Origin of the sequence: Cupriavidus oxalaticus, assembly GCF_004768545.1 — a bacterium.
GTDB classification, from domain to species: Bacteria; Pseudomonadota; Gammaproteobacteria; order Burkholderiales; family Burkholderiaceae; genus Cupriavidus; species Cupriavidus oxalaticus_A.
This window is the reverse complement of sequence record NZ_CP038639.1, coordinates 339,274-396,944: the sequence shown is the minus strand read 5'-3', so window position 1 is coordinate 396,944 and position 57,671 is coordinate 339,274. Positions and strand designations below refer to the sequence as shown.

Annotated in this window: 33 protein-coding genes, 1 tRNA gene and 7 pseudogenes (1 of these 41 running past the window's edge); 21 read left to right on the top strand and 20 right to left on the bottom strand. The window is 60.5% G+C overall.

Translation table 11 applies throughout. From position 1 onward, the window contains the following. Together E0W60_RS36415 and E0W60_RS36410 are read right to left on the bottom strand one after the other, a co-directional pair. On the bottom strand, window positions 1-1,053 hold the 5' portion of the coding sequence (locus E0W60_RS36415; protein WP_135707709.1) for an FRG domain-containing protein. The gene continues 195 nt to the left of window position 1, outside the view; 1,053 of the gene's 1,248 nt are visible here — the first part of the coding sequence; its start codon is at window positions 1,051-1,053; its stop codon lies off the left edge, out of view. A gap of 177 nt (window positions 1,054-1,230) precedes the next feature. After that, on the bottom strand, window positions 1,231-1,455 hold the full coding sequence (locus E0W60_RS36410; RefSeq protein ID WP_135707708.1) for a hypothetical protein: 225 nt from the start codon (window positions 1,453-1,455) through the stop codon (window positions 1,231-1,233). Window positions 1,456-1,474: 19 nt separating this feature from the next. Here E0W60_RS36410 and E0W60_RS37975 point away from each other — a divergent pair. After that, window positions 1,475-1,694, top strand: a pseudogene (locus E0W60_RS37975) (ISKra4-like element ISBte1 family transposase); the annotation flags it as partial. Window positions 1,695-1,738: 44 nt separating this feature from the next. Here E0W60_RS37975 and E0W60_RS38525 read toward each other — a convergent pair. After that, window positions 1,739-2,065: an HNH endonuclease gene (locus tag E0W60_RS38525; RefSeq protein WP_431189940.1), complete on the bottom strand. Its 327-nt coding sequence runs from the start codon at window positions 2,063-2,065 to the stop codon at window positions 1,739-1,741. Between the two features lie 829 nt (window positions 2,066-2,894). Here E0W60_RS38525 and E0W60_RS36400 point away from each other — a divergent pair. Then, entirely contained in the window at window positions 2,895-3,857 is a 963-nt protein-coding gene (locus E0W60_RS36400; protein ID WP_135707704.1) for a hypothetical protein, read from the top strand. 194 nt (window positions 3,858-4,051) lie between these two features. Here the strand turns inward: E0W60_RS36400 and E0W60_RS36395 are convergent. The 6 genes and pseudogenes from E0W60_RS36395 to E0W60_RS36370 form a co-directional block, all read right to left on the bottom strand. After that, window positions 4,052-4,285: pseudogene (locus tag E0W60_RS36395) on the bottom strand (hypothetical protein); the annotation flags it as partial. A 699-nt stretch (window positions 4,286-4,984) separates the two neighbouring features. Next, on the bottom strand, window positions 4,985-5,293 hold the full coding sequence (locus tag E0W60_RS36390; protein WP_135707700.1) for a hypothetical protein: 309 nt from the start codon (window positions 5,291-5,293) through the stop codon (window positions 4,985-4,987). A 556-nt stretch (window positions 5,294-5,849) separates the two neighbouring features. After that, window positions 5,850-6,308, bottom strand: coding sequence for a hypothetical protein (locus E0W60_RS36385; RefSeq protein WP_135707698.1), 459 nt, complete (start codon window positions 6,306-6,308; stop codon window positions 5,850-5,852). Window positions 6,309-6,449: 141 nt separating this feature from the next. Further along, a complete protein-coding gene (locus tag E0W60_RS36380) occupies window positions 6,450-7,181 on the bottom strand; it encodes a hypothetical protein (protein ID WP_135707696.1) in 732 nt (243 codons plus the stop codon). Window positions 7,182-7,310: 129 nt separating this feature from the next. Further along, window positions 7,311-7,520, bottom strand: a complete 210-nt coding sequence (locus E0W60_RS37970) for a hypothetical protein (RefSeq protein WP_240746150.1) — start codon at window positions 7,518-7,520, stop codon at window positions 7,311-7,313. A 92-nt stretch (window positions 7,521-7,612) separates the two neighbouring features. Further along, window positions 7,613-7,855, bottom strand: coding sequence for a hypothetical protein (locus E0W60_RS36370; RefSeq protein ID WP_167884704.1), 243 nt, complete (start codon window positions 7,853-7,855; stop codon window positions 7,613-7,615). Between the two features lie 341 nt (window positions 7,856-8,196). Between E0W60_RS36370 and E0W60_RS36365 the strand changes: the two genes are divergently transcribed. Further along, window positions 8,197-8,808, top strand: a complete 612-nt coding sequence (locus E0W60_RS36365) for a hypothetical protein (RefSeq protein ID WP_135707692.1) — start codon at window positions 8,197-8,199, stop codon at window positions 8,806-8,808. A gap of 69 nt (window positions 8,809-8,877) precedes the next feature. Here the strand turns inward: E0W60_RS36365 and E0W60_RS36360 are convergent, their stop codons facing one another. Both E0W60_RS36360 and E0W60_RS38520 read right to left on the bottom strand, forming a co-directional pair. Beyond that, window positions 8,878-9,141 (bottom strand): hypothetical protein, encoded by a 264-nt coding sequence (locus E0W60_RS36360; RefSeq protein WP_135707691.1) that lies wholly within the window; start codon window positions 9,139-9,141, stop codon window positions 8,878-8,880. A gap of 73 nt (window positions 9,142-9,214) precedes the next feature. Continuing rightward, window positions 9,215-9,610: a hypothetical protein gene (locus E0W60_RS38520; protein WP_431189937.1), complete on the bottom strand. Its 396-nt coding sequence runs from the start codon at window positions 9,608-9,610 to the stop codon at window positions 9,215-9,217. A 3-nt stretch (window positions 9,611-9,613) separates the two neighbouring features. Between E0W60_RS38520 and E0W60_RS37965 the strand changes: the two are divergent. Both E0W60_RS37965 and E0W60_RS36345 read left to right on the top strand, forming a co-directional pair. Then, a pseudogene (locus tag E0W60_RS37965) lies at window positions 9,614-10,131 on the top strand (ISKra4-like element ISBte1 family transposase); the annotation flags it as partial. Window positions 10,132-10,208: 77 nt separating this feature from the next. Then, window positions 10,209-11,362 (top strand): annotated as a pseudogene (locus E0W60_RS36345) (IS110 family transposase). A gap of 477 nt (window positions 11,363-11,839) precedes the next feature. On the opposite strand, the gene E0W60_RS36340 reads toward E0W60_RS36345, so the two are convergent. After that, complete coding sequence (locus E0W60_RS36340) at window positions 11,840-12,448, bottom strand: hypothetical protein (RefSeq protein WP_240746149.1); 609 nt, start codon at window positions 12,446-12,448, stop codon at window positions 11,840-11,842. 541 nt (window positions 12,449-12,989) lie between these two features. Between E0W60_RS36340 and E0W60_RS36335 the strand changes: the two genes are divergently transcribed. The 4 genes and pseudogenes from E0W60_RS36335 to E0W60_RS36320 all read left to right on the top strand — a co-directional run. Next, window positions 12,990-13,571, top strand: a complete 582-nt coding sequence (locus tag E0W60_RS36335) for a hypothetical protein (protein ID WP_135707687.1) — start codon at window positions 12,990-12,992, stop codon at window positions 13,569-13,571. Between the two features lie 1,476 nt (window positions 13,572-15,047). Next, window positions 15,048-25,373 (top strand): hypothetical protein, encoded by a 10,326-nt coding sequence (locus E0W60_RS36330; RefSeq protein WP_135707685.1) that lies wholly within the window; start codon window positions 15,048-15,050, stop codon window positions 25,371-25,373. Window positions 25,374-25,386: 13 nt separating this feature from the next. Beyond that, entirely contained in the window at window positions 25,387-32,301 is a 6,915-nt protein-coding gene (locus tag E0W60_RS36325) for a hypothetical protein (RefSeq protein WP_135707683.1), read from the top strand. Window positions 32,302-32,451: 150 nt separating this feature from the next. Then, window positions 32,452-32,731, top strand: a pseudogene (locus E0W60_RS36320) (ISKra4-like element ISBte1 family transposase); the annotation flags it as partial. Window positions 32,732-33,709: 978 nt separating this feature from the next. On the opposite strand, the gene E0W60_RS36310 reads toward E0W60_RS36320, so the two are convergent. Next, window positions 33,710-35,280 (bottom strand): IS3 family transposase gene (locus E0W60_RS36310; RefSeq protein ID WP_135707775.1). Its coding sequence is split into 2 segments (ribosomal slippage): window positions 33,710-34,851 and window positions 34,851-35,280, totalling 1,572 coding nucleotides; the frame shifts between segments, so codons are not numbered across the junction. 1,728 nt (window positions 35,281-37,008) lie between these two features. On the opposite strand from E0W60_RS36310, the gene E0W60_RS36305 reads away from it, so the two are divergent. The 6 genes from E0W60_RS36305 to E0W60_RS36275 all read left to right on the top strand — a co-directional run bounded on the left by E0W60_RS36305 (window position 37,009) and on the right by E0W60_RS36275 (window position 45,438). Beyond that, window positions 37,009-37,766, top strand: a protein-coding gene (locus E0W60_RS36305; RefSeq protein WP_135707459.1) for an IS5 family transposase whose coding sequence is annotated in 2 segments (ribosomal slippage) — window positions 37,009-37,324 and window positions 37,324-37,766 — 759 coding nt in all. Because the reading frame shifts where the segments join, the coding sequence is not laid out codon by codon here. Between the two features lie 245 nt (window positions 37,767-38,011). Next, a complete protein-coding gene (locus tag E0W60_RS36300) occupies window positions 38,012-38,779 on the top strand; it encodes a hypothetical protein (RefSeq protein ID WP_135707678.1) in 768 nt (255 codons plus the stop codon). Further along, window positions 38,779-39,321 (top strand): hypothetical protein, encoded by a 543-nt coding sequence (locus E0W60_RS36295; RefSeq protein WP_135707676.1) that lies wholly within the window; start codon window positions 38,779-38,781, stop codon window positions 39,319-39,321. Before E0W60_RS36300 ends, E0W60_RS36295 begins: the two co-directional genes overlap by 1 nt. A gap of 65 nt (window positions 39,322-39,386) precedes the next feature. Then, on the top strand, window positions 39,387-40,562 hold the full coding sequence (locus E0W60_RS36290) for a hypothetical protein (RefSeq protein WP_135707674.1): 1,176 nt from the start codon (window positions 39,387-39,389) through the stop codon (window positions 40,560-40,562). Then, a complete protein-coding gene (locus E0W60_RS36285) occupies window positions 40,559-42,793 on the top strand; it encodes a hypothetical protein (protein ID WP_135707672.1) in 2,235 nt (744 codons plus the stop codon). Before E0W60_RS36290 ends, E0W60_RS36285 begins: the two co-directional genes overlap by 4 nt. 1,250 nt (window positions 42,794-44,043) lie before the next feature. Continuing rightward, window positions 44,044-45,438, top strand: coding sequence for a DUF4344 domain-containing metallopeptidase (locus E0W60_RS36275; RefSeq protein WP_167884702.1), 1,395 nt, complete (start codon window positions 44,044-44,046; stop codon window positions 45,436-45,438). Window positions 45,439-45,605: 167 nt separating this feature from the next. Here the strand turns inward: E0W60_RS36275 and E0W60_RS36265 are convergent. After that, window positions 45,606-46,771, bottom strand: a protein-coding gene (locus E0W60_RS36265) for an IS3 family transposase (RefSeq protein WP_135706549.1) whose coding sequence is annotated in 2 segments (ribosomal slippage) — window positions 45,606-46,507 and window positions 46,507-46,771 — 1,167 coding nt in all. Because the reading frame shifts where the segments join, the coding sequence is not laid out codon by codon here. Window positions 46,772-46,840: 69 nt separating this feature from the next. After that, window positions 46,841-47,020 (bottom strand): annotated as a pseudogene (locus tag E0W60_RS36260) (MarR family transcriptional regulator); the annotation flags it as partial. Between the two features lie 48 nt (window positions 47,021-47,068). Here E0W60_RS36260 and E0W60_RS36255 point away from each other — a divergent pair. Next, a pseudogene (locus E0W60_RS36255) lies at window positions 47,069-47,680 on the top strand (IS630 family transposase); the annotation flags it as partial. A 700-nt stretch (window positions 47,681-48,380) separates the two neighbouring features. Here E0W60_RS36255 and E0W60_RS36250 read toward each other — a convergent pair. Next, window positions 48,381-49,940 (bottom strand): amidohydrolase family protein, encoded by a 1,560-nt coding sequence (locus E0W60_RS36250; RefSeq protein WP_135707668.1) that lies wholly within the window; start codon window positions 49,938-49,940, stop codon window positions 48,381-48,383. 278 nt (window positions 49,941-50,218) lie between these two features. Further along, window positions 50,219-50,440: a DUF4124 domain-containing protein gene (locus E0W60_RS38515; protein ID WP_135707666.1), complete on the bottom strand. Its 222-nt coding sequence runs from the start codon at window positions 50,438-50,440 to the stop codon at window positions 50,219-50,221. A 341-nt stretch (window positions 50,441-50,781) separates the two neighbouring features. Here E0W60_RS38515 and E0W60_RS36240 point away from each other — a divergent pair. The 4 genes from E0W60_RS36240 to E0W60_RS36225 all read left to right on the top strand — a co-directional run bounded on the left by E0W60_RS36240 (window position 50,782) and on the right by E0W60_RS36225 (window position 54,535). Beyond that, window positions 50,782-50,858, top strand: a tRNA-Ile gene (locus tag E0W60_RS36240). A 957-nt stretch (window positions 50,859-51,815) separates the two neighbouring features. Then, window positions 51,816-52,127 carry an H-NS family nucleoid-associated regulatory protein gene (locus E0W60_RS36235; RefSeq protein ID WP_135707664.1) on the top strand — a complete coding sequence of 104 codons (312 nt, stop codon included), beginning with the start codon at window positions 51,816-51,818 and terminating at the stop codon, window positions 52,125-52,127. 79 nt (window positions 52,128-52,206) lie between these two features. After that, window positions 52,207-52,500, top strand: coding sequence for a hypothetical protein (locus E0W60_RS36230; RefSeq protein WP_135707662.1), 294 nt, complete (start codon window positions 52,207-52,209; stop codon window positions 52,498-52,500). A 464-nt stretch (window positions 52,501-52,964) separates the two neighbouring features. Next, window positions 52,965-54,535, top strand: a protein-coding gene (locus E0W60_RS36225; protein WP_135707774.1) for an IS3 family transposase whose coding sequence is annotated in 2 segments (ribosomal slippage) — window positions 52,965-53,394 and window positions 53,394-54,535 — 1,572 coding nt in all. Because the reading frame shifts where the segments join, the coding sequence is not laid out codon by codon here. Between the two features lie 12 nt (window positions 54,536-54,547). On the opposite strand, the gene E0W60_RS37270 is transcribed toward E0W60_RS36225, so the two are convergent. Then, window positions 54,548-54,685 (bottom strand): hypothetical protein, encoded by a 138-nt coding sequence (locus tag E0W60_RS37270; protein WP_167884701.1) that lies wholly within the window; start codon window positions 54,683-54,685, stop codon window positions 54,548-54,550. A gap of 247 nt (window positions 54,686-54,932) precedes the next feature. Between E0W60_RS37270 and E0W60_RS36220 the strand changes: the two genes are divergently transcribed. Further along, the gene (locus tag E0W60_RS36220) at window positions 54,933-55,445 is read left to right on the top strand and encodes a fumarate hydratase (protein WP_240746148.1); all 513 of its coding nucleotides are present in this window, start codon (window positions 54,933-54,935) and stop codon (window positions 55,443-55,445) included. 579 nt (window positions 55,446-56,024) lie between these two features. Here E0W60_RS36220 and E0W60_RS37960 read toward each other — a convergent pair. Both E0W60_RS37960 and E0W60_RS36210 read right to left on the bottom strand, forming a co-directional pair. Further along, window positions 56,025-56,903 carry a hypothetical protein gene (locus E0W60_RS37960; RefSeq protein WP_240746147.1) on the bottom strand — a complete coding sequence of 293 codons (879 nt, stop codon included), beginning with the start codon at window positions 56,901-56,903 and terminating at the stop codon, window positions 56,025-56,027. A gap of 226 nt (window positions 56,904-57,129) precedes the next feature. After that, window positions 57,130-57,504: a PHA-granule associated protein 4 gene (locus E0W60_RS36210; RefSeq protein ID WP_135707660.1), complete on the bottom strand. Its 375-nt coding sequence runs from the start codon at window positions 57,502-57,504 to the stop codon at window positions 57,130-57,132. Window positions 57,505-57,671: the final 167 nt, after the last annotated feature.

Sequence of the window (57,671 nt, the reverse complement as noted above, 5' to 3'; positions counted from 1 at the left end):
GGTTGCTACCTCAGTGACCGGGATATCAGCCGCCACCAAGACGGTTTTGCCGATGACTTGCTCTATTTTGCAGAGATAGGATTCAACGTTCCACACGTTAGAAACGAGAAATCGTCCCTGTTGGGCGTAGAGTCGGGGATTGCCTCGGGGTGATACCGATAGGCACGACACGTAGGGCTTGCATGCGGGTAACGTAACGAGGTCAGGGGAGTTGCTCCCCAGGAAATCTTTGGATAGGCCATAGACTCTGGCGTGTGTCACATCCTTCCGACTGGCGGCGTATTCCAATGCGTCCGCCAAAGCAAAGTGTGCGGCAATGTATGGCGAACCGGTCCAGTCGAGCAGTGGCGTCGGTAATCCGTGGTGCTGCGCCAGGCCAAGCAAAACCGAAATGTCCCCCGGCTTGCTCATGTCAATTTGAGTTCCCAGGATCGCCTCCACGTGCATGTGGAAGGTAGGAATGGTATCCATCCAATAGCGCAGCACGTTTGTCCTCCCGGCGCGGTGAAGCGTCGATTGGAGGGTGAATGCATTGCTGCCGTGACCCCGGAACGCGGCGGCACCAGTCTCCACGCGGACTTCAGAGGCCCATGCCTTAAAGTCTGCCCAGTCCTTGCAGGCATGAACGTTTGACACTCGGGCTGGCGGAAGATCATTTAGCACGACTTCACCACCGCCTTTAGGATCGGTCCACCTGCCTTTGTACGCGTCCGGACCGTGCTCCAAGACCAGGCGTGTATTGAGTGCAAGAGCAGCATTTTCAGCGCTGAGCCGCATTGGTACGAGGCCTCCCGATTCTGCTTCGCTAAAGACACGGCGTGGGACAAGTTCCAATTCGCCAGAGTCAAGCGTACGAAGGGACACTGCAATCGCAAGACCCAATTGGGTGCTCGGCGGCGCGAACCAATAGTGAAAGATTCCCGCATCGGGCAAGTCATCGTCCGCGCACAACATTGCATGCGCTTTGCCCAATCTGGTTTCGACATGCCCAAAAAGCTGGATCGGCATAGTGTGAAGGAATATTTGAGGACAACGGCCATAATATCCGTTCAAAGCCGTTTCTGGGTGATGGATCGTTTCGTTGTTGGCGGTGGATTGGCAGACTATTTCGGCGGTCTGCCAGCACGCGTGAAAGCCCGTTGCAACCAGAGGTGGGCTATCCCTCTCCGCTCTTTTCGGAACACTTGTAGAGCGGCACCAGCGCCGGCTGGCAGCCGGCAGGGCATGAAACTATTTGCGGTCTAGCGCGCGCTCCAGCGCGTTAGCAGCAACTGCCGACACGCTGGGCTTGATGCCGCCGCTCGATTCCGCCACACTATTGCGCTCGGCCTCGATGGCGTCCGCCTGGGCGGCAGTAATGACCATCGTCAGGTGGTAGGGGCGAGGGGTGCGCTTAGGGTCGGCCACGATTGAAAAATTTGTCCCGCAGCAAGCCTTGTACTCAATGAGGCTCATCTACTAGTTTTGATGCGATCGGCATGGAGAGCCCATTGCATCAGGCTTTGTTGAGTCAGCCGTCAACCAAGCGGTCAGCATGCGGTTCGTCAAACGATAGCTGATGGCCTGGCGGCATCGGCACGCGCACAACCCTGCTGCAAATCCGGACCGCCGTGCTCAATAACCAGCACCGGTCTTACGTTGAACGATGGAATCTCTCCATTTCCCGAGGAGAGGGCCATCGGCTTGCCGCTTAATCAGCCCCTGCGGCCTCACCTCAGGGGGCTGCTAGAAAGCCTTGTCACTCGGACGGCCGCGACCGCGGCGGCTGGCCCTTGCTCCTCCTCAAACGCTCCGCAAGCCGAGATACCGGCCACATTGGCTTCGTCGCGTGGATTACCCGGTGACAATTGGCGCAGAGGATCGCCAACTCATCGAGAGTAGTGATTGTTGCGCTAGCTCGTGTACAGAGCGCCTCTACATGGTGCACTTCACACATATCGGCTGCCATGTCGCCGTAGGCCTCTTTGAAATCGAAGCTGCACGCCTCGCAGGCCAACCGCCCCGTAGCTTGGAGTACGGCCGCCTTCTTGGCTGCTACCAGCTTGCGACTTCGCTCACGGCTCATATGTTGGCGAAGGCTGGCCGCTCCCTCGAAGGCCTGCTCGCTTCGGTTTTCGTCCGAAGTAAAGAAGGCTTCGAAGGTCTGCAAACTCGCTCCGCTATTTGCTTCTAACTGATGAATCATCGCTATCGGCACGGTCACCTTGAATGGCGCCGCGAGATCAGTGGGACCAGGCTTCAATATGTGCCCAATTTCTTGTCCCTCTTGCCAGACTATGACAAACAGAGCTCGCCCGTGCTTCTCGTGGTCAATTCGGGTGCGCCCAGCAAATAGGCCTGGCGCCCCGTCGCGCGGGCCGGTTAGGGCGTTCTCCAGTGAACGATGGTTTTGAACACGGCGCCACGCCGTATTGACGTGAACAGCCCGAAAATGAATGCGCGGTCCGCTTGTCACCCGATGCTCCAAAGGCGTTTGTCCTTCTATGTTCCTCGAATCTCACCGTCCTGTAACGAATGATGTGTGCGACGGGCAACAAGAAGCCCGTCAAAGCGGGCGGGAGAGCCAGTCCGCAAACAACTGTTTGGCGAGCGGACTTATCTTCGGCGAAGGTGAGAACTATTTCTGTCTCGGAAGGCACCGTCGCCGCGCACCAAACCCATCGGACTGCTTCGGCGCGAACTCTAACTACGGATTTCCGTTTATTTCGCTGCAGTTCGAAGGGGTAGCGTTTTCCTCATAGCCATACGGGTTTCCGACGTGTGTTCGATCATTTGGTTGATACCGATGCGTCATCCGCAAGGATGATTGGGGGTATCCACCCGCTCCCGCACAATCACAGAACGTGCTCTGCACCAAGCTATCAAGCAGCGCGCGCCATCGATTGGGGGGGCGCATGGAAATGGTTACCTACTCAAGCATCCTGGAGTTGATTCGATCAATCCTAAAGGGATTGACACTGATCACCGGGGTCATGCTTATTGGGGCACCCCTGAGCGCGCTTCTGCCTATGGTGAGCACAATCCTCATCGGCGTAGTTGCCATCGTGTGCATTCTCGCGCTATTTCGCCCCCTCCCTGAGATCTGGCTTGGCAGCCGATGGACAAGCGCTCCCATCCTGTTAATCCTGGTTTTTCTTGCCATAATGACAAGTCAATCTTGGGATCAACAGCAGACAATCCAAGCTGATCGTCTCGCCGCTGACGAAAAGAGCAGGCTTATCGCGCTTCGCTCCAGCGATCCCACGGCCTACCTGGCAGAACTGAAGACGAAGAACTCGCCAGAATACGAGGGCGAGTTGCGGGAGTTGAAGCCCGCTGAGTCTACAGCTCTCATCGCAAAACAAGCTACAGAAAGGGAGGTTATGCGAGTAGAAGAGATCGCCCGATTGAAGTTCGAACTGATCAAGCCGTACATCAACGATGAGCGCGCGGCAGAAATCTACCGGCGACTAGCCTCACTTGAGCCGTCGGAGAAGACGTTTGCCGATAAGGCGGATCAGCTGGAGCGGAAATTGTCTGTTCAGAAGGCTGCAGCCGATCTTTTAGAGAAGCAACGCCGCAGGCCTAAGGACTATGTGTCACTGAGTAAGACTGCATACAGAAGGGCCGGGTTCGGAACCATTTTAGAAGCAGATTTTACTATCAAAAATGATCTTCCTTGGCCGATCAAGGATATTACCTTGACTTGCGAGTTGTACGGTGCAAGCGAAACCAAAATCGACTCGAACACGAGGACGATTTACGAGCGCATCGAACCAAAGAGGGCGAAAATCATCAAAAATTTCAGCATGGGTTTCATACATAGTCAGTCGTCGAAGACGAGTCGTGAGATTGATGACGTGGTTGTCATACGGTAAGCAGCAAGTCCAGAACAGACTCGCTGGCATCGCGGAGTTCGACGACGACTACCACGACCACTCCGAGAACTTCTGGACTAGGAGATATTTGCCTATGGGTCCGCCGCGTGCTACAGCATCGAGGATCCCGTTAGACTCGGGCTATACAACAAGCGTGTTCAGTTCGGCGCGCGTCAAGGTAGATGTCGCCTCATTCATGCAGCCAAACGCTGGTTTTCGGCGCCTGGCTTGATACCGGTGGGCACGGCAATCTCGCGCTCCGGATTGAGCGTGACCGTTTCGATTGGCGACCAGTCTCGAGTGTTGCATGACCAGCGACGCGGGTTGTGCTCACGGGCCCGAACATACAGGGCGTGGCGCGCGGCGAGAATCTTGTCGTCTTGTCCGGCGTGGCGCTGCGCCGGGCTCACGTAGCGGATGCCGCTGTGCGAGAGCGCGCCAAAATGGGGTGATCGTTCTTCCGGTGCTGATTGACACGGTTTCAGCAAGAAAGCCGTTCTATATCAACGAGTTGTGCAAAGAGCTTTTCGTGGAAAAGTCGTTGTGTGCAAATTGTTGATTTCAAAGAGGATTTCGTGCGCCAGCGTATCATTTTGCAGCGAAAGCACGATCACCCCAACAGTAGGCAGCTCTGTCCTGGGTCAGTGAAATATGGACTTGCGTGATTTGGCGGCAACAACGAAATTCGGGCATTCTGGCAGGAGACCTTTGCGGACGGCCTGGACTTGATGGCCGGTCATGCTCAGGCGCGGGCAACCGCCCTGTGCTATGCAAAGGCGTCCTACTGGCTGGAGCTGCGCGGGCCACTCCCAGGCATCCGGCTCATTTCGGTTCCCTTTCGTCCTGGGACCGAATCCGCGCCTGTACCTGCGCGTCTGGGCGTATCAACCGCAAGGGGACACCGAGTATCAAGACCTGGAAGCCGGAAAGTTCGTGCTTGCCGGCGAGCCCGTTTCTCGCAGTACGGACCTGCCACAAGCGGAGTGGAAGCGCCAGCTGAAGGGGATCCAGTTCCGTGGGCTCAAGCACATCGTGGACCTCACTGCCCTGGAGAACCAAGCGCCAGCAGCAGTAAGGAAAGGTCCGCGAGAGATCGCTGCCACCTTCTGCCAGTACGTGATTCAGTGTCAGCGCGCCAGCTGCAGTCGGAGGCACGACAGCAGCATGCTGCCAGCCGCCAACGCCTTCCTGTCCTTGCCCATCACGTCGAGCGCGGCATAGACGCACTGGTTGTTCACGAGGGCCTCGGTGAGCGCCTGCTGGGTGACGGCGGCCCGCGCAGCCTGTTTCCCGCCCAGATGCCAGACATGGAGGCCATCCTTGCGGCCGAGCTGCGCCAGCAGGCCGCGCAGCCATCTTACCCGGGATTCGTCATAGCGAGTGTCGATGATGAGAAAGCCGGAGCCTTCCGGGCCCTGGGCCTGCAGATGCTGCATCAGGAGACTTTCTGCCACACCCGCGCACTCGTACCCTGCCCGAACAGCACCAGGTGCTTGCACGGCGCCTGACCATCGAGCATCACGGCCATGCCATCGTCGACAGCGTGGCCCAGGAGTAGGTCGGGCGAAGGAGGGGAATCGGTTCGAGACTCGGCTTGAGCGTGAGAGTGGATCTGGGTCATACAACTGAGGACAAACAAACCTGCGCTCGAAAGGACAGGCAAAAGCCGGCAGGAACGTTCTGGGGTCGGATTCAGTGCTCGAGGCAGTTGAACCGGTCATCCTTTCCCTTGTTGCAGGCCCGGGCGCGGTGGGTGTTCCACCATCTTCTGGGCCTTGCGAATCGCCGCGTTCGCCGCGGACGAGCGAGGCATTTCACGGTGCTCTTCGAGCCAGGCCAGCCAATCCTGACGAGATGCCGAAGGGCCAGGACTACCCAGGGTAATTGGGCTCATGTGATGCAAGAGAGTCGCGTGCAACACGCATACTGAGTATAGGGAGCGGTCCACCCCATGCCGGGCCCGCAATTCCCGCAGTCCGTGGTCTCACGCAGTCAGGGGCGAGGCGGTGGCCTCGCTGGGCTCGACGTGAGGGGCTTTGTCTTCTGGTCGATGCTGGGTTTGGTGCTGGCGCTGGCGGCCTCGACGGTGTCAGCCGCCGTGTGCCAGAACTGGTCGAACTTGCAGTAGCGCACGCGCCCGTAGAGCCGCCGCTGGTACACCCCCGCGGGGTAATCCACCCAAGGCACATCCGGGTCCATGATCTCCGGCCGGCGCAGCTGCCTGGCGTTGTCTTTGCGCTTCCAGGTGATGAAAAGCGTCAGGGTGCCCGGTTCCACACGCGCCAGCCGGTGCGCGAAATCGCTTCGACGCAGCAGCAGCGATCCAGGGCCGTACCAGCGTATATCCTGACTCGTCTGCTCGCCATAGCCGCCACGCAGGATGAGGCTCGCGTAGGCAAAGGGATGGGTGTGCAGGAAGGGCGTGAGGTCCTTGCTCTGGATCCGGTGCAAACGGATGTGCAGCCGTCCCCAGTGCAACAGTGTGCGTCGCTCGAGGTATGGTGGTCCGGGCCCGGGCCCAGCAGTGAGGATGAGCTGATCGACGTTCGATGCCAGGGAAGCCGCTCGATGAGCGGCTTCTTTGCTTGGGGCTTAACGCAGGTACCCGCCGCGGCAGGCGGGCTGGAAGACGGCCGGGTAGCTGTAGCCGATGGCCCGCACGGGGTAATGCCTCATGAGATCGTAGGCCACCGTGTCGAACTGCCGCAGCGGGCAGTTGTAGCCATCGGTAGGAAGCTTTTCGCCGTCGATGCCGGCGCGGCGTACGGTTTCGAGCCAGGCGTCGCGCGACTTCCACTCCGTCTCCCCGACGAGTTGCATCTCGAAGCCTCCGCCGGCCGTCGTACTGTCGATGTTGGCGTAGACCGTGCCCTCGCCACAGCTGTTGCACGAGGGGAACTGCGGGTCGGTGAAGTGGAGAACCCCGCGAGGCGCGTAGTCGCCGAGGGTCGTTCCACTGGCCATGACGGTTCCCTGCCGGATGAACGGCCAACGGACGTCCACGTCGCATCCCTTCTTCTTGTTAATCTGGGCCTGGACGCCGACAACCTTCGTCTTGTCCACGAAGAGGGCGACGCTGCAGCCCTTCATTTCGTAGCTGTTGACCTGGATCCCGCCGGGGTAGGGCGTCTCGCGGATCGGGGGCGAGCCGATGATGTGCTCGGCGTACCGGAGGGTCATGCCGATCGTGGAGGGATGCACGACAGCACTCAGTCCCTTCTTAACCGTATTCTTTTCGACCAGGATGCTGCGTTCGTTGTAGGCATGCACTGCGAAGGAGGCTGCCAGCAGCGCTGCGGCAGCCACGACCTTGGACGTTTGCATTGAGATTTGACGTCGCCCCGTGTTGTTAGAACCCGGAGTTTAGCGGACGGCCTCCGGAGCCGCTACCTTCCGGCGGTCGGACATGAAAAAGCCGCCGGTAGGCGGCTTGGAGGCGGAAGACCTGGCCGGTCAGATCCACTTCAGGCGGGACAGCTCCAGCTTGGTGTAGGCGTAGTACAGGGGTGCGGCGACCAGGCCCACCACGCCGAACAACGCTTCGCACAGGAACATGACGATCAGCAACTCCCAGATCGTCGTCTTGATCTTGGCGCCCAGGACCTTGGCGTTGATGAAGTATTCCAGCTTGTGGACCGCAACCAGGAAGAGCAGGCACACCACGGCGATATGCGGGCCGATACCGAGGCCTGCGAGGGTCAGGACGGCGTTGCAGATCAGGTTGCCCAGGATGGGCAGCAGGCCCGCGGCGAAGGTCAGCAGGACCAGCCAGCCGGCGTAGGGATGTTCACGTCGAAGATCGGGAATGCCACGAAGAGCAGTGCGGCCGTGAATGCCGTGTTGATCGCCGCGATCCAGAACTGGGCCACCACCACCTTGGAGAAGGCGTCAGCCAGCAGCGCACCGCGGGTGCGCAGCGCCAGCGACAATGGGCCCGCCGCCGAATTGGGCTGTGCAATGGCCATCAGGGCGCCGATGATGTTGATGCCGACCACCACGAACATCAGGCCAGCGGCCCAGGTCTTGCCGACGCCGGCCAGCGCATAGGCGCATGGGACTGCATGATGTTGGCCGACAAGCGGACTTGGCTGTACCCGGGCGACGTCTGGCTCGTGTCACAACGCGACCACATGGGGTGATCGCCGCCGCACACGGCCGATGGGACCTGCATACGTGCGGAAAAAAGCGGGGAGGAAGGGTATCTGAGCCATTACACCAATCCGTATCCCCGCATCGGGTACTACGAAAGGGGTAAATACTGTATTTATACGATATAAAGTTTGCGTAATACCCTCGTCGGTGTCACACTACCTCCCATACCAACAAGGGAGGTAGTGCCATGACCGAACCGACCGTGACCATCGGCCTCAACTTCACCGTGCCCGCGATGCAGGCGCCCGGATTGCTGCAAAAGCTGATCGAACTGCTTCCCCCGGGGTCGATCACGAGCACCAGCGCACTGGCCAGCGCGGTCCCTAGCGCGCCGATCAGCGCGGCCCCCAGCGCACCCACCAGCACGCCGCAGCCTGTCCATGCCTGGCCGCCGATCAAATCGACGGACGAGGAGTATCGAGCCTTGGCTGAACAGAACCTCATGAATCTGCGCATGGGCCTGATCGAGGATGCGGGCTGGGGGAACGTGAAGAATCTCGTCGACGCCATCAAGTCGCTGCGGGTCGAGACCCGCAGGGTCATCATGCAGGCGGCCGACAATGGCGGCCACGTTTCGCGCGAAGAGGTCTTCCATCTCATTGAGCGCGACGACGACAAAAGCCTGCGGGGCTTTACTCGGCCTGCGGTAGCCCTGACCGAAAAGTTGAAGAAGGCCGGCGAACTCGGGGAAGATTTCAAAGAGCTGCTCAAACCCGTCTACAAGAAGTCGAAGTCCTTCCAGTCGGCGCAAGGCTTCGTGATCCCGCTGCAGGTCGTGCGCATGCTCAACCCCCAGTGAGCCTGCCCTGCAAATGAAGAAGCCCGGTCGTGTGCCGGGCTTTTTGCTATGTGGGCGCGCAGATGGTGCTCAGAATTTCAGCTTCTCGGCCGCCTCCCTGCGGCGGCGCTCCTGCGCGACCCTGTGCGCCTCCATCATGAACGCCATCGTGCGGGCCATAGCGTCGGTGTCCACGATCCGCAAGCGGTAGCCGTGGGCCATCCCCTGATTGCTGAGGACCTCGGCGGTGACATAGCGACCGCCGATCAGGTCGCGCTCGGCCGCTAGGTACGTGCTGCGGAATCCCTGCGCCGGGGTCCGGCTACCACCCCAGAGGATCGACTCGGCCGTCATCGATCCGCCTGACGGTCGGCGCTCCGTATCGGTGAACCGGAGCCTGGCCGGCCCATAGGTGTCGTGCAACGCCTTAATGAACACTTCCTTGGAGTGGCACATCGAACGACTGGGTGACCTCCACGGTTGCCAACTTCGCGCCATCCGACGGGCTGCTGAAGATGTACCGCACGAGATGGCATGGCCGCAGCTGCGCCTTTTCCGCGCCGTATGGGCAGGACTGGTCGGAGGGCGTGAAGCCCGTGCCGGCGAGCAAGTTCACCGTCTCCTCGGGGTTGAGCGTGTTCAAATTCAGCGGGATGAGCTGCCTGAATTCCTTCTTGGCGATGGCCAACACCGCCTCCTGATCAGCGCCCAACGCGGCGCCGCGGTAGGACAAGGTGGTCTGCGCACCAGCACCCAGGGACGGTGCCGCCGCGATCCCGCCCGTGCCGAGAGAGGGGAGATTGCCGCGGGCACCCGTTTGCAAGATGTCCCCGAGCCCAGTCCGCTTCGCGCCGTTGGCATTGACGGCGGCTTCCTTCGGCGAGCTGGACACCGGCGCCGCCAGGACGGCTGGTTTGAAGTGATCGTCGGGAAGTCCCTGCGGGATCAGGATGGTGGGCATAGCTTTGCCTACGTGCATAAACTGGAGCGCCGACCGGCCGATCGTATGTGGACCTTCCTGCTACGAGAAGGTGTGCAACCCCGTCAACCGGTCACCTTCCTGTCGGACGGCGGGACGGCGGGGATACCGTACGGTTTGCGCAGCTCGGTTTTGGTGACCGCGGTGAGTACGTCCTTGATTGGTTCCACATCGCCATGCGGGTACAGAACCTCGAACAGATGATCAAGGGCCGGCCGGCCCACAGCGACGGCCCGACCAACGCGGCATTGATCAAGGCGCTGCATAGCGCCAAGTGGCACCTGTGGCACGGCTGTCCCCATCCGGCATTGCGCCGCCTGGAAAGCCTGGGCTGGGATCTGGACGCTGAGGCCAGCCCCGAAGAGATCCTATGAAGCGTCTAAGCCCTCGACGAACTGACGCCTAAAATCAGCATGCGGAGCCTTATTCACAGGAGAGCATCATGCGCAAAGATCAGGCATATCCAACGCAATCCGAAGAGGTCGTGCTGGCGGTGTCACTGGAGCTGGCCGCGAGCAAGTGGAAGGTCGCGCTGCACGATAGCCGGCGCGAGCAGCCGGCTGTGCATACGGTCGCGCAACCGCAAGCCGCCGTGCGCCTTCAGGCGGTCCTGGACCTGATCGAAGCACAGAAGGAGAAGTGGTCGTTGCCGGCGGACGTCCGTATCGTCGTGAGCTACGAGGCCGGCCAGGAGGCGTTCTGGATCTATCGTGCGCTGCAGGCGCGCGGCGTCGAGTGCTACGTCGTCGATCCGGCCAGCATCCCGGTCGAGCGCCACAAGCGACGCGCGAAGGCCGACCGGCTCGATGTCATCAAACTGGTGATCAACCTGCGTGCATGGCTGCGCGGCGAGCGCGACCGCATGCACGTAGTTCACGTGCCGTCGCTCCAGGACGAAGCATCACGCCAGCTGACGCGCGATCGCGGGCAACTGCAAAAGGAAGTGCTGCAGCATCGCGACCGGATGCACAAACTTCTGGTCACGCTTGGTTGCTGGGATGACGTCGACCGCAAGGCGTTCGCTGGCCGGCTCGCGCGTAACGAGGTGAGGTGCCACGACGGCGCGCCGCTGCCGCCTGAGCTGCGTGAGCGGCTACTGCGCGAATGCGAACGGTTGGCCCTGGCCGAGCAGCAACTCGCGGCGCTGGAGAAGACGCGGCAGGCGAGCCTGCCGGCAGCCGCGCGCAAGCGAAGCGATGACCTAGCGCGTCTGAAGGGGATTGGCGAAGTGGGCGCGTCACGCCTCGCGCTAGAGCTATTCTGGCGAGAATTCCACAACCGGCGCGAAATCGGCGCATGCGTTGGTCTGGTACCCAGCCCTACGACAGCAGCGAGAGCAAGGTAGATCAGGGCATCAGTAAACAAGGCAACCGACGGGTGCGCTCGTTACTGGTCGAGATGGCGTGGTCCTGGCTGCGCTACCAGCCCGACAGCGCGCTGGCGCAGTGGTTCAATCAGCGCACGCAGGGCACGGGACCGAATCGCCGCGCGCGGCGCATCGCGATCGTCGCGGTCGCACGGCGCCTCGCGATTGCGCTGTGGCGCTATCTGAAGGACGGCGTGATTCCCGAAGGAGCATACCTGAAACCGGCTTAGGTCATCCAGTTCAGCAGCGAAGCGGTAACGTGACGTCAGGCCAGTACGCAGCACATGCGGTCTGGGGTGAACATGCCCGTGAATTTGGCGGGTTGCCAAAGCAACCGACTCCTAGAGATGGGGCATGTCCCTGGAGAAATTCCAGCGGAACGCGCATATAGGATGAAGGCTGGCCACGCGCCAGCCGGATAGATGCTATGAAAGGGGACGCGATAACGCGGAGCCTAAAATTCCTACATCGCATCGGTTCGTCTTTAAGGAAGGCATCATGCGAAATACCGCTTACGCAGCTGACAGAGACGAACTCGGCGGGCGCGCGGGTTATTGCGCGCCTGCCCACCCTACAGGCCCGGCATTCGTGTAACTGTGCTTGATTGTGCTTGAAGTTCCTCCAATTCTGCGCACCTGCCCTGGAACCGCCTGGGCCAACGTGAAGCCGGTTGTCGCGCGCGTGGGACCTGGCGTCCCGACCTTCTTCTATCCGCTTCGTTGGTTGAGCACGGCCACCAGCCAGCGGGCTGGGTAGCCGCGGTCGAGGAGAAGCAAGTCGTCGGATTGCAGGCAGTCCAGATGCTCAAACAGAATCTGGCGTTCGTTCTCGTGCACGCTGTGCAATGAGGCGGTGAGCATGATCTCGGCCTCAGGCAGGTACAGGCCGAAGGCGAGTTGATCGCGGGCGGCGACTAGAGGGAGATGGCTGTCGCGGATGGCAAAGCGCAAGTGTGAGGCGTCCGCGGCGACCAGCCGAAAGCCATGCCAGCGCGGCAAATGTTCGGAAACTTGCTGAAGCAGCCAGTCATTGAGGTGAGCAAAGACATCGCCGCTGAGTTTGCTGCGCGCCTGGGCGAACGCTTGTTCACTGACGCCTCGGCACAAGGTATTTTGGCGGCCGAGTCGGGCAAAGAATTGATCGAGTTCGGCTTGGACCCCCATGCGCAAGTTGCCAAGCATAAAGGTGATCAGGGTTGGCAGGGTGAGCTTACGCTGACGGGTGAATGCAGCCGGATATTCGGCATGACGGGCAAGATCGTGAAAGAAAAATTGCGATATATCTTGTCGGCTTATCTTGGGTGGCTTGGGACGCATCCCCGGCGGCTAGATGAAAGAGAATGCTGTCGCTACGGCATCGCGGCTATCGTGCCATGCCGCTTCCGGCCCGAACGCTCGACTCTGCCGAGGCTCCGATTGGCAAGACGAGCGGCGGTGTTCCAAGACGCACGCTTTTGATATTCGCAGCGCTTCTCGACTGGAATGGGGATTGGATCTTGGTGCAGCTGGCCTACCTAAACAGGGACAGATCTGCGGTGGGACTCTTAAGTACGAGAATAAGCATGGCGACGGATGCGACAACCACCTTGGCACAAACCGTAAGCTTACAAGGTAGCCCAAAAATATCTTGCAGAAGTTCCGGCGCTTCCTATACTTCGCATCAACCAGTTTTCCGAAGGTTAAATGTCTCTTTGCTGTTGTGCGTAAATTTCGAAGAGACTTCTGGTACGGCCATTGCAGGATTGCTCTATGTCTACCCTGCGAATCGTAACCTTGTGGTTAAATTTTCTTCGTTCACGATTTTCTATCGTGACGGATGTTGGCTATTTTTTATAGCTCATCCAACTTGAGGAGCGTTATGTCGCCCGCAAGCCAATCAGCGAACCTGGTCTCAGTGATCGAGGACGTCGAATTCGCTGCGACTCTTTCCTCGCAACTTGGATCCCTCTCCAGCGAGCTTTTGCTTGTGCCTCGCAATGGAGCGGACGTTGCGGCGCTACCATTCGACTGGACAAAGGCGAAGGCATACTATGGGGAATATTGTCCCCTTGGTGGCGGAAATGATTGCCCAGATGGTCAATTCGATAACGATTGCACTCATTTTGTTGCACACGGTCTATCAAAAAGCAGCATTATCGTTAATCTGCCGAGCGTGACCTGTTATAACGGAGTATGTATTCGTGTTGCGGAGCTTGCTGCCGCATTCAAGAATGCGGCAGCCAAGTATACCAATGTCAAAAAGATTGGCGATATCTCCAAAACTCGCGAGGGAGATTTCTGCTTCGTCGTAAGTTGGTTTGGACTTGCTACGGACCATGCAATGGTGTTGGCTGACATCATGGGGCCTAATGGAGGTAAGGTGTATGGTCACACAAACCCGCGTTGTGGCCAGCAGGTCGATCTAACTGGGCAAACGTTAGTTATCTACCGAATCGAATGACGTTCGCGCGAGAAGAATATGAGTCGCACTTCATTAATATGGTGCGCGGAAGTTTTAATTTATTAAAGCAAACAATAAAGTCACAACCAAATATTATTGGACGATCAAAGGCGATGCTTGTTATCGGTATATTCTCATAAATAACTTTCCATTTCATTGCTGCATTGAATGATAAATATTCGAGAAGCAAAATAGAAATAATGATTTTTCAATACAGTTTGGACCCTCATGCGGAGTTATAAAGAATCATGGTTGTCGGGCCAGCCCGGCCTGGGCTTAGGGGGCTGCTCCCCGCAACCAGATTCGAAAGCCCGCCCGGTTCCGCCGCGCGGGCTTTTCTGTTGGAGGTGGCCCAATGTCCCCCGTAATGCTTTGCCGTGGTGGGAGAGCGAGCCAAAACGGAGGTAAATGCCGAATCTTCGTCGAGAGGCCAATTGTAGTTGTCAAGTAATCTCGGGCAGGCAGATAGGTTGATTCACCCGCAAGGGGTAATACTTCTGGATTAGGGAACATGGTGTCGACCTGTCCTAAATTATTAGGGTCATTGGCCAGTGGGGTACTCTTGAGGGGGCAACGTTATGCCACCAATTGGGCCATGATGTGACTTGATGACGTCAGTCTCGACTTAGCAGACTCCACTCGGATCACCACCGGAACTTGGTTTAGTGTAAGGGCAACCAGCCTCGTTAAGTGCCTATGTGCCCCGTGCGCTTGATGTCCGTAGGTAGCGCACGAATAACAAGAGAGGTTTCATGAGCCTGCGAATCAATCTGCGAAGCGATCCGCAACCTGATCCCACCAAGGACTATCGCGAAAGGCTGGTGAAGCTTATTCCAGGCGAGTTGGTGGCGCTATACATGGCTGGGAAACAGGTGATATTGGGGTCGGTCCCACCATCCGGACGTATCTCGTCTGGGTCTATTCGATGGGTGACATTTTCACATACTCGTCAATCTGGGACGCGCGGGTGGCCTCCTTGGTTATGCTCGGGTGGACATTTCTCGTCCCGTTAATCTACAAGGGCGATTAGGAGATGCGTCATCTAGGCCCGCGTCCAATCCCCAGCGTCGTGACAGCGCGCCGCTGTTTACTGGTAGAGGAGGGAGCTTGCAGCTGGGCGCCCGCATTGTTGTCGCTCGCATTGTTCGGGGGACTTGGCGGTGAAGCGTGGGTACTAGCTCGCCGGATCCGACGATTCGGCGAGCAATGGGCCTGACAAGCCGTTCGCAGTATACCTTAGGGTTCCTGCATCGATATACAGGTTAGCAGACGGCCCCCGTGTCGTTCGTATTGGGGTTTTGGCCTGGCTCCATCCTCCTTGGGAAAGCAGCCGCCTTCGAGCCCGCGGCGGCTGCAGGTCCGGCGAGTGACGCGCTATCTGGCTCGTTCGACGAGGTCTAGACCGGCCCGATAAAGAAGTGGTGGATCGCAAAGAGAATCGCCCCACAAGTTGTGGCGTTGCCAAGGAGAAGGTGCGTGCCCGAGCTCGTTCTAGTCGCTGCAAGCGGCAAGGTGCCATTCGCGGTGCACCTCGATGATTCCGCAATCGCCAAGGTGATCCACATCAGGTCGGGGCCCAATTCTAGGCTGGCGCTTGCGATTGAGTCGCCGATCGCGATTCCGCAGGAACTCCTCGCGCAAGGTGGCACGAGACTGCTCACCTTCGCCGAGATACGTGCGCGTCTGATCGCCGACGGGACCGCCTTCGAAGACCGGTGGCATGCGCTTGTGGATCGGCTTTCCCGCATCGAAGTGAAGCTCCCGACCTCCGTCGGTCGCGGGGTCATGCTCAACGGCGTGGAATTGCTCCCATCGGGGGCCTCGGACGTGTCCGCGTTGTTCATGCTCAACGTGCGCGAGTACGTGACCGAGGAGGCGGCGCTTCAGGCAAACCTGAAACTGCTGGCGAATTGTGAGGTAAAGATATCCGGCGCGGTCATTTCGACGACACTCTCGCTCGAGTTCGTCGTCGATGGTCTCGTCCCGCAATTCACGCTGCTGATCCCGGAGTTTCCATTCCGACTTCCGGCGATTCCGCTGCCCGACTTCGATTGGGCGAAGCTTGGTTCCACCAGTCTAACCTGGCCGGAGGTGCGCCTTCCAGCGTTGCCCTTCATGCTGGTGACCATCACGCACAAGGCGGCGACGTTTAACGGCAGCGTATCCGCCGGCAACAAGCTCGAGTTCGTGCTTACCATCGAAGGCATCGAGCTGGCTTTTGCCGGAAACAAGGCCGTCTGGGGGAACATTGAAGTCAGTCAGAAAGGTGGTGCACTCGAGTTCGAGTATGTTGCCGCATTGCCGAAGCTCGCCTGCATCCCGTTCAGCATCCGACTCCCCGGTGCCCTCGACCCGCTTGAGCTTGATGTTCAACAGGGACAACTGCACCTCCTCGTAAAGCAGAATGGAGACGCGATGGTCTTCGGCTGGCTGGAGATCCGGCTTGCCGTGCGCTCGGTTACCGATAAGACGAAGAGCGTGACCGTTGCCGCCACGCTTCCGTTCGAAGGCGAGAAGCTTGTTGGTAGCGTCGCTGATTCCCACGGGAATAACGTGTCGCGGAAGGTCTGGCTCGTCGACACGAACTTCCCGCTTGAAACGCTTGTCAGCGATCTTCCCGACGGTTTTTCGATTCGCCTCGGGGTACCCGGCATACCCACACCGAATCTCCTGCCGACCCTCAGAAACTTTGCAGCGTTGCTGGCCGAGGTACTCGCTGTGGCCGGTCGCGCGCTTTCAGGGCTCGCACAGTTCGCGCTACGCGCGCTGGAGGCGCTTGCGGCCAAGCTGGCAGATGCGCTCAGTGGCCTAGATGTGACCCTGGTGCTTGACCGCAAGACTGGCAACTTGCAGCAGGTTCTTTTCAGCGTGCACCGTTCCATGCAGGATGGATCGCTCGACTGGGAACGCATGGGATTCCAAGTCAAGGTTCCCGCCGATGTCGACCTTGCCGTGCTGCTCGATTTGCGTGAGGGCCGCAGGGATGCATTCGCCATTGCGAGCGTGGATACAAGCGGTCAGCATCCTGTGGCCTCCATTGCGACCGACCTCTGGCTCGGCACAGCCTCATCCGAAAGACCTACAGGTGAGCTGGCGCCCCAGCCGGGCAAGACACCCCACCTGATCGCAGTGGACATTGCCCACAAGGCGTCCGCGGCGGGGCGTGTTAGCGTCGTGCCTTTCGGTATCCGCGGCAACCGGGCCACCTTCCTGCACGGCTTGCAGCCGGCATTGCCCCCGGCAAATGGTAACCCGTCGGTCGGCTTCCGGAGCTTCGAGCTTATTGAGTTGGACGACAGCTTCGAAGAGAGGTTCACACTCAACCCCGATGCAGTCGGCAAGTTGCTGCCCTTCCTCAGTGCGCCAAAGGATGATCCAAGCCAGGCTGGGGGCGTGTTGGACACGCTGAAGCAGTATATCAGGATCGACAAGATTTACCCGCCTAGGAAGGACGGAGGCATGGTTCGAACCGCTCTCGATGTCGAAATCAATACAGTGGGCAGCGTGATCGAGGCCTCAGTCGGGCTGGAGGTGGAAACCCGAACCCTGACCGCGCGCGTCAGCACCGGCGCGATTGCCATCACGGTCGATGAGGGCAAGTTCAGCCTGCTCGGGATGAGCGGCAACTTCTATGACAAAGCGAGCGGCAAGCGCGTGACGGCCGACCAGCTGGTGCTCGACCTCGGCGGAACGGATTCGCGGCTGTACGTCAAGGAGGGTGTCGAACTGAGATTGCAGTTCGGGGAGCTGAGCCCCGCCGGCAAGTCACTTGTCTTGAAGGTCAGCAACTTCGTGATGCATGGAGGCGGGCTCGATCTCGACGCGGCGCTCGAAGCTGATGCGACAATTCCGCTGAACGGCCTGGGCACGGACTTCACGTTCAAGTCCGCACGCCTGAGTGTGCGCGACAGCCGCGTGGCGGCGTTTGCGCTCACGGCCACGGGCAAGCTTCCGCCAGCGCTGCTTGGCGATGTCGATTCGCAGCTGCATTTGAGTTTTGGGATGCGCGGCAAAAGGTTCGCGTTGATCGATGGCAGTCTCGACCTTGTCAACAAGGGCAAGCCGTTCCGATGCGAGCAGACACACTTCGTTTTCACGCTCGACGGGCTGGGCGTTCGCGTGTTCGAAGATGACGCCGGCGGGCTTCATTTCTGCGCGTTTGTCAGCGGCTGCGCAGAGTTCAGGCCGGAGGTGTCGGAGCTTGCCAACGGCATGTTCAAGAAGCTCGCCGGCGTGGAGCTGAGCTTTACCGACTGCCCGGTGTGCGGCCCATCGGAAATCATCGAACGCGAATTGCGAAAACTGAACCTCTCCTTCGTGGTCGCGCTCGACAATCCGGCGCGCGCAAACCTGTTCGACCTGTTCAAATTCGAGGTGCGCAGCATCGGCTTCGAGCCAAACTGCAAGATTTTCGGCGACCCGACGCCGGCCCTCGTCATCGGGGGCCAGTGTGAGTTCGCGGATGTGGGTGACGTGGTGCGCGTCGAGTGCGATTTCCACAAACTCTACATCGCGCCGCCAGCAGCCGGATTCCTGCCGCGGATCCGGTGTGAGGGACTGGGCGTAGCGATCCGCCTCGGCAGCGCGTTTGAGATCGAGGGAAAGGCGGTCGCCGTCGATGGCCGGATGCCGCTGAATGTCCTCGAGTCCCGCCGGCCGGACGATTCGCTCAAAGCCAATGGGTTTATGGGGCAGGGCCGCATCGCGATCCAGGGCTTTCCGCCGATGGCAGCGTCTTTCGGATTCGTCGAGGTGTTCGACAGCAGTTGGGCCGCGCCCAAGCGCGCCTGGTTTGTGTACATCGAAGTGCAGCGTTTAAGCTACTATTTTCAGCTCGGGCCTGTCCCCCTCTACCTGCGTGAGATCGGCCTTGGCCTTGGCTACCACTTCACCTACGTCGCCATCAAGGAGATCGACCAGGCCACTTCGTTGCCGCCGATCCTCGCGAAGCTCGACGCCATTGCATCCGAGGCAGTCGAGCCGGCGAGGCTGGAGGCCTGGGCGCTCGACAATACCGACGGGCTCACACTCGTGGCGCGCGCGATGATTTCAATGAGCAGCGCGTCGGCGCCGACCGAGACGGTTGTCTGGAAGCCCGACGAGGAAAAGGAGTTGCCAAACGTCCTGCTGCTGAACGCGCTCATGGCGATGCGTAACACGACGTTCGTCATGACCGCTCAGGCATGGCTGGGGTGGAACTACCACGATTGGGACTCGAATCGAAATATCGGCGGAAATCAGCTCGTGGGCAAGCAGGCAATGACCGGCTACATCGTGCTGGTGGGTTCGCGAAGCGAATTCCTTGCGCGCCTGAAGAGTACCAAGGGCGCGGAAATTGGCCCGCGCCTCGCACTACCCGATGCGTTCAAGAATGCGTTGAAGGAGATCGAGTACGAGGCCACGCTGTACATTCGGCCCGGCTTGCTGCACATGGAGCTCGGCTGGCCCAACCGTATTCGATGGACCAAGAACATCGCCGGCGCCAACCTCACGGTTGCTGGCGGCGCGATCTTCCGCATTCACGAGGATAGCCTTCTCGTCGGTCTCAACCTTGAGGGGCAGCTCACTTTCGCGATGTCGGGCGCCCTCGATGCGGGTGTCGTGGGCATCGCCGTCTCGGCGTCCGTGTACGCCGCCATCACCGCACGCATCATCGGTTACCTGGACGCGCGCCGCGCCTCCGATTCGCTGTATTACTCACTGTTCTCGCTGCAGATACGTGTCCAGTTCTCCGTCTCTGCCTGGCTGGAGATTGATGCCTGGCTGTGCAAGATAACGATCCGCGCGTCGTTCTCGCTGTCGCTGCAGGTGGACGTGCTGGCCGAGCTTGCGATCCGCGGCGACGGCAGCCTCGGCACGCGCGTGCGGGCGACGATTGCCGTGTCGGTCTTTGGCCGGTCGCTGGGGCTTTCAATCGGTCTCGCGTCCAACACCGGCCTGGTCGACGCGGCGGCTGCCCGCGTCGCGCAATTCATGCAGGTTGGGCTAGAGCAGCCGGTGCCGTCCGTATCGCCGACGCTCGCACGACAGGACCAGGCACTGGAGAAGGTACAACAGACCGGCGCGGTGCGCCGCGACGCGCAGGCCATTGCTGGCAGCGCGAACTCACATCCCGACCAATTGGCTCCGGTGCCGCAAGAGGAAGCGCTTCCAAAGGCGTTTGTGAGGCCAGGCGAAAGCAAGTGCAATCCGATCGGTCCGACGGACTTCCATATTGTGGCGACCTATCCCAGAGTGCCGCCCGCGGATCGTGTGGATCTGGATCCTTCGGAGTGGGTCTACCTGACCTTCCTGCCCCTGGACGCGCGGACTGACAAGCGGGCGTCGTTTTATGCGGCGCCTCCGATTCCCAATATCACGTTTCCGCTCGGGGTCATCCCCGCCCCGGACCACTGCGTGGACCTCTCGGGCCTTCCGATCAGCGGCGACACCGACATCTATCGGTGGAGCAACGGCAACTGGGTGCCGGTGGCGGCGGCCGACGTCGCCCATATCGAGACCACAGTGCGCTGGAATGCGGCATTGACTTATGAGGAATCGACGAAGGACAAGGGGGCCATCGGTCCGATGCCGGACACGGGCAAGGCGAATCTTGGCGACCTGTTCTTCGCCGCGTTCCGCACTTCTGCGCAACGTCCGCAGCAGAGCGCGCCGTACTACGAACCAGCTACCCGGCTTGAGGCAGTGCTCATCAGCGACTCGACGCGGTCCGGCGACATGGTGGATGCCCATGTCGAGCAACAACGGCGCTACGCAAACGCCATCCATATCGATCCCGCCGACCGGCGTTGCCATGAGGCGCGAGACTTTCTGCTGCACAAGTTTGTATCGGACCTGTTCAGCTACGCCGCCGACGGCGCGACGCCGCAGCAGGCACATGCTCTGGACCTCGGCCTGACGTTCCTCGTGCGCCGGAAAGTCCTTAATGGAGCAAGCGAGGATGCGCCAGTAGCGTTTGTAAAAAAGCGGGTCGCTGATGAGCAGTTGGCGAACCACTGGCTCCCCTCGATGGGCTGCAAGGTCTTCAATCCGCCCTCGAAGACGTTCGAGAAGGCGTCGCCGACATTTTCGTTACCGCAAAGCGACTGCAGTGGCGGCAAGGTGCGACTGGACTGGGAACTCCAATGGAAGCACGGCGATAATGTCGAGCACTACCTACAGTACAGCGAAATCCGCCGATCAATCGAGCTCCCTAGTCGCACGATCGAATCCGACCCGATATGCGTCAAGCGTGCCGACGCCGACAGCGCAGCGGGCCCCAATAACGTGTCCGACACCAAGCGACGCATCGTGCGCGGCGAGTGGCAGTTCACTGACGAATTCGAGGATCTCACTCCTGCGCAGCGCAAGGAACTGCGGGAAGCGGGTACAGCCGCGCTGGTCCGCTACTCGATCACGCCCGTGTGCGTGAGCAACACACGTGGCAGGATGTACAGCAATTTCGTGCTGCCTTTCGGCGGCTGGCCCGAACTGGAGGCACTACGCGAGGCGAGGGCGTTTTTCACGATCGATCCGTCCAAGGAACCGGAGAAGCGCCTTCAGGTCGTGCTCGAGCTAAGCGTCAAGAACCAGACGATTCCGGCCGGCGGCGAGCGTGCCTGGCGGCTTTTGCTTCGGCCACAGGAGATCATTCCGTCTGGCCAGTACGGCTCGGACGCGGAGACGCAGCGCAGCCTTGGGGGCTGGCTGGGATCGAGCTCGGTCACGCAGCCCGGCGACGTCGAAATTTGTATTCGCGCTACGACGCAACCGGACCAGGACGACGTGCTGCGGCTAAAGCTAGAGAACGCCGCCGCCGACGCAGTGCGCAAGGTACTCGCTGATACGTCGAACCCCCGGGCGTGGCGTATCCTCGCGCAGCAGGTCGTGTGCGAAAAGGACCAATGCAAGGACCTTGGGCGTGTCCTGGTCGAGTCGGCATGCGTGGAGGTCGAGCTGAACGTGGAGTTGCGCACGACTCCCGGTTCAACGCAGCGGTTCATCGGACTGCGTCCCGGCGCATTCGAGTACATCCGGCAAGCGGAGGGTGACGAGGCGACGGTCCTCGAGCCGGTGGCGGCGCAAAGCCTGGAGCCCGTCGATGCGGGACGGGCAATTCTAGTCGTACCAGACGTCAAAGGAGCGGTGTGCGTGCCGCATCCCGATTTCGGCGCCGCGACGCAACTGATGTGGAACGTCACGCCACCAGGCTTGGATACTGTCGGTCTAGCGCGCTACCGCATGCTGGCGGGATTCGATATCCTCCGGCTGGACTTGGACGGGGCCGAAGCGCCCAACGCCGCCGAATCCGCAACAGCGTGGACGTCTGCGCGCCGCGTCGCATCAGTGCGCCTGCTCGAACGGGACAAAATTCCCCTCATTCCGGGGGAAGTTGGCGAGGTGGCCAACTGGAAGGCGGTCTACCCGAGCCGAGCCGCACGGCAGCGCGCACGCGGCGCATGGTACTCTCCGGCGGAGTCGTACATCGAGTGGCCGCCGATGCAGCCTCGCTTTGAGGTCATCCCCGAGCCATCGCGCGAGCTGCTGGCTGCGCTGCTGCGCAAGGGCGTGCCGGACGTGATCAAGCTGCGCATCGATCGCCAGCGAAGCCACGAAAGTTCACCCGAGCCCCAATGGTCATTCGCGCTGCGCAAGGCTGGACCCGCGAACACGGCGAAGCGCGATGCGATCAATACGGCCTGGGAGCTGCGTAACGAAGACGAGCTCCACTTCGTGGGCAGTGTCGATGACGCGGCACAGTCGTTGCGTAGCGCGCTTCGTCGCCTCCAAGCCTACCCGGTTGACAAAGACAAGGCACCCTTTGATAAAGACTGCGTCGGCCTACAATCTTTGCAGCTGCGCGCCTGGCAGTTGAACTTAAACTGTATGTTCAGGCCTGACTCGAACGCTGAGCCAATAAGTCTGCTCCGGGAGCAGGTGGCGCTCGACTACGACCGCGCGCTGCATCCCTTGCTCGAATCGGTCATCACACGGATGCGACGCTCGCCCGATGGCAGGCCACTGGAGGCAGATCGCAGGCCGCCGCCCTCGCTCAAGGCGAAGAGCATGGATGAGTTCATGGCGGCGACCAACGATACGCAGGACCCCTACGGCTGGCTGATGCTGGACAGGCTCGGGCTCGGCGTGACGCTGCGCCTCTTCGACCCATTCGATGATTCGTACCTTGGGTTCGAAGCATTGCAGGAGCAACTTAAGAAGGCAGTTGCGGAACTTCAAAGCGAGCAGATGCACACGGAAGCACTGAGGTTCCTGACTGTGGAACTGCTACTGCAGCCCGGCGGGCTTGTGCAAACGGTCCCCTTCGACGCACCTGCGGACCCCGACGGCACACTCGGCCCGCCCGAAGATGGCTGGCTGCGCGACCATGCACTGTCAATGATTCGAATCAGCGTTCGGCCCCGGATCGTGAAGTACTACTCGTACCGCGTAGAGCGATTGCCGGCATCGGCAACGGAGGACGCACTAAAGGGCGGCGGCGGCTTCGACGCGATGCTAGCTGGCGACACAAACGTCAGCTCAATTGCCAAACCGGCCGACCTCATGGCGATGCTCGCGGCGGCGGATGCCGGTGGTAGCGCCTGTGGGCACGTGGTGTTCATTCGCTACCGGAATCCCATTGGGACACTCGGTGATCAAGACCTGCTGCCGGGACTTGGCGGTGATCTTCCCGATGCCTATGGGCGATTCCCACCTGTCAAATGGGCGGTGGACGAAGCAGAGTTGACTCAACTACAGATAAGCCGCTTCTGCAGGCTCCTCAACAACGTCCTCGGGCTTGACCCGGACAATGAGGACTCGGAAAAAAAGACGCTTGGCACTTACTGGCTGAAGTACAACCAGCGTTTCTTCGAGCACGCGTCGGGTGCACCCCTCGACGGCACCGTGACGTGCGCCTACGCGGCGACGGAGGCGAACGAGCCAGTAATGGTGGCCCAGGACCGCTATGGCCGCGCGCGCATCGTGATTCCGGAGGCGGACGGCTACGCGCACCAGTTTGCCTATGCGGTCACGCCGCAGTGGCGTTATGCGTCCGTGCTCGAGGCCGCCGGCCATTGTGTCGTGGCGCAGCGTGGTGCGGACACTGCGAACGACGTCCTTCCTTTCGTCGTCGCCAGCGTGGAGCGAACTGCGCCGGTGCTGCCGCCGGCGCTCATCGCGCTTGGCCGCCTCCAGGACGTCGTGTGGTGGCGCACGCCGAACGGGCTCGTCGCGACCCAGCCCCACGAGTCGCCCGGGCCTGGCGCGACCCGGCTCGGCATCGACCCAGGTCTTAGTAGTGTGCTATTGCTCCCCCATCATCCGGAGCGCAGGATCGCGCGCGCCAATGCACCTGCCCAGCGCAACCTCGCGCACGCTGGCGAGCTCTTCACGCAGCTTGGAACGCCCGCAGACCCGGCGTGGTGCCAGGCATTCCTTCGTGCGCTGCCGCGCGTTCCGACGTTTGATGATGTCGCGCGTGTCCCACCGGATGTCGCCGCGATAGCCGCCATCGACTCCCTTGCCAGCCCGCTACTGGCGTTCGAGCGTGCGCGCGTGCGGCTCGTCAGCTACCTGCCGCACTGGTATCGGACATTCGCCGCCGTGGCCGCCGGCGCGGGAACGGAGGTGTCGGTGCCCGCCGTGGCCGCCCTGCCGAATCCAGCCGCGCGGCTGGTCCTCATCGACAGGGCCACGGGCACTCGATCGCTGATCGGCGGCCACTCCTGGACTGGAGAGACTGAGGTCGATGGAACAGGCGTTCGCGCGATGGACGTGGAAGTCGCCGACGGAGCTACCGCCCACGCCGTGTTCGGCCGGCGGATCGACTTGCTGCAATACCGCGACACCACTGATCCCGTGACGGAGAGCCTCTGGCGCGACGATGTTGCACGCGTGCCTGACCCTGGGGTGATCTACCAATTAGACCTGGTTGCTCCGCCCCGGCCGGCGCAAGGAGAACCGCGCGCCGCGGTGGACCCGCTCGCGCGCGTGGTCAGGGCAGCGCCCGACGCACAGCAGCCGTACAAAGTGATGCCGATCTCGCGCGACTGGCAAGTCACGGCCACTCCGGAAAAAAGCGGTCGCGCGCTGCGCGTTATGCTCTCACCACTTGGAAAAGGGCTCACTTTGCCAGGCATGCCGGCGGACGCATTCCCCGAAATCGCCCGGGGCGCAGATGGCGCCTTGCGCGTGCCTGGCGGCTGGTCGCTGGCGTGGCTGACGGTGCTGCTCGATCGCTTGCCGCAGGCAAGCGGTGAACAGCGGCTCGCATGGGCAGCGCAACTCTGGGAGCGCCTGGTGTCCGATGGCATCGGCGTTGCGCACGACAAGACGAAATTTTTCGAACCGCTACCCGCTGCACAGCTCTACCGGATGGAGGTCGTCAAACCGAGGGATGACGCGGAGTGGACCCAGCTCATCAACGCGTTCGACGCGTGGGCCAAGCACCACGGCAACGATCCTGCCCCACGGCTGATTGCCACACTCGTCTGCGACCGGCTGGAGCCCTTGCTGCACAAGCGGTGGCCATACCCGGGAGGGGCACTGGATTTCGACGTTCCATGGCTGCCCGGTTTGATAGACAAGCCGATCACGCCGCTCATCGCAATGGAGCAACTCAGCCAGCCAAGGTATCTCCTACCGGACCTCATGAGCCCGAAGGAATTCCATTTGCTCGCCGTGAATGCGCAGGCGAAGCAGCGCGCCACGGCCCTATGGTCGGCGCAGAAGGAGCTCGCGATGGGGTCCGGGCTGCGCCTGCACATCACCGCGCAACGCGGCGATGCTGTGCCGCTGCAACTGCTGCCCCTCAAACTCGTGTAGGCCAGGAGGTGCCATGGCAACCGAAAGCCCCAAGAAGACTTCGCTGGGTACCATCAGCCTCCTGAGCTGCCGGGACGTCGGCGCACGTGCCTGGGAACTCCAGGCCCGCGCGCAACGCGTGCCCCGCGGCAAAGGCAACAAGGACACAGGTGGCACGCCCGGCGTGCACGCAATTCGCACTACCTGGCTGCGGGTCGTCGATCGCACGATGCAAACCTCGACGGGCGCGAGCCTGCGCTACGTCGACCCCGTCCTCGAGGAGATCTTCGTGTCGGCGACCGGCACTGCGGGCCAGGTCAGCCTGCTGATTGCTGGTACTTGGCAAAGCGTGCAGCTGTCAGGCGAGCAGCGAGTGGAGGCCAGCGGGGTAGGGCCACATCCGTTCGGCGGCGCAGGGGGCATCGACGTCCCACCATATGTGCTGCACGAAGGCTCGCTCGAACTTGCAGCGGGTGCGCTGTCCGATGTCTTTGTCGCCAAAAACGTGGACATCGTAGGCCCCGTGCTGCTCGAACGCGAGTGTGTGGTTTTCACCGCCCACGTGCCGCGGCTCGACAAGCCGGCTGACAGAATTCAGACCTGCGTGCGCCTTTCGATGTCCGACGGCAATCACTTCATCGAACTGCTCCCTGCCCGCCAGTCATCACACGCCGCATTTCAGTGGCGTGCCGTCTGGTCAGCGCTGCGCACGGTGCTCGCCACGTCGCAGCAGACGGCATGGTTGCGGGCGGATTTTTTCGTCGGAGAGGACCTGCCTTCCCTGACATGGCCGGTCACGGTTAGCAACGGGCGCCTGCAGGTCGACTGGTCGAAGCCCAGCCTGCCGCAGGATATCACGCGGATCTGGCTCGCCGACCAGCCAATGGAGAGCCAGTTGCTGCCACCGGAACGTGTGCTCGAGTTGGCTCCGCGGAAGACGGAGCTGAGCATCGGGTCCAATTTCATACGGCTTTCTCGCGCTGTTTCGGGGGCCACATCGGCGAATATCAGCTATGTATGGCGCACTGGCACCGAGCACATGGACCTCGGCGGGAAGGTTCCGCTCGTGCATGCCGCGCGCAAGGTGCTGCAGCAACTAAGAGGCGCATATGGCGAAGTGGCCGAGACCAGGGACAAGCCTGAAATCGGCTTTGTCGCCGAGAGCCGCGGATGGGTGGCCCTTCCCTTTGCGCCGGAGTCCGATGCGTTCAAGCTTCCGAAGCGCGTTGCGCCAGCCGACAGCAAAGAAGCGAGTGGTGGCCTGTGTCTTGGGTTGCGCAGACATGACCTGCGCCAGCCGGGCGTGCCCGCCAGCGAAGTGCCCTGGAGCGTGCAACTCGACGCACCGGAGGACTTCAGCTTTGCGTTGCAGTTCGACCTCACCGATCCCGCCAAGCCCGAGCTCTCAGAGGCAAACGTGACGCTCGCCGGATGCGCATTGCGGATCGTCGGTGCGCTCTGGCTCGCGGCACGCAAGCCAGACGGCGACGATGCTCTGCCGCGCGTGGATGCCGACGCGGATGCGTTCGTTCCTGTCGAACTTGCGAACTGCTACGACACCGGGAGGGCTCCGTTCGTCCTGGAAGGCTGCTCGGTGCTTGCACCGTCGCGGGCGAGCGGCGTTGACTGGGATGCCGCGGCGTTGCGCTGGAAGCGATCGCCTTCGCTCGGGGCCGGCGCCGCACTGCGTATCCGGCCAAAAATGCTGGACCCTGGGGCCAGTCCGCTGCGGGGCTGGTTCAGGCATCCAAAGCTGCCGACCATCCAGGCGATGCCCCTCACGCGTTACAATCTTACCTCGGTAGTACCCCATGCCAGCCGTGCGCTTGAACCCTACACTTCAGCGGAAACCGAGTTCGTGCTGACTGGCTTGCAGACCCTGTCGCCGCGCATCGGCGACAAACAGCGGGCTACATTCGAACCGCTGCCCAATGTTGATATGCCGGCCGCGGCGCTCACGATGCCGGGCGTCGCGACGCGGGCGCAGAATGCCGCGACGTATTATTTCGAAGGCTCGTATTCGCTGGTCGTGTGCACCGAACCGCAGGCGCGCACGGGTGTGCCTGTGGACGAGGAGCAGAACCCGACCCCGCGCGAGCCGGTGATTACCGCGCGCGATCCTGCCCAACTCGTGCAACTCGCGCAGGAGCGGGCCCGGATGGGCAAGCTCGCCGAAGCGCAGGATGCACGGATGTTCCCCGCCACGCCAGCGGGCAGTGTCGTCGCCGTTGTGCCTGACGGGCTCGCACCTCCGCTAACTTGGTCGGCCACGGCTCAAGTCAGCGACGCGGTGGACTTCGCGAACTGGACGCTTGGCAGCGTGACGTTCAAGGAAGTTAACGCCTGGACGTGGAGGGCAAGCGGCGACATGCTGCTGATCGGCCCGAACGGGAAGGCCGACTTGTCCAGACCTGGCAGCGTGAGCTTGGGCGGCAACGGCCAGGTGGCGGTGGTGGGTTGGTCGCTCGCCGACCGCGATGGCGCAGCGACGGTGCGCGACGGGCGCGGCATGTCGTCGGAGAAGGCGTTGCGCTCCGACACGTTCGTGCGGCGCAGCGTTTCCCTTGGCAACCGCACGGGAGAGCTCCGCTCGAGCCTTCAGGTTCTGCCCATGGCAGGGCCGGGAATTGCGAATTGGTGCCTAGCGTTTACCGACCTGTATGTTGAGGAAGGGGCCGCCGATTGGAAGCCGCCAGCAGGCACTGGTGCGGCGTCTGCACTGGATGTGTGCTGGACGTGGAGCCTGTTCGTTGATGACGGGGGCGTGCCGTTCGGCATGAAAAAAAGCATAACGTCCCTTTCTCTGGGCGGTGTGTTCCGGTTTGCGCCCGCGGCGCTGGTGCAGGTGAGCTTCGATGCCCAGGGAAAGGAGGTGACCGGTTGTGTGATCGATGGGGCACTGGGTCTCGGTGCGGCCTCGCGGCCCCGACCTAATGACCCTCGCTGTAGGGTGCGACTTACTTTCGTTGCGAGCGCTCACAGCGGATTGAACCTGAGCGGCATCTCGACGCCTTGGCCTGGAAACACGGTCGAATGGGAACTCGATGATGCGCTGGAAATATTTGGCACCGATTCGGCCCGCTTGAGCGGGGTTCCACAGATCGGCTTGAACGGATTGAAACTGGTCTCTCCGTCAATGACGATGCAGGTGCTCGGTAGTCTTGTGACAGTGAAGCTCGTCTATGTGCCCGGGTCGGACCGACAGTTGAAGTTGGCGACAGGCCGGCCTGGCCACACACCGCTTGCTGGAGCCCTTTCGATCGCGGACGTACGTGTCGACCTTGCGACCGCGACCCTCTCGAGGCTGGAGGTCGATGCCCAGCTGAGAACCGGGGTGACTGTCTGCCTGGTCGAAGCGCCCGGCATGACGCCTGCGAATGTATTATCGGTGCAATGGTTCGGCAACGTGGTCTCTTTCAAGGAAGTACACGTCGACCCGATTTCTCGATCGTTCACGCTTGGCAGTCTGGACCCACAGAAGGTGCGCGTCATCCCCGGCTGTCCGCTGGCCGACCTGGTAACCGCGAGCCTCGCGTTCACCACGGCTGAGGAGCAAGGGGGCAGTTTCAAACTGCGGTCCGTCTTCTTCGAGATCGTCGCCAAGTCTATAGATGGTACGTTGACGATTTCACACCTGATGCACCAGTCAGGCGACGGCGCACCGCGCGACGCGTTCCGCTTCGATGGCGGTCTCAACCGCGAGTCCGCCATAGGGTGGCCGGAGCTGGAACCGCCCGCGCTCGGAACCGCCGACAGCGTCGAAATGGCGTTTGCCGGCCGCCCGCCAGTGGGCCACTTAGTTGCCATCCGACTTGCGGACCACCGTATCGATGGCAGCCAGATCGAACCTCGCAAGGCTGCAGGGGTAGCTGGCATCCGGCTGCGCGGCAGTCAGCGACGCCAGCCGGCCGCGACGTGGCTCGTTGAGGCGCACCAAGAATTCCGCTGGACGGGCTATCCTGCAACGCGCTTTGAAGCGGCCGTCGCGATGCAGCTGTGGAGTGCTACCGAGCTGGCTGAGGCGATCAAGGACCTCGGGGACAATTTTGCCTTCACGCCGTCGTACCGCGGTGATGGCGTCAGCGTACCCGACTTCCCGGACCCCGGCGTGCGCCGCGTGCGCATCGGCATGGCCGGGCTATTCGGACCGGCGGTGGTCAAAGCACTCAAGAATCTCGAGGATACGTGGATCGTCGTGGGCAGCGGCAGTTTCCTGGTCCCGGCGAATACAACGCCGACGGCGCACCTGCACCTGCACCTGCCGATGGTCGCGATACTGGATGCCCCAGGTGACGACGAGGAATATCTGCCGCGCGAGCCGCTTCGCCAGGCGTTGCGCGATGCGCTCAGTGTGGACGCGCGGGTGAAACCGCTGCGTATGTCGCGTCATGACCTACTGAACCTGCCTGTGGTGCTGCCGCCAGACACCGCAGAAGGTCTTGGAAAACTTTCCCGTCCTGCAGAAGAACCAGTGCCCTTCGCGATGGCCTTCATCGGTGCGCAGGGTACCTCGGGCGCGCAGCTCGGGCGCGGCTTTCTGCACGAGGGCAACGAGTTCATGGAGGTGTGCTGGCACGTCGAGCAGTTCCAGCGGGCGGGCAAGAGCAACGCATCCCTAGGATTGCCCTTTGTGTTTCCGCGCGCCGCGGTGATGCTGTGCGCCTTGCGGGACTGGCCGATGATCGTGCCATCGCGGGTGCTGAGCATTCTCGTTGCATTTGACGATAGCTCTGGCGACCGCCACAGCCACGTGCGCACCGTCTCGGTCGAGCCAATTGCGCCAGAGTCAACGTTACGCGACCGGCACCTGCAGGCCGACCTCGTCGTAGGGACCACTAATGGTATCAAACTGATTCCAGTCAAGTCCGGCAAGGCGCTAGCGGAAGAGGGACCGTCGCAGTTGCTGCAAGCCGTGCTTGGGACGGTTTCGGCACCAGCCTTTGTCGTGCTGCGTACGGTCGATCAGGGCCCCTTGCACGTCGCGCTTCGTTTGCCGCTGGCGAAGGGCGCGGCGCTGGCATCCGTTCGCTTCCCGCTGCGGCTACGCTCCACGTTCCTTCACACGGACAACCGGCGTACTTGGCCGGAACGCACAGGTAACCCGCTGAAATCGCAGATGGATGTTGTGCTCGATGCGCGTTCGCACAGGCGGTCGGCGGGAATGGTGTCGACCTCGCTGCACGGGATGGTGGCGCCGGCACGCCTGGCGGGCGATGCTTTCAGTGCCGTTGCGACCCCAAAAGCGGCCACGGTCTGGCTGCAGCGCAACGAAGACTTGGCGCTGGCAAGTCTGGATCTCGACGTGCAGGACGCCGCGCCCGTTGCAACCGCTGGCACGCGCATGGTGCGAGCCGTGGTGCCTTCGACCAGGTCGCTGGCTGAAGCGCTCGTTCGCGCCGACTCGACGCTCGCTGACGCAGCGGTGTCGCTACAAACCTACTTGCCGCCGGTTCTGTACGACTTCGATCAGTCGGACCGGGCAGGCGCCTTTTCACTGTCGCGCGCGCGAGTGCTTTGGGCTCCTGCGGGTGCAAATCTCGGCAGCTCCGCCCGAGCGTTTGCCGGACCTACGGCAGCGCGCTGGGCCCGTTTGCCCCGGCCGCAGGCGTTGCCCGTCAACGATGGCTTGAGCGGCACATGGCGCCGGCCTGTCGGATGGTACGGGCAGCCCGAGGCTTCCTGCCTCGTGTTGCGTGGCCGATGGAACGCGTTCTTCGGAGTGCCGGACAAGAAGAGTGGCGTGCCGGCTTGGGGCCTCCTCATCGGACAGCCGGAACCGCAGACGGCCGCGTCTAGCGGCCAAGACCTCTTGTGGCGAGGGACCGTCAGGATTCGCTGCCTGGCCCTCGGTAGCACCACCTCGAACGCAGCGGCACGCCTCATGGCCCTGCTGGATGCGCAAAAGGAATCGGTGCGAGCCGGATTGCGCCACGAGTCGGGATGGGCACCTTTCGAGCGCGTCACTCTGGAGCGAACCGACGCGGGTGACAAGTACCTCGTGTTCCATCCCGCGGAGGACAGCCCGCTAATCAGAGGGGAAGGCGACTGCGTCTTCGAACTTGCGCTCGATGTCGCGCACAATTTTCCTGAAGCCGTGAACCCCGAAGTGGAAAGACTGGAGTTCACTGCCAAGGAACCTCTCGGCGCCAACGGACAGCTCGCGCCCGTGAGCTTCCACTCGATCGGCATCAAGGTCTTCGTGCCTCGCGCAGGGACCTTCGCGCTGCCACTGACGGGGCGGACGGTCTTCTTCGACGATCCCGAATATGACCTTGCGCTTTCAAAGGTGGAGCCGGCGAGTGCAAACGGTCTCACTGGACCCGTATCGGCTCAAAAGCGCTACCAGATTTGGGTCGACAGAGGCTTCGTGACACCGGGGGAAACGATGGCTTTGCGAGCGGGCGGGCTGCCTGTCTCATTGACTGCCGCGGTGAAACGCCGCGACTCGGCCAACTTCGAAGTCCTGCAGTTCAAGCTTACGGAGATGATTGCATCCGAAGCCGTGTCTCTGGAGCCCGGCCGACTGGTCTCGCTTCCGTTGTCGATGCTCGCTAACGGCGCCGGCGCACTGTGTCCGGGCGATCTTCTGATGCTTCGGGCCAAAGCGAGTCCGGACGACTCCGAGCCGGCGAACCTCTTCATCGGCGTCAAGTCGCGCTCGGCGCTGCCGGCGCCTGAGGCGATGTACTCGCTGCTCGCTTTCGAGAAGAACAGGGATCCAAAAGAACAATACGCATGGTGCGCCCTGCATTCACCGAACCCGGCCGCAGACACGCTCTCGTCCTACCAGCGGGACGACGAAGGCGAAGCGAAGCTTGTTCGCCGGGCCCACTTCCGTTGGGAAAGCACTGAGTCTTCCTTGTCGACGCTCGAGTTCGGAATCATGAAGACTCACCTCCCGTCGGAATCCACGCACATCCCGGAGTCCGCCGAGAAGGAGGTATCGTGAAACAGCCTGTCCGCGCTGGCTCGCGCAGCGAGGAGACCGCAGTTCGAGCGAACAGCCTTTGATACCGGATCACTGGGGTTGCATCTGGCGGAAGTGAAAGCGCTGCTGAGCAGGCTGCAGCGCAAGATGGTTGCGGCACAGATTGCCTTTTCGGACGGAGGGGATACCGTACGATATGCGCAGATCGGCTTTGGTGACCGCGGTGAGTACGTCCTTGAGTGGTTCCACATCGCCAATGCGGATACAGAACCTCGAACAGATGATCAAGGTCCGGCCGGCACGCTGCGACGGCCCCAGCAACGCGGCATTGAGCAAGGCACTGCATAGCGCCAAGTGGCACCTGTGGCACGGCTGCCCCTATCCGGCGTTGCGCCGATTGGAAAGCCCTGGCGGGGATCTGGACGCTGAAACTGAATTGGGGAAGTTTCGTTATGGTAAAACCCACAAGGGACCCCATCTTCTATTCGTGCAAACGCCTCGAACGGGCTTCTTGTTTGCTATCACCCCCCAATGGGTTATTCCCTTGCGCGCTCGGCTGTCTATAAAGAACTCAGACAAAATCCGCAAAAGGAGAGGGGATATGAGGATGATTCTGGTGGAGGCCCTTGTCGGGTTGGGGTTGCTGAGCGGTTGCGCTTTGCAGCGAGTCGAGCCGGTTGCTTCACCGTCATCGATAACCGTCGATAAAGCGCTGGTTTCGGTGGCGACCGGACTGCGCGCCATGAAGAAAGAGTTGGACGCCAACAAACAAGAACTCGGCGTCCAAGTGGATGAGGTAAAGCTGGAGTTTGTGTTGACGAACACAGCTTCCGGTACCGACGAACTAGGGGTAGATCTGTCGCATGTCTTTGCCTTTGGGAAGGACGTAGGAATGACTACAGCAGCCACTGCCTCCAGGGGAAGTACTCTGACTATCGTGCTCAAGCGTCCGAGCGGATCCAAAGATGGGGTGCATCTCAGGCCAAACTGAGCCGCTGGGAGAAGTTGTAGTGGGGCATGGCGGTATTTGGGGTAGTCGTCCTTTTTGTGCATGTATGGACCCGACGCCTTTTGCAAGCTTCTTGTTCGTGATGTCGAAACGGTCTGCATGCATGTATCCGGCTTGCCTGGTGGGCCTTTGCCGAAGCATGTCCGCAGCCTCGATGAGATCCGCGCACCCTGTCCTTAGCAAAATCGCGGCGTGCCTTGGCGGGCCGCCGGCACGAAAATCAGGTCTTGTATTCGACATCGAATTCCGACAATCGAGGGGTGATTGTCCTATTGCTGCATACGGCGCAAGTCACGATTTCTGGTGACTTTTTATCGCCGCAGGTATTCGTGCTGGGACAGCGGACAAGTCGATTGGGTGAAGACAGCTGTGCCGGCCCCCGGTAGAGAGCGGCGCGCGTCAAGGTAGATGTCGCCTCATTCATGCAGCCAAACGCTGGTTTTCGGCGCCTGGCTTGATACCGGAGGGCACGGCAATCTCGCGCTCCGGATTGAGCGTGACCGTTTCGATTGGCGACCAGTCTCGAGTGTTGCATGACCAGCGACGCGGATTGTGCTCACGGGCCTGAACATACAGCGCGTGGCGCGCGGCGAGAATCTTGTCGTCTTGTCCGGCGTGGCGCTGCGCCGGGCTCACGTAGCGGATGCCGCTGTGCCGGTGCTCATGGTTGTACCAGTGGACGAAGTGCGCCGCCCAGGCGCGCGCCGCGGCCAGATCGGCAAAGCCCTTGGACGGGAACTCCGGCCGGTACTTGGCCGTGCGGAAGAGGCTTTCAACAAACGCGTTATCGTCGCTCACGCGCGGACGCGAATACGAGGGCTTGACGCCCAGCCAGTGCAACATCGCCAGCACCGTGGTGGCCTTGAGCGTGGCACCATTGTCGCCGTGCAGCACCGGCTTGGCCGCCATGGCGTGAATACCCTCGGCCAGCGCCGTACGCTTGACGAGATGCGCCGCGTGGTCGGCGTCGTCCCGATCATGGACTTCGAAGCCCACGATCTTGCGGCTGTACACGTCCAGGATCAGGTACAGATAAAACCAGCGCCCGGCGACCTCAGCCGACAGGTAGGTCATGTCCCAGCACCACAGTTGGCGCGGGCCCGTGGCCACGTGCGTGGTAGGTGGCCGGCTTTGGCGCGGTGCCTTGGCGCGTCCTCGATGCCGAGTCTGCCCATGGGCGCGCAGCACGCGACCAAAACTCGATTCGCTGGCCAGGTAGACGCCCTCATCGGCCAGCATGGGCACGATGCGCGCCGGCGGCATGTCGGCGAAGCGCGGCTCGTTGGCAACGGCCAGAATGCGTTCGCGTTCCTCGATGCTCAGCGCATGCGCGGGCGTGGGCCGCTCGGCCCCGGGGCGGCGGTCGCCGACCACCAGGCCATTGTGGGCCTTCCAGCGTTGCAGCGTGCGCACGGTTATGCCAGCTACCTCGCAGGCCAGGCGCAGGCGAGCACCGCCTGCGTGAGCGGTTTCGATATGGCGGACCATCGTGTGGCGATCTTCCAGGCCGATCATGCGTCCTCGTCCTTGTCCTTCGGGAAGATCCCCTCTAGCTTTTTTGAGAGTATCAACAGGGCGGCGGCTTCGGCCAGGGCTTTCTCCTTGCGGCGCAGCTCGCGCTCGAGTTCCTTGATGCGGCGCCGATCGGCCTTTGTCTCACGGTGGGTGGCGCGCGCATCCTCGGGTTCAGCCAGCGCCTGCGTGGCGGCAGTGCGCCACTGCTCCAACTCCTGCGGATACACACCGTTCTCACGGCACCAGGCGTTCTTGCTGGCCTCGTCCATCGCAGCCGTCGCCAGCACCGCCTCGAACTTGGCCGCCGCTGTCCATGCCCGCTCGCGAGCGGGCATGGACATAGCGTCCGCACGCCAGCGCTCCAGCGTGGCCACTGCCACACCCAATTCCCTTGAAACCACTTCCACCGCCGCACTCTCCGGCGGTAACAACCGTGCTACCGCCCGGTCCTTAAAGTCTTGTCCGTATCGAGCCACTGCCATCCCTTATCGCCCCCAAGTTCGGATTCTATCGGGGCGACATCTATTCTGCCGCGGGGGGAGAGGCTGCGGGCTCGCAGGCAAGGAGCGCACTACCGCTTGCTCGCCGCGGCGCGTACCCAATTCTCCCGGGCACGGGCCAGCGGTTGGCGAGCCTCGCGCCCCCAGCTTCGGAGACGAAGCTACAAGGGGGCGTGCCGGGATAAAGCCGGAAATGACACATATGCCAAGAAGTAATAAAGAACCTGGCCTTTATGCCTTTAGCCTGACATAGAGACGTCGGCTGGACCGGTTTTCTGCCGGCCGACAGCGTCGTGTAGCAGCTTGCGGACCCCTGCCGAGAGGCTGTCGGGTAACACACCGGCCACGGCGGCTTTCAGCCATGGAGCAATGGCATCGCGACCAGAGCTTCCCCGCCCGACCAAGGCGCTGCTCGTGCGCAACGTGTTCCGCGGCATCGGGTCCAGAGAAAGCGGCGTCAAAACCACTGCGACTCGTCCATTGGGATCAGGTCGTGTACTGGCTCGATGCGACCAGCCAGACGGCGCGCGCGGAGCGTTTCGCCATCGCGCTCAGAGATGGCATCACCTGCTGTTTCCCACAGACGAAGAGCGACCGCCACTACCTGACTGTGCGGCTTCGAATCGAATCGGCGCGCCGGCCGGTTCCCTGACTCGAACCCAACGTGATGGCCAGGCAGCGCCGCAGGCTTGGCGTTCCGGCATCGACTGCCTATTCTGGTCAGTTCGAGCGGGTTCCGCGCAACCTCGCAGAGCGCCTTACCGAACAAGTCCACCGATCCCGGATGGGGAGGTTGCAAACGCAACCGACACTACTAGATGGGGCTTCTCGCATCAAGGTCACCTTAGCGCAACGCGCATGCAGGATTGGGGCTGGGCAAATACCAGCGGATAGAAGTTGGTGGGACATCGAAGTCTCACGAAAAGATGACCGAGAACTTTGAAACTGGTGAACAACAGCAGACAGACGTCTGCGGTAAGCGCGAGCAAGAAAGGAATCAATTTGCGTAAAAATTCTTGCCTTCCGACTCATCATAGAAGCAGGCTGCTGAAGTACGCCCGCACAATCGGAATGCTTTCCGCCGGTGCGGGTGAACACTGTCTAGTTTCACAATCCGGAAGCTGCGCGCCCCTGAATCGAGATCTTTGGCTGTTGGGCATGCTCAGGACAAACATCTTGTCAACTCGCGTCAGTCCACCTGGAATGACCTTGGCAGCCTCGCGCTCGGCGTGTCCGTCAGCGGTGCTCGCCAGTGCGCTGACCACCAGGTCGTGGCGGTTAACCTGCCGTTCCCATGGCTGCGGCAAGTATGAGATTCCACTCCTGGCCGAACTCCGCCGAGAGGGCCGACGGCGGTCATCGACGGTTGCCGACCCATCTGAGACAATCGCGCAAGACTAACTACGCGGCGGGAAATTGGCATTGCCCTGGGTATGGGTGGCCGACGCCGTGCAACCGGTTGTGAGAGTTACGGACTCACGCCGGAGATTGAGGGGTTGTTGAGAGCCGGGAAAATGGCAGTACATCAATTTCAGTGTTGCATACATGGATCACCCCAAGCGGGGGATGATCTGCCACAGCCAAACTGCTACAGTTGCGCAAGACGCCCCGACGAGGGCGAGTGGCTACCGGCCTGAGCAGAGCAGGGCGGCCCTTTGTCTAGGGCGTGTTCACACTAACTGGATTTAGTTGTATCCTTCGGTGATGGAGATCACCGAAGCCCAATATCGACAGATTGAACACTGCTTGCCGCGTCAGCGTGGCAACGTAAGCATGTCGAACCTGCAAATTTTGAATGCGATTCTTTATGTTGCTGAGCACGGTTGCAAGTGGCGCGGCTTGCCAAAACGCTTCGGCCGTTGGCACACGGTCTACACGCGGATGAACCGATGGTCCAAGAGCGGCGTACTGGATCGGGTGTTCACGGAATTGCAGCGTGCGCAGATCGTTCGCATCAGGATCGAGGCGGTCTCGCTGGATAGCACGGCGGTAAAAGTTCATCCTGACGGTACTGGTGCATTAAAAAAAACGGACCCCAAGCCATTGGAAAATCCCGAGGAGGATGGACCACAAAGATTCATATGGTTGCCGCGGATGCTCGAACGGCCATAACGTTCGCGCTGTCACCCGGCCAGGCCGGTGATGCACCGCAGGGGCGTGCCCTGCTACAAAGCCTTGGGCCACCCGATCGGCCACTGCACCTGCTAATGGACAAGGCATATGAGGGCGATGAGACGCGACAACTCGCACTCGACCTGGGTTTCATTCCCGTCGTTCCGCCCAAAAGCAACCGCCTTGAACCATGGGAATATGATCGCGAGATGTACAAGCGCAGAAACGAAGTGGAGCGCCTGTTCCGCCGCCTCAAAGGCTTTCGTCGCATCTTTTCCCGATTCGACAAGCTGGACGTGATGTTCATCGCCTTCATCAATTTTGCGCTCATCGTCGACGGGCTCAGATAGTGTGAACACGCCCTAAGTAGATTCGGGTTGGGTCCATGTTTTTATACACTCTCGCCGGCGCGCGCGCCGCAGGCCTCGACTTGCTGACTGCGGCGTCGCTCGCACCTCGGCTCCACTATTGTTCTGAAGTCGCAAGAGTTGCGAGACGCCGACAGCCGTACCGCCACCTTTGGTATCCTTGCGTGGCACCCAGCGCTGATTGCTTGCAAACGGGGCAAAGCTCGACGAGGTGAAGGCTGACAGACATGGATGACCGAGACGAATATCTGTTTCGAATAGGCGCCTACACGCCCGCTACCATTCCAATGGAGCGTTTAGCGAAGTACATCGCTTCGCTTGCCAAGCTCTTCGGAAACGATGCCAGCGTTCACCTCGATCATATCGAGGAAGGCAGTACCATTCCCGTGCTAAAGGTTGATGTTGAAGCCGTGTCGCGGGTCTCGGCCCGAATCGTTGGCCTGAGCCGAGGTGAAGCCGCCAATGATGCTGTCGCCGGCTACGACGAACTGAACACACTTCTGCGCGACGACAATGCGACCGGAGAATTGCGTCAACGGCAGCGGGGTGCGCATGTCAGCGCCCTTGTCCTGAGATTTCCGGGTCGAGACCTTCCACGGCCGCTAACGTTCGGTCCCTTCACGGAGTCCGCGACCTTCGATGGCGAGTTGGTGAGAGTCGGTGGTCGAGATAAGAGTGCGCACGCCACAATTGTCGACCCCGAAGGTCGCTCTTGGCACGGCGAGATCAGCCGCCAGCTTGCACAAGACCTTGCGCCTTATCTCTACAAAGGGCCGGTTCTCCGACTGAACGGTGATGCGCGTTGGGAACGGCGCGAAGACGGCTCATGGCATCTTGTCTCGCTAAAAATCAACGAATTCACCGTCCTTGACGACGAAACCCTTATCGAGGTGACAGATCGTCTGCGCAAGCTGGAAAGCTCCAGTTGGAGCAAGCACGGCGACATTGACGGCTACATTACCGCCCTGAGAGGCGAAAGCGACGGGCTGCACTGATGGTAGTCTTTGATACTTCTTTTCTCGCACTCGCTTTCGACGGCGAATACGGCACGCCGATCGATCCGTCAACCGGTGAACCGTTGACCCGATGCGCAGAGCGCATTAACCACTTGATTCTTACCCTGAGTATAGCGAAGCGCCGTATTCTTGTACCGACGCCGGTGCTTGCAGAGTATCTCGTGGAAGGCGGGCAAGATAAGGACAAGCGCCTCAAGATCTTCGCAGGCTCTCGAGTGTTCTCCATTGCAGCCTTTGATCAGCGCGCAGCGATTGAGTGCGCAATGATTGAAGACGGCGACTCGAAGAGAAAAAGGAAGCTAACGCCAGGAGAAACGAAAGCAAAGGTAAAGTTTGATCGCCAAGTCATCGCCATTGCCAAGGCCAACCAGGTGCAAACACTGTACACCGGTGATACGACCCTTGGGAAACACGCAACCGAGAACGGAATCAACGTGGTCCTGACTTGGGAGGTCCCCCTGCCGGCGACTCCACCTCAGCTTCAGCTTGACTACGAGGCCGACGCGCAACATAGCGGCTAGACCAAAGATTCGAAAGAAGCAAACCACTGCCGGCGCCCTGAGTCTTGAGCGCTGTACATTTCTCTATGATTTCCTTTCAGCAGGCCGTCAGCCTCCGCGAGATTGAAGCCGCTTACGCGGAGGCTGGCAACGACGCGATCTTGCGGATTCCTCTTGCCCTCCGATATGGCGGAGCAGTAGGCGTGCCGTCGGCGCTCGTGCAATACGTCGCGACTTGGTCTCGTCAACAGACGCATCCCGCACTCCGACTGTATGGAAACGTCGACAGCAACCCGATGGAATCCTTGGCACAGGAGCCCCACGGACTCGTGTCGACCTATTTTGCCGGTTCGGTCGAAGTACCAGGGCGTGACACGCCATTGTCGACGCGGGAAGCCCTGTCCTTCGGTGTCGGGCGAATCCAGGCCATGCAGGAGAGTCAGTTCCGGGACACCATGCGCGGCCGGGGGGTGTTCCTCTGTTGCTTTGCGAGGGCGAAGAACGAGTATCTTCTTCCGTTTTATAGTCGCGCACATCCGAGCGGGCTACGGTCGCGAGGGGACTTCGTCTGGCTCACCTCCAAGATCATCGGCGCATGTGCGCCTTCGGCGGAATGGCGAGTGTCGGAGCAAGACAACACCGCGATCGGGACCTTGATTTACGAGCTTTTCAGGAACACCGATGAGCACGCGACTGTTGACGAGGAAGGGAGGCCGTATGCCAGAAACGTCCGGGCGGTCATGGCGAAGTTTATTGCCTATGATCGGGACGCCCATCACGAGCAGGTGGTCTCCGATGATCCGGTATTCAGCGGATACCTTGCGGAGAACGCTGCAGCCCATGCTGCGGCGACGCCTGGTGGGGATTCTCCGCTGCAGCGGACGTCGTTTTTAGAGTTGACAGTGCTTGACACCGGGCCGGGCCTGGTACGGCGATGGATGTCACGATATGGTACGCCACCGGCTGGAACACTCTCCATCGACGACGAGGTTGATATCGTTAAAAATTGCTTTGCTTTGCACGCAACAACTAAAGACACGAATGCGAGTGGGGGCGGGCTTACCTACGTGCTGAAGACATTGAGCGAACTGAATGCATATCTTAGGCTCCGTACCGGAAGGATATGCCTTGTTCAGGATTTCTCGAATACACCGGCTGGCTCTTTTGAGCCAAGGCATTGGCTTGAAAACCAGAAAGAACTGAGTCATACCGCGGGCGCTTCCTACTCCATCGTGATTCCATTGGCGGCGGTGCAGCGATGAATGGGTTTTTTGCGTTTGATTGGGCACTCGATAGTGGTTCGCCGGTTCAGAATTTCCATTTCCTATTCAAGCCACCGGGCGCCTTGAATGCGGCGAACCTGGCGGATGCCATTGAAGCCGGGTTGCAGGGCATCAACCCGCCTGACGTCGTTGCAATTATCTGCGAGCAAGCGGAAGCCGATTCGGTCACGCAGGCGTTCGGACAGCCGTTGCTCGCGCAGGCCGCTAGCCGTACGTCGAGCAAAGTTTGTCTGTGTATCTGTTCGTTCAACCACGGCGGATCCGTAACTCTGGTAGAGGCGGTGACCAACCCGGTTCCCGGGCTTGGCCAGTTGCTCCGCGGCCGGACGCCGGCCATTCGTAACGCAGGGCTGAAACGATTATTCTCGGCTAAGCACGTTTCCGTTGTGGCGCCGCCGGGCTTCACGTTCGTCAAGCCGTCTCAGAAGCGCTCGACGCACTTCTTGCGTGCCGAAGAGGCGCTTACCGAAGTCGAAGGCGTCCAGTTCCTCGCCTTTGCCCTGCTCGAGAAGCTCCGCAGTCGTTCGCTGAAAGTGGGCACGCAGCTTGAAGTGATTTTCGTCGACACGATGGGCATTGCCGCCGTAGCCTATGCGCTACGAGAGATGTACTGTGCGCTCTACGGAGTTCCCAAGCCCCGTGTGGTCACGTTTCATTCGCACGAAGGGATCGACAAAATCGACGCGCCACTCCATGGCACTTCGTTCACGCTTATTTCGGCGTCGTCCTCGATGAACCTGGAGCGTGACTGGAAGCAGAAGGTCAAATGCGACGCGACGGAAGTCGTCACGCTGCTGACGCTGGTCGACGCCAAGGACGCCGAGGATGCCCTCTGTGCACTCCCTGTACCGGAAGGCCTCGATGACAGGCGGCGCCATAATCATCTGAAGGACTTGCCAATCGTTGGCGAGCGCTTCGCACCGGAGGAATTGCTGCCCAAATCGGTCCTACTCCGGAAGGCGGAGCACCGATTGCAACACGTCTCTGATTTCTGTCAGGCGTTCGGTCGGAACGGCGCGCTTGCTGTCCAAGCACGCGGCCCGATTCCAGCATCCAAGATCCGCCCGATTTATTTCGACGGCCGGAAGTTGCTGGAAGACGCCGCCTTCAGAGCGTTTGCTGACAAGTTGACGAGTCAGCAGACCGCCGCCTCGGTGAGCTCCGTCATCTATCAGAACGATGAAGCGTCCCATGAGATTGCGAAGTACTGCGCTGCCAGTCTGCAGAAGGTCATGCAACGAGCGTCGCCGCTCGCGCTCATCAGTGATCACGAAATTGAAACTGGCGACGCCGAGCTTGACCGAGACGCCGGCATCCTCGTGGTCGCCGCAGTGGTTGGACGTGGAACGCGACTGTTATCCATCAGCCGTGACCTACGCGACATCCACGCGGGTGCGCGCACCTACCTCATTGGGGCACAGATCGCGGAGACCGCATCTCAGCTCGCCGCGCTCCGTCCGAATCTGAAGCACTCGGCGTCGGGCGCGGAAATCAGGATCGAGCGTTTCAGGGGGGTGGCGGTTGGGCAGGGGATCGCCGACTCGTTTCAGGAAGAGTTTCAACTGCTTCGGAACAGTCAAAGGCAGTTTGGGGATGCTTACGCTACACGCCTCAATGGTCTCGACGGCTCCCCGAACGGATTGGGCAACACGGTCTTCATGCCGCGAGACGACGGGCTTGCTGAATCGATGCGGCTCCGTCCCGATTTCGCGTATTGGGACCCATTTTATTGCGAGTCCGATGAGACCAATGCAGCCGTGCTGGTGACGGCTGGCGCGCTGTTGCAGCATGCCCGGGAAGCGAAATTTGCGAGTGAGATCGACCGGCTTGCCACTGACGCGTTCCAGCAGGTCATCCTCAATCCAGAAAACTTCACGCGATACAACGATGGGGTAATCCAGGCCGCGCTCTTGCGGTGTGCGCGACCCAGCGAGCTGGACTACTCCCGAGAGTCGAATGCCAGCCAGTTCATGCTGGATTTTCTCGCGAACGTTTTCGATCAGCACAATCGCCGGCAAGGTGAGGCCGCATGCGAGTTTGCGTTTGCACTGTACACACGCAAACTCCGCCTCCAGCAGCAACACCTTGAGGAGTTGAAGCTTCGTGTCAAGCCAAAACTGGACGGCACCTCGCACAAGCTTCGCCTCCTTCGTATTCTGTTCGAATTCGACGCGATGCCAGCAAGCGAGATCCTTCCCGACGACTTTTGAGGGCGGTATTGTCAAGACTACAACAAGGAGGAGGCGCCGAAACTGGGGCCGGTACTAAGCTTGTTGCTTCACCTCCGGATGATGTGTCATGACTAGTGTGACCGTATTGGCTGCGGCAGTTTGCTGGGCGGCGGAAGGCGCGCACCGGGCGCCCGCCCACTAGGAAGCCGACGTAACCTCACGCGGGATGGTTTTGAACTCTTCTAGGACCGCCCATCTTCCGCGCACGAAATTCGAGGAGATCTGTCGTCGCCACGGCGCTGAGACGCGCAGACGCGTCCGGGGTTCATCCCTTCACCTTGCACGGATTCCGGTATTCCTGCGCCGCGCTGTGACAAGGCGAGTGCTGTCCCGTGGTCCGAGTGGCGGCAAGGCGCGTGGCCACCTTAGAACGGGCGCAGTCGGGCGTTGTAACGATCCCGCCAGGGACGTGAGTCCGCGCTGGAGTGGACCGGGTCAGGCTGGTAAGGGCTTGTGTAGTGCGGGTCAGCATCAGGACGCCTGGCACGCGGATTCGCAAAGGCAAGCCCGAGCCTGATGTGCTGCAGCTCGTGCTGACGAGCTTGCTGGGAGACCGTCGACCCGGGCCTGGAGATGTTCGTCCGTGCATCGCAGGTTGCGAGCCTGGCGACTGGAGAGATGGAAGGTCGCGGCGAATGCTTCCATGGATTGCTGCCACATAGTGAGGCAGCAGTAGTAGCAACGACCGGATTGGTGCTGAACCGCGAGGGTGCGCAGACGCGCGAGAGTCGAGGGCTCGGGACTCGGCACCTCGCGCTAACGGCCGCGGCCATCGTGACAGATTGCCATATGGTCGGCGGCAACCACAACTTTCCATTCATCCTACGGAGGCATCTCGGGGATATCGGATATCGCGGAAGTCGCCTGTGCTCCAAAGCACCAGCACGCTGCTTCGCAACAGCTTCGCCGCGGCTGCGATTGGACCAATTTCTTGCTCGCATGGCGAGGGCGAGTGGAGTCATTTGCTCGGAGTCGGCGGCCGTTGCGGTAACAACACAGAGTTTATGGTTTTGCTCCCGTCATTGATGAGGGAAGCAGAGGCTAACATGTTGATTTCATGGCGAAACGATCGTCGTAAAAGGCGCCGAAGCCGCAGGCCAACATGCGTCGCGATTGTGCGCTTCGACACATGAGGAGACAATGCGCCCTCAGCGGTCAGCGTCGCCATGTACGCGCTCGGTAGTGTCATAGAAGCGCGACCTACGACCGCCCCGCAGCGGAGCACAAGAATGCTACAAAAATTTTTCGGTCTCGCCACACTGTGCCTATGCACGACTACCGCGTTCGCGAAAATACCGGTCGAAGTTTCGCCCGCCTACGCCCAGATCGTTATTAACCAGACGGAAGAACTGCCCACAAAGAACGGTTTCGGCCAGGTGGTCTACCCGACGAAGACACGTGACATCTACAGCGTGAAAGTGACTACAGACGGGCCGGGGGTCACGGTAGAGACCTATCGGACGCAAGATCTCGACAGAAATGACTATTCCAAGGTGGTTCGCCTTGGAGAGGTGCGCGGGAAATGGAGCGGCTTTGTGGAGTTCCCTCCAGGGGAAACCTCCGGGAAACTTATCTTCGTTCGTCCTCCCGCGAACGGGAAAGTCAAAGCCAGACTGGAGGTAACACGTCTCGGGACCAGGACGGTGGAGCAGCGCAAAGCTATCGAGGATTTCATGCGTATCCCGTTGGATGTGCTGGACGAGATCTATAGCTTGCCGAAATTTAAGGTCGTTGTGAAGCCATGCGGCACGGTCAATGCGTTTTCGGCTCCGGACATCACGATTTGCACAGAATTGATTGCCGACCTTTTCGAGAAGGACGCGAGCGAGGCACTCCCGGTCATGGTCATGCATGAAGTCGGACACACCCTCCTTAATCTCTGGGGAATGCCAGGGTGGGACAACGAAGATGTAGTGGACGAGTTTGCAGGGTCGCTAATGGTTTCCTCACGGCCGCAGGCGGTCCGTGCAATGGCCAAATGGCTACGCTCCCTGGATTCGCTGAGCGCAGCGGCTCTGCAGTTATCGCGTGATGAGCGTCACAGCATCCCCGTTCAGCGTGCGCGGAATTTCGAGCGACTCTTGGCGGACGCGGCCCAGACACCGAAGGGCCAGTTTACGCCGACACAGAAGCGTTGGTTCACTTTGCTGGGCGACCATGTAAAGGCCGAGCGCCGCGAAGCCAACACGACGCCGAGCGTGGCCCAACCGTCGGCAACCACACAGGCAAATGCACCCGCGGAGATGACAGTGGCCAGCGGAGTATGCGAGCGCTTGACTATGGCCGGTTCAGACGCCACAAAGCTGTGTAGCAACAACGTGCTACGAATGAAGTATCAGAGTGGACGAAGCAGTTTCGTGGTCGCAACGACTAATAAGGTGCCGTTGGCGTTTGCCACAGGTCCGGAGGAGCGCACCGAGGGCGGAGGGAGTACGTTCGCGGTGGATACCATCTCTGTCTGGCACACCTCTGCGTCGGATATGGAGTTTCTGCCCGCGCACGGTAAATGCATCGTTCGCCCCGTCGGTGAGTCAAAAATTCTTCAGTGTGACCTCGTTACCGATTCGAACGGAGCGCTGCACGGCGTTCAGCTTCGGTTCCGCGAGTGGGAACCGTTGCACTAGTACCGCTGCACGGAGGTTTTGACAGTTTGGCTGGGTTGTAGGACAGGCAAGCAGTTGTGGTCAACGAGCAGTTCGATGCTGCGAGCGATGCCTGCTTGCCGGCGGATTAATCCATTGCGTTCGAGGTTGAGCACTGAGGTGTTCTGTCCAGCGCGGACACGTCTGGTTCATGCTGCAGCTAGTCGACTGAGGTAGCTTGCAGCGACTTCGCCTGGCGTTCGGTACCCCAACTTCGAATGGCGCCGTTGGCGATTGTAAAAAATCTCAATGTACTCACGGACAGAGGCCATGGCTTCCAGCCGGGTGGCATACCGATGGTGGTACACCAACTCTGCTTTCAGGCTGCCCCAGAAGCTTTCCATGGGCGCATTGTCGTAGCAGTTTCCCTTGCGTGACATCGAAGCCAGCATGCCGAACTGCGCTAGCAACCTGCGATAGCCGTGAGCACAGTATTGGCTGCCCCGGTCTGAATGATGAATCAGGCCGGGCCGTGGCCGCTTGCTGCGCACCGCCCGGAACAGCGCCTCGCCCACCAATTCCTGTGTCATTCTGGGCCCCATCGCGTAGCCCACGATCTCGCACGTGTACAGGTCCTTGATTCCTGCCAGGTACAACCAACCCTCATCGGTCGCGATATACGTGATGTCTGTCACCCACGCGGCATTTGGCCTGTCGGCTTCAAATTTCTGCTCCAGTAGGTTGGGCGCCACTGGCAGATTATGAGCCGAGCGAGTTGTCGCTACGAATCGACGCTTTTGCCGACACCGAATCCCCATCTCGTTGCGCAATCTGGCCAGCCGATCACGGCCGACCACGAATCCATCGCCAGCCAGCTCGCGCTGCAGGCGCCGCGTACCGTACGTCTGACGCGTGCGCTTGTGGGCTGCCCGGATCGCCAGACGCAGCCGCTCCTGTTCCGGACTGAGCCCGTAAGGTCTGTGTGTCCAGTCGTAGTAGCCACTGCGCGAGACCCCCAATACCCGGCACATCAACTTCACCGGATACACTTCTCGCCATTGACTCACGAACGCGTACCGGGCAGTGATTCCCTGGCGAAGTACGCCGCGGCTTTTTTTACAATATCGCGCTCCAGCCTCGCCTCGGCCAGCTCCTTGCGCAGCCTCGCATTCTCCGCCGCCAACTCTGCCACTGTCACGCCCCCTGGTGCCGCTGCTGTTCCAGGCGCCTTGGCTTTCGACACCCAATTCGTCAACGTGCCCTTCGGAATCCCCAGACGCTGCGCGGCCGACTGCAGCGTCAGTCCCTGTTCCAGCACCAGTCTCACGGCCTCTGCCTGAAACTCTTCCCCGTACGTCTGTCTTGCCTTGCTCATCTGTGCACACTCCTGATCCACGATCTTAATCTAAGGACCAAGCGTGTCCGCCTCGATCAGGCTACCTCACACCATTTGGTGGACGGAAGGAGCCGTGACGGCGAAAAATCGCTGCATGTCGCGCTCGGCCGGAGAGCGGCCGTTTATCAAGCTGTAGGCCCAGATGAAGGCGAGATACTGACCTTGCTTGTCGGTGAAGCTCTGGCAGGCTGAGCGCTCGCCAGACAATGGAAGCGATTTCTGATTCATTCGGAACCCCGGCAGTCGAAGGAGGCTCCCCCGAAGGAAGCCATCCGGATGAATCTACGCTATCGAATCGAACTCGACCAATCCGAGTGTGAGGCGCTTGCTGCCATGCTAAGCGGCGGCAAGCACGCGGCACGCAAGCTCAAGCGAGCCCAGATCCTGCTTGCAGCGCACGCTGGCAAGGATGATGCGAGCATTGCCGCCACCGTGGCGGTTGGCGAATCCACGGTGTACCGCACCAAGCGTCGCTTCGTGGAGATGGGTCTGGACGCGGCGCTGAACGAACAGGCTCGGCCTGGGGCCCAGCGCAAGCTCAGCGGCAAGGAAGAGGCCCTGTTGATAGCCACCGCCTGCACCAACCCGCCAGCGGGACGTGCACGCTGGACGCTGGAATTGCTCGCCGACACGTTCGTCAAACTAACCGAGCACGAAGAGCTATCGCGCGAGACGGTACGCCGGCGCCTGGCCGAGAACGATCTGAAGCCCTGGCGCAAGGACATGTGGTGCATTCCCAAGATCGACGCGGAATACGTTGCACGCATGGAAGACGTGCTCGACCTGTATGCCGAAACCCCAGATCCGCACCACCCGTTGGTGTGCTTCGATGAAAGCCCGACCCAGCTCATCGGCGAAGTACGCCAACCGATTCCGGCCGAGCCGGGTATTCCCTACACATCTGACCTCTCTTGGTCCGTTGACACCGGGCAATGGATCATTAGTTCGCGGTCCGCTCTCGAAAGCCCGTATGCACCTTTTGCCAAAAGAGGGCCGGCTGGCATAAGCTCCGGGCGTCTGCGGTTTCAATAGTTGAACACGTAATGTCTGTGAACATGGTTGCACCGGTCGATGTACAGCCGCTCGTTACACTTGAGCGCTGGCGGGTCCGCGAAACAAGGTCGGGTCAACGACATTTTGTGGGGTACTGCGTCGAGAACAATGAGGTTCGAGTGAGCAGCGCAATCCAATCCTTCGACAGTGAGGCAGCTGTCGGCGTAACCTCAAGCGGACGGCGATACTTGCTGTCGGGCTCGCCGTGCTTCGATGGTGAGGCTAGGCGTGTATGGGAGGAGCTGGCGGGACAGTCTGATAGCGGAGAGACTAAGGATGTCAGCATGGAATTCATGGCGCCGGGTAAGCTGTGAAAACTCATAGTGCTTGCTTTCCCCTCCCCGGGAAAAATTCGACGGCCAAATTGGTAACGACGGGCTCGTCCGGCACGGCCGGAAGGCGCCGCCTGCTACCAAAGGCGATCGAAACCGGAACGGGCAGGGCTCTAGGCTCGGCCAGAGTCCTGTCGGCGTTCGCCCGAACCCGGCTTCGGCCCACCGTCGAGGGTAGGCGCTCGGAAGCGTGGAACGGGGCTTCAGTCCATGAACGCCTTCTTTGCGTAGTCAGGCATGTTCACACTGGCTCGCATTGCGCTCAGGAAATCTGGATCGTCAACTGCCGCCATCGGAGCAAGCCGCATGGACTGAGCTGGTAGGTTATCGCCCCGCAACAGGATTGACGACATGCTCTCCTGGGCCATTTCGTCTTCCAGGCTTAGTTCGTTGTCATCAGTGACGCCGTTTGCTAGCAAAAGAGTCTTCTGACCGTCCTCGAAGCCTGGCAGGTGCTCAAGGCCATATCGAAGCTTTTCCAATGCCTGTGCTAGGGTCACGCCGCCGAGCCCATCGTCTCCCTCCTCGACCAGATCCAGCACATAGGCTTTACCTCCGATGGAAACCGGCTCGCTTGAGAGCGGGTCGGCAATCACGAGACCGTTGTCCTCGCCGAGCCGAACTCGCCCGTCGATGACTACCGCGCGGACGGATGTCTCCTTGGCCTCCACCAATCGCGCGTAGTGGTCGCCTCCAGTACCTGCCAGCACAAGAAGGTCGGCCCACTTGCCAGGTTCAAGACTGCCGAGGAACTTGTCCCAGCCCACCATCGCCGCGGGGACGATAGTCACCGCAGCCACCAGTTCAGCATCGGTTAAGACGCCGCCCTTGTACCGGCTGACCTCCCGTGCGACCTTGAGTTCACCAAGCAAGTTCTTGCAACCGCTTGGGGCCCAGTCCGCCCCAATAGCAATAGGGATCCCGCGGCTTTTCGCCTCTTCGATCTTGCAAGTCTCCCCATATAGCAGCAGGTTACTAGTCGGCGACCACACGATGCCCGGAACAACCCTAAGCGCCTCCCACCCATCCGTTGGGATGCCAACACAGTGAATGCAGATCAAGTGGGGATTCAACCCGCCCGGAACCTGCTGAAGATCCCGAAATACACGTTCACCGTAGGCACCGACGCCTTCACTGAGGTGGTAGATGTATGGCTGCCCTTGCTTTGTCCATTCAAGCATTTCGGCAAGCTTTTCCGGATTGAAGTCAGGTGTATTCGACTTGACAGTGGGAAGCTCGGGAGCTAGCGGCTGTTCGATGTTACGCATCAGGCCTGAGTACATGGCACCACTCTTCAATGGCATACCGTGTCCAGTGGTTACACCTCCAAACAACCCTCGACATTCGGCATGTCGGACTATCGCCCGAGGGTAGGATTTGTCTCTGTTCTGGTTGAGCAACGTGAACGGCGCCGTCACCGCTGGGTAATACTCTTTGACGGTCTGCCACTCGCGACGGTTATCAAACCTACGGTCGACCTCCCACAAAGGAATCATGTTGTATGGCAGATGATTGTGGAGATCGAACAGCCCTGGATAGATGGTGCCACCTGTTTCGACGACCGGCGCATTTGCGAAAGCGGTTGGCAACGTCTCGTCAGCACGAACCAGCTCGACGATATGACGGCCCTCCAAACACAATCGGCCACCGACCAAGACGTCGCGATTCTTGTTCATTGTCACAATGTCGCCGACTACCACGACGCGCTTGTCAACGAGCTGCGCCATGGTCTTGCTACTGCCGACTGCTGTAAATTGAATCATGCTGTTCTCTCCCGATTGTAAGTATTCAAATCAGCAACCGAGATCGGTTGCCACGGCGGCCAGAAAAGGGGGTGGCGAATCTACACGTCGCTACTTACCGTGTATTGGCAACCCGAAGGCCTGGCTATTCACAGCGATATTTCGATATCTGGGCGCCGATGGCACGTACGGCTTCTGATGCTCGCTGTACTTCAGCAACGTCGTTTCGCAGCATGGCGCGTTCCGACCATGCCAAATTGTTGTGATACTGCTGCCGCAACGAAGGGCAAACGATCCCACTAGCAAAGTCGCTCGGCCGACTTTGGATCTCCAATGACAATTGGCTGAGCCCGATATTCCGCGTTCAGTTGACCGATGGTCTTCCGAGACGATTCCGTCTTTGTGCCGTCGGGACACGGCTGATCCTGGAGCGTCACTCTACCGTCCATCCCGCGACATTGGTATACGGTCTGTCCCACTGCACTCGTTGTGAAAAGCCCCAGTAGCAGAATTCTCAACATGGTTTCCTCCCCAGCGAATTTTCCTTGAGGAATCGAGCTGGGTACTCCCCACAGTTGGGGGGCTGTGTCGATGGATAGCTACCTCTGCAGCATCGACACATTGACATGGCGGATCGGCTATCGCCCAAGACCAGAATCTGCTGGCGCCGGATCCATGATCGGAAGTCAGCCGGCAAACTAATCCTCCGCGGTAACCACTGAGCTACGTGAGGCAGAGTATTAAGTTCGTCGTCCGATGACCCAAGCCTGCTATCATTCGCGCGTCGCGGGGAATCGAGACGTAAGCTCCTTCCCTTTCAGACTTATCGGGACCAGTTGTGGTACCTGTGTCGTGAAACAGTGGGCCTGTAGCTCAGGGGTCAGTAGCAGAGAACTCATAATTCTTTGGTCGCAGGTTCAAATCCTGCCAGGCCCACCAAGTACCTACATGCGACCTCGGTAATGCGGGGTGAAAGGGAAGCATTCCGGTGACCGGACTGGCCGGTGTCTGCCTTGCGCTCCCGCCACGATTCGACGGCGACGGTGAGTTGCAGCGTGCGTGGCCGGGCGAGCGCCAGAGTTGCCGCGGCACAGCGACAAGGCGCGGAAAGCGCGATAGCGAAGGGGAGCCAGAAGCAAAACTGCAGCCGTTGATAGTGAGCCGCGGTGGCGACCGCTAAGGTGCAATGAATTGGGCCGCAAAAGGCGACTTGCGTCGATAATGGGTCGTCGATGCCAGCCTGCAAGCTCCCTCTGCTGAAGTCACAAGGTCTTTGGGGGCCAAAATTACGTCTTGCGGCCCAATCTGTTACACCATCAGGTCATTCCTACAAAGCTGGCTTGCCTTGCCGCACGATGGAAGGTCCAATCGTCTCTCCAGCGCCTGGCTGGTGGCCAGGTTCCGGCTCAGTTCTGTGACCTCCAGAGAACTAAGCGAGTCCGGGCTCAGACGAGCATGTCTTCGCCTTGTGTCAGATTGACCGAAGTGCGGAGATGGCGAAACAAGTCCGGCCGGCGACCCCGAGGCTGCGCTTGCGGACCTGTCCGGCGAGCGTGGGGAGAGGCATGCGGGGACGTCGGCGGACGCGGCACGACGGTCTTAGCGTCCGTATCGAGCACCAGGTGGAGAGCTGATCCGACCAGCGAGCTAGCCAAGGCTGCGTTTGGCTTCCGCCATAGTGGATCTCTTGATGACCCGAGCACGCCGGCGCAGTAACCTAGCATGTTCTGTCGGTCGCTGTCCCACATTGACTCCTGGCCCTATTTTCAATGAATTCAGATGGCATTACCTCGGTGTTTTTCCACACACATAATCACAGAGTGAAAGTGTTTTGCGCTAAAGCTTGGTTAGCCTTAAACTATCTTCTCTCATCTCTCGACTGGAAAGGAAAATCGAATGGCATCCTATAAGGAACTCATGTCCCAGAAGCAGGCCCTCGAAGCCCAACTGGAAGAGGTACGCGCCAATGAAGTAGCGGGCGTCATCGAGAAGATTCAGACCCTGATGGCAGAGTATGGCTTGACGGTCGAAGACATTGCCAAGCGCCGTCGCGGCCGTCCAGCAGGCAGCCGTACAAGCAAGCCGAAGTCGGAACTGCCCCCTAAGTACCGCGACCCCAAAACCGGGAACACTTGGTCCGGCCGTGGTCGCCAACCGGCTTGGCTCGGTAAGAACCCCAAGAGATTCCTGATTGCAGAAGAAGCCTAAAAACCTCCGCTTCTGCACTCCAGAATGAAATTCGCCCCTGCCCGCAATGCAGGGGTTTCGTTTTTTTGAGAGCAGCACCATGTCCCTTGAAGCGATTCACGCCGAGATCATGCTTGCCCGGCCATACCTGATTCCTCGCGAACGCACAGAAAGAGGGATAAGGAATGGGTATTCTTACTGGCTGCAGGTTCCGCCCAGCAAGGAACTGCGAGTCATCCGTCTTTCGGAGGAGGGTGGCACCTATGAGCTCGTTCGTTCGGCCAGCGAGCGCAAGGCACGAGAGAGGGTACGGCAGCGTTTCACCGGCTCAGTAGTCGACCTCCTGGTCATCATTGACGAGCAAGTGGAAATCATCCGGAAAGACGAATGCTAGTCACTTTCCCCGCCTGATCAAAACGGTCAGGGACTGGATGCAATGATTCGCATCGAGCCGCCGGCTGTCGACCCCATGGACATGCGTGCCAGCACTGCGGGGATACTGAGGCGCTGGGTAGTTAGTCTTTGGCTCAATCTCAACGCGCAGCCGGCGATAACCGACATGGCCAAGAAGGCAGTCTTTTCCACCGACTCGTCACTGTAGCGGTATGGCTTTGACTTTGTCCGATGCAATCGGATCAGCGGCATTCGTCGCCAAGGACTCTTCGCGACAATAGAGCAAAACGTGAAGAGCGCTCAATATCGAGCGGCGTTACGCAATACGGCGCACGGCTTCAAGCATGGAATACCCTTGACTCGTCAAGCGAGGGTGGGCATTTGGGCTGCCGTGGCCATGCCCCCCCGCGGCAGAATAGATGTCGCCCCGATAGAATCCGAACTTGGGGGCGATAAGGGATGGCAGTGGCTCGATACGGACAAGACTTTAAGGACCGGGCGGTAGCACGGTTGTTACCGCCGGAGAGTGCGGCGGTGGAAGTGGTTTCAAGGGAATTGGGTGTGGCAGTGGCCACGCTGGAGCGCTGGCGTGCGGACGCTATGTCCATGCCCGCTCGCGAGCGGGCATGGACAGCGGCGGCCAAGTTCGAGGCGGTGCTGGCGACGGCTGCGATGGACGAGGCCAGCAAGAACGCCTGGTGCCGTGAGAACGGTGTGTATCCGCAGGAGTTGGAGCAGTGGCGCACTGCCGCCACGCAGGCGCTGGCTGAACCCGAGGATGCGCGCGCCACCCACCGTGAGACAAAGGCCGATCGGCGCCGCATCCAGGAACTCGAGCGCGAGCTGCGCCGCAAGGAGAAAGCCCTGGCCGAAGCCGCCGCCCTGTTGATACTCTCAAAAAAGCTAGAGGGGATCTTCCCGAAGGACAAGGACGAGGACGCATGATCGGCCTGGAAGATCGCCACACGATGGTCCGCCATATCGAAACCGCTCACGCAGGCGGTGCTCGCCTGCGCCTGGCCTGCGAGGTAGCTGGCATAACCGTGCGCACGCTGCAACGCTGGAAGGCCCACAATGGCCTGGTGGTCGGCGACCGCCGCCCCGGGGCCGAGCGGCCCACGCCCGCGCATGCGCTGAGCATCGAGGAACGCGAACGCATTCTGGCCGTTGCCAACGAGCCGCGCTTCGCCGACATGCCGCCGGCGCGCATCGTGCCCATGCTGGCCGATGAGGGCGTCTACCTGGCCAGCGAATCGAGTTTTGGTCGCGTGCTGCGCGCCCATGGGCAGACTCGGCATCGAGGACGCGCCAAGGCACCGCGCCAAAGCCGGCCACCTACCACGCACGTGGCCACGGGCCCGCGCCAACTGTGGTGCTGGGACATGACCTACCTGTCGGCTGAGGTCGCCGGGCGCTGGTTTTATCTGTACCTGATCCTGGACGTGTACAGCCGCAAGATCGTGGGCTTCGAAGTCCATGATCGGGACGACGCCGACCACGCGGCGCATCTCGTCAAGCGTACGGCGCTGGCCGAGGGTATTCACGCCATGGCGGCCAAGCCGGTGCTGCACGGCGACAATGGTGCCACGCTCAAGGCCACCACGGTGCTGGCGATGTTGCACTGGCTGGGCGTCAAGCCCTCGTATTCGCGTCCGCGCGTGAGCGACGATAACGCGTTTGTTGAAAGCCTCTTCCGCACGGCCAAGTACCGGCCGGAGTTCCCGTCCAAGGGCTTTGCCGATCTGGCCGCGGCGCGCGCCTGGGCGGCGCACTTCGTCCACTGGTACAACCATGAGCACCGGCACAGCGGCATCCGCTACGTGAGCCCGGCGCAGCGCCACGCCGGACAAGACGACAAGATTCTCGCCGCGCGCCACGCGCTGTATGTTCAGGCCCGTGAGCACAATCCGCGTCGCTGGTCATGCAACACTCGAGACTGGTCGCCAATCGAAACGGTCACGCTCAATCCGGAGCGCGAGATTGCCGTGCCCTCCGGTATCAAGCCAGGCGCCGAAAACCAGCGTTTGGCTGCATGAATGAGGCGACATCTACCTTGACGCGCGCCGATGCTCCATCGTCACCAGTTTGTGGACCAGCAAGCCGTCTAACTGTTCAGGTTCGAGATCGTCGATGTCTTGCGCATCGCCAAGCAGTAGCAGCGCGGCAATTTCATGCGGACTGAGCATGTCAGGCTCCTTGTCGGGGGGACGGAAAAGGAACTACGACTGCTGGTTCGTGGACGGAGTTCCACGCAGGATGACAGGAACAACACAGAGAGAACTCGGTGCGAGGACGCGCTGAGTATGCGCACACCGAGCATTGACACTAAACGCTCTTGTCCCCGGAATCAAGCGCTACGTGTGCTGCAATGCAGCGGAGCGAAGCTGAAACACATCGGATCGTTGGTTGAGATTTCGGCCCTTTGGTAACCCCATGGTGAGCCCACGGATCACTGCAGATCGCGACAAGGTTATACTCCGCGCTCCAACGAATAACGAAAAATCAACATGGCCGCAGACGAGCGCGGTTACCAAAAGGAAGCCTGTCGCAAAGAAGTTGACGGCACCGACGAAGAAGGCGAGCGTGCTTGCACGTGAAGCCCAGGCAGCGAAAAAGCGCTTGCTGAAACTGCGCGCCGACACGAAGAAGGCCATTGAAGCTGCAAAGCGTGAGGTCGCGAAAGCAACTGAAGCCGCAAAGTCCGCAGCGCGTTTTGAGAAGCAAGCCGCAAAGGACAAGCTCGCGGCGAAAAAAGCGAAGGCTGTAGGCGTCAAGAAGGCTTCCGGCAAAGCTGCCGCCACGAAGGTCGCCTCGAAAAAGGCTGCTGGTAGCAAAGCCGCCGCGACTGTGGTGTCGAAGAAGGCTGCGGTGAAGTCCGCAACGACGAAGCGAGCCCCGGCGAAAAAGGTGGCACAGACCGTCGTGACACCCGAAGCTTCGGCGTGAACTTTCGCCTCAACTGAGTTGGCCTTCGGCAACCGGTCGATTGAGGCAGGATGGGCGCTCACCGGCGCCCCGTTTTGATCGCCCCGGCCAGGCCGCACAGAGCGCGCGGTGGCAAGCAGCAACGTGCCGCGCCATGAGGTCAACTCCGCATGCCGAGCGCTAGACCTCATGCCCATGATATCGGTCTGCGACTGTGCGTACCCATTTCTGCGAACAGTGAAGAGGGGCGTCTCCTGATGTGGGCCTTCGTGCCGCTGCGCGACGCGTGGAGCAGGCCATGCATCAGTTCAGAGATTCTCTATTCCTTTTTGCGTTGCGAGGTTTGGCAAGCGACCCAAGCACTGTCTCGTTGAGCAAAAATGACCGACCGGTCGGTTGGCGCGCCAACATGATTACTGGTGGCGGGAGCCACATCAGCGTAATCATGTGACAACACGTGTTGGCTGCGCAGGCGCTTGAAATTGCCAATCACCGCCGCCCCCAGGACACGGATGTCAACGCCGCGCGCGCGCTCTTCCGCGAGGTGGAGAGCATTTTTTGTGCCCTGCGAGTGCGTGCAAACGCGAAAAGCCCGAGACGTTACCGCGTACGGATGTAGGCCTCGAAGAGGCCCGCGTGCAGGCCGTGTAAGTCCTTTCGCCGTTCCAGCAAATCATGCTGGCGGCCCTGGCGCTCAAGGGTCAACAGATCCAGCATGATCCGCAATCCCTGTTCGGGTAATGTGCCCGTCGAGGGCTCGGACGCGCGTAAGAGGGCAGCAAGTCCGGGTTTTTCCGCCAAGGACCAGGCGGGGAACCACGCAAGATCATCGATGATGCCCTCGCCGTCGAAATTCGCATCGAACCGCCGGCGCAGCGCCAGCAATGACGAATCCCCGAGCGTTTGTATGAGCGCGCCGAGCCTCTTCGGGGATAGCCAGGCAAGCTCGGCCAAGAGTGGCCATGCCGGGTCAAGCCCCTGGAGTCGGTAGACCGTCTCGGCCATCCAGGCGAGGGGAGTTGGAATTCGTCGCCATGACCCAATTCGCTTGATGCTGTCGCACGCCGCAGTCCATTCCGCAGCGCGCATCCATAGGGGTGCCGAATGCCATTCGGGCATCTCCCGGTGAAACGGCAATTGAGAGGCGGCCCGGGCAACGGCACGCCACAGCGGTAGGCACCAAGCCATGCCCGCTGCGTCGCCGAATGCTCCGCGCGCTGCCGACATGCTCGGCAGACCCCACGCTTCGCAGGTGTCGCGCAGCGCCGTGTGAGTCGCGAAGTGTTCGGGGACGGGAGCCTCCAGCACACAGACAAGTGTCTCCAAGGTCGGCACCAGTGCGTCGTCTGGATATTCCGCGACCAGGCGCTGCAGTGCTTCACGCCCGGCGGCGGCATTGCGTTGCTCAAGCGCTGTGAGCACGTCGTTGCGAAGCATGACATCGCGGCTATCTTCAAAAAGATCGAGCTGATTCGTCACGGCGTTCCCGTTGGTAGTCAGATTGCGCCCCTGCAGGACCGGCCCGACATCGCCGGGCACAACAAGTCTTCAGGGATGGTAGCGGCTGCCACGACGACGGGCAATCCGCAACCGGCCAACCAGATCTCTGCGAGATAAACGCTACCCGAGCGCGGCCAGGCAAACCAAGGCGCGACGCGCGGCGCTGATTCTGTTTTGGACTTCAGGAGGGCTGCATGGCAGTACGTTACTCCGTCCATACAGCATCGACATCCCTCGTGAGATGTCCAGCGAGGATGTAGTCGCCGAGCTTCTCCGCTTTTCCCTCCAGACGCTCCAAGTCAGCCGCTGGTAGCATGCTGAGCTCAAATTGGCAGTAAAGATTGCGCTGACGGAACGTCAACTTTGGGAGACTCAGTCCGGCAACGAGTGCAGCGGGCGAGCTGACGGCAATACTCTCATGGCCGCGATACTGGACACGTATGCCAAGCTTTTCGCCCAGCCTACCCAGCTCAATCGCATCCTGCCATCCTGATTCATAGTCCAACTCCACGACCGTGACGCCCTCTGTTTTTAGGAGCTTTAGTGCTTTGTCTTTGGTCGCAGCCAGAGCTGTCGCCATTGCCGCCTCCCCTGATCGTAGGACCTGTGGCGATTCGCGCGCTTCTACGGCCCAGATTCATATTGCATAGCAACATTGTAAGCGGGGAACGGTCTACTTCGTTAGGTCTTGTCGTCCCGCGTACCGCTTTGACTTAAGAACCCATACTGGTGGATGAAGTAACCTTG

Excerpts from the sequence above, each read along its gene's own strand:
- E0W60_RS36410 (WP_135707708.1), bottom strand. The coding sequence starts at position 1,455 with ATGAGCCTCATTGAGTACAAGGCTTGCTGCGGGACAAATTTTTCAATC.
- E0W60_RS38525 (WP_431189940.1), bottom strand. The coding sequence starts at position 2,065 with ATGAGCCGTGAGCGAAGTCGCAAGCTGGTAGCAGCCAAGAAGGCGGCC.
- E0W60_RS36400 (WP_135707704.1), top strand. The coding sequence starts at position 2,895 with ATGGAAATGGTTACCTACTCAAGCATCCTGGAGTTGATTCGATCAATC.
- E0W60_RS36390 (WP_135707700.1), bottom strand. The coding sequence starts at position 5,293 with ATGCAGCATCTGCAGGCCCAGGGCCCGGAAGGCTCCGGCTTTCTCATC.
- E0W60_RS36380 (WP_135707696.1), bottom strand. The coding sequence starts at position 7,181 with ATGCAAACGTCCAAGGTCGTGGCTGCCGCAGCGCTGCTGGCAGCCTCC.
- E0W60_RS36365 (WP_135707692.1), top strand. The coding sequence starts at position 8,197 with ATGACCGAACCGACCGTGACCATCGGCCTCAACTTCACCGTGCCCGCG.
- E0W60_RS36360 (WP_135707691.1), bottom strand. The coding sequence starts at position 9,141 with ATGACGGCCGAGTCGATCCTCTGGGGTGGTAGCCGGACCCCGGCGCAG.
- E0W60_RS36340 (WP_240746149.1), bottom strand. The coding sequence starts at position 12,448 with ATGCGTCCCAAGCCACCCAAGATAAGCCGACAAGATATATCGCAATTT.
- E0W60_RS36335 (WP_135707687.1), top strand. The coding sequence starts at position 12,990 with ATGTCGCCCGCAAGCCAATCAGCGAACCTGGTCTCAGTGATCGAGGAC.
- E0W60_RS36325 (WP_135707683.1), top strand. The coding sequence starts at position 25,387 with ATGGCAACCGAAAGCCCCAAGAAGACTTCGCTGGGTACCATCAGCCTC.
- E0W60_RS36300 (WP_135707678.1), top strand. The coding sequence starts at position 38,012 with ATGGATGACCGAGACGAATATCTGTTTCGAATAGGCGCCTACACGCCC.
- E0W60_RS36295 (WP_135707676.1), top strand. The coding sequence starts at position 38,779 with ATGGTAGTCTTTGATACTTCTTTTCTCGCACTCGCTTTCGACGGCGAA.
- E0W60_RS36290 (WP_135707674.1), top strand. The coding sequence starts at position 39,387 with ATGATTTCCTTTCAGCAGGCCGTCAGCCTCCGCGAGATTGAAGCCGCT.
- E0W60_RS36285 (WP_135707672.1), top strand. The coding sequence starts at position 40,559 with ATGAATGGGTTTTTTGCGTTTGATTGGGCACTCGATAGTGGTTCGCCG.
- E0W60_RS36275 (WP_167884702.1), top strand. The coding sequence starts at position 44,044 with ATGCTACAAAAATTTTTCGGTCTCGCCACACTGTGCCTATGCACGACT.
- E0W60_RS36250 (WP_135707668.1), bottom strand. The coding sequence starts at position 49,940 with ATGATTCAATTTACAGCAGTCGGCAGTAGCAAGACCATGGCGCAGCTC.
- E0W60_RS38515 (WP_135707666.1), bottom strand. The coding sequence starts at position 50,440 with ATGTTGAGAATTCTGCTACTGGGGCTTTTCACAACGAGTGCAGTGGGA.
- E0W60_RS36235 (WP_135707664.1), top strand. The coding sequence starts at position 51,816 with ATGGCATCCTATAAGGAACTCATGTCCCAGAAGCAGGCCCTCGAAGCC.
- E0W60_RS36230 (WP_135707662.1), top strand. The coding sequence starts at position 52,207 with ATGTCCCTTGAAGCGATTCACGCCGAGATCATGCTTGCCCGGCCATAC.
- E0W60_RS37270 (WP_167884701.1), bottom strand. The coding sequence starts at position 54,685 with ATGCTCAGTCCGCATGAAATTGCCGCGCTGCTACTGCTTGGCGATGCG.
- E0W60_RS36220 (WP_240746148.1), top strand. The coding sequence starts at position 54,933 with ATGGTGAGCCCACGGATCACTGCAGATCGCGACAAGGTTATACTCCGC.
- E0W60_RS36210 (WP_135707660.1), bottom strand. The coding sequence starts at position 57,504 with ATGGCGACAGCTCTGGCTGCGACCAAAGACAAAGCACTAAAGCTCCTA.